This is a genomic window from Streptomyces sp. NPDC006193 (assembly GCF_040613915.1).
In the GTDB taxonomy this organism is placed as follows: Bacteria; Actinomycetota; Actinomycetes; order Streptomycetales; family Streptomycetaceae; genus Streptomyces.
Genome location: NZ_JBEXTB010000003.1, coordinates 169205 through 224749, shown reverse-complemented (window position 1 = coordinate 224749; position 55545 = coordinate 169205). Strand labels below are relative to the sequence as shown.

Below are 55545 nucleotides of genomic sequence, written 5' to 3'. Positions count from 1 at the left end.
AGAACGGCGTCCGCCGGTACTTCTGCGACGCCTGCGCCCGGGAGAACCTGCGCGCCATCGAGGGACGGCTCGACTCGCCCTGGTGGTGACGGACGAGCGAGCCCACCCGGTCGCCCCGGCCGTCCCGTCGGCCGGGCGGGGGCCGGGTCACGCGCCCGCTGCCCGCCGGAACGGCGGGGCCGGCCGGGTCACGCGCCCGCTGCCGGTTCCTCCTCGGTCGGACCGCCGGCCACGAAGCCCGGCAGCCACTCCTCCAGCTCCTCCCGCAGCCGGACCGTGGCGCCGAGCTGGCACAGCACCCCGATCGTGCTCAGCGTCACCCGGTGTATCAGCAGGTAGGCCGGCGGCAGATTGAGCTGCTTGCCCAGCTGGTAGGCGGGGGAGCGCGGGTCGGCGATGCGGGCGGCCTGGCTGCGCATCCAGGAGCGGGTGAAGGTGAACGCCTCGACCTCGGCCGGCTCGATGATCGGCAGCAGATAGTCGAGGACCGCGTCCGGGTCCAGCTCTATGGTCTCCTTCACGAACCCTTCCGCGCAGAGCAGTTCGTAGACCCCCTCGGCGTCGCCGTCCAGCGTCATCCGCAGCGAGACGCCGATGGGCAGCGGCAGACCGCCGGGGAGCCGGTCGACCGTGCCGAAGTCCAGCACCCCCAGACGCCAGTCGCCCTCGCCGTCCGGGCCGCCGGGCAGCAGGCGGAAGTTGCCCGGATGCGGGTCGGCGTGCAGCAGGCCGGTGCGGGCCGGCCCCGAGAACAGGAAGCGGGCCAGCAGCTGACCGGCCCGGTCCCGCTGCTCCTGGGTGCCCCCGGTGATGACCTCGGACAGCGGGATGCCGTCGATCCACTCGGTCACCAGGACCTGCTCGCACTGGTGCACCACCGCCGGGACCACCACGTCGGGGTCGTCCGTGAACTCCTCCGCGTGCGCGGCCTGGGCCTGGGCCTCCAGTCCGTAGTCCAGCTCCTCCGAGACGCGGTCCCTCAGCTCCGCGATCAGCGGCTTGACGTCCATGCCCGGAATGAGCGGACCCAGCAGCCGGGCGAAGCGGCTCAGCTGCCCCAGATCGGACAGCAGGGCCTCGCCCGCGCCCGGGTACTGCACCTTGACCGCGACCTCACGGCCGTCGTGCCACACCGCCCGGTGGACCTGCCCGATGGAGGCCGCGGCGGCGGGCTTGTCCTCGAACTCCGCGAACAGGTCGCGCCAGTCCGGACCCAGCCGCTCTCTGAGCACCGTGTGCACCGTCCGGGTCGGCATCGGCGGCGCCGCGTCCTGGAGCTTGGTCAGGGCCGCCCGGTAGGGTCCGGCGACCTCCTCGGGCAGCGCCGACTCGAAGACGGACAGGGCCTGCCCGAACTTCATCGCGCCGCCCTTCAGCTCGCCGAGCACCTTGAACAGCTGCTCCGCCGTGCGCTGCTGCAGCTCACGGCCGACGATCTCCGCGGACTCGCCCACGATCCGCTTGCCCAGCCCCCAGGTCGCCCGGCCGGCGATGCCGAGCGGGAGCGCGGCGAGTTTGGCGGTCCGGGTGACCGCCTTCCGGGGAAGATCAGACATGCGCCCTCCTAGTCCCAGTCGGCCGCGCCGCGCCTGCCTCGCGTCGTCGCTCCGTCGACGGCTGTTGCACCGTCATTGTCCCCCGTGGCTCTCCGCCGGTTGCGGAGTGCTCCTCTTCGCCCCTCTCCACGGCACCGCAGCCGCACGCGGGGTGCGGCCGGACCGGCCGGGCGCGCCAGGTCAGACCGGGCAAGGACACCTCCCAGCGGGTCCCCTCGCCGGACGGCGACCCCCCGTCGAGGAAGGCCAGGGCGTGCGCCGCCGCGAGGCCGGCGACGGCCGTGGCCAGACCCAGGTCGCAGGCGGACCCCACCCGGCGGGCTCTGCCGGAGCGCCACTGGGCGACCAGCCGGGGCCAGACCGGGTCCCGGTCCGTGCGGTCCTCGTGCAGACAGCGGGCGCAGCCCGACTGGCCGGGCAGCACGAGCGGTCCCACCACGCCCGTGCCCTCCACCACACCGGCGTACAGGTGCGGTGTGCCGGAGGCCATGAGCGGCTCGGCGGTGAACGGATCCGGTGCGTGCACCGCGACGTCGTCCCGGGGCGCGAGGACCACCAGGGACAGGCCTGCTTCCCCGGCGCCGGGCCCCGGGGCCCGGTCGCGGCGCGGCGGGCGGTCCGGCGCCGCGCGGCGGACGGCCGCCCGTGCCGCCGCGTCCCGGCGGCTGCCGAGCGACTCGGCGGGCAGCCCGCCCGGCGCCACGTCCCACGGCTCCACGCGCCCCACGTCCCGCACGTCCACCGTGCCGACGCCCGCGCCGGACAGCACCGAGGCCAGCACGGCGCCGACCCGGCCCGCGCCCCGCACCTGCACCCGCAGCGCGCGCCGGGCGGCGAGCCGGGCCAGCGGGCCGCCCGGCGCGGGCGTCGTCAGGGAGAGCGTGGCCAGGTCGGGGCGGAGCCGGTCGAGGACGTCCGGCTTCTCCCGCAGGGCGTCCGCGGCCGGTCCGCCGCCGCGCGCGTCGTCGAGGAGGCCCGCGCCGGTCAGCCGCTCCACCAAGGCGTCGACCCGGCCCTCCGGCATGTCCATGCGGCGGCCCTCCTCGCGCAGCAGCGGCAGCCCGCGGGTGCCGTCGAGCAGGTCGAGAAAGCTGCCGGTCGCCGTGGCCACCGGGCCCAGCGTCAGCGCGTGCGCCGGGGTCATCCCGAACTGCACGGTGTTGAGATCGCGCCAGCCGCGCCGCAGCGCGGGTTTCACCACCGGATGCATGCCCGGCCCCCGTATCCCCTCGAGGCAGCCCTGGAGCGTTCCGGGCTGTCGGTCCGGCGGCGGAGCCGGTCGCGCCCCGCCGATGGAGCCAGCATGCCCGGCTCCCGTACCGGATGCGGCGAGTTGTCCACAGGCAGGGGAAATCATCGTACTGATCCGGCTTGCGGCGGATGCCGGCCGGCCGGTCGCAGCGCCGCCGGGCCGGCCCGGCGCACCGGCGCGGAACGGACCGAGGAGCGGCGGGAACGGGCCGGGGAGCAGGCGTACGCGTCACGCACAGGACGGGGCTCGGCACCGGACCGCGCCGCAGCCGCGACTTCACCCCTGCCAGCAGGTAACGTCGTGACGTGCCCGCCGACCCACCGCACCGCGCCGGAAACGAACAGCGCAGCACGACGAGCCCGCCGCCCGCCGGCTCGGGGGCGAGCGCCATCGAGGTGCGCAGGAGCGCCCGGCGCCGCCGGACCGTCTCCGCGTACCGCGAGGGCGATCGCACCGTCGTGCTGATCCCCGCCCGCATGTCCAAGGCGGAGGAGCAGCGCTGGGTCACCGTCATGCTCGACAAGCTCGCCGCTCAGGAGAGCAAGCGGCAGCTGGGCGACGCCGAGCTGACCGCGCGCGCCGAGCGGCTGTCGGCCCAGTACTTCGGGGGCCGGGCCCGGCCGGTCTCCGTGCGCTGGGTCACCAACCAGAACACCCGCTGGGGGTCGTGCACCCCGGCCGAGGGCAGCATCCGGCTCTCGCACCGGCTGCAGGGCATGCCGGAGTACGTCGTCGACTACGTGCTCTGCCACGAGCTGGCGCACCTGCTGGTCCCCGGTCACGGGCCCGACTTCTGGCGGTTGCTGGAGTCCTACCCGCGCACCGAGCGCGCCCGCGGCTACCTCGAAGGGGTGGTCGCCGCCCGACGGCTGCCGCACCTGCCCGGTGCGCTGGACGAGCTGCCCGGGACGCGGGACGAGCAGGAGGCCTGAGCCGGCCGTGCGAGCGGCCGGGCGCGGTTGTGTACCGGGTCTGTACCGACCGCGCCCGGCCGGGGCCGATGTCGGTCTTTGCCGTTAGCCTGGCGCGACGCACTCACATTCGGGATGGGGGACGGTCGTAACGCATGGCCAGGGACTTCCAACGCGGCCACAAGGCCAGGATCAGTGACCTCACGGCGGGCACGGATCTGTACGTAGGCGTGCAGATCTCCGCTCCTGGGCTGACCTTCGACATCAGCTGCTTCGGTCTGGACGCCGACGAGCGTCTCTCGGACGACCGGTACTTCGTCTTCTTCAACCAGCCGAAGTCCCCGGAGGAGTCCATTCAGCTGCTGGGCGCCCAGGCGGGGGACACGGAGTCGTTCCGGGTCACGCTCGACCGCATCCCGCCGCACATCCGCAAGCTCTCGTTCACGGCGACCATCGACGGCGCCGGCCAGATGTCGCAGATCGGTCCCGGCTGCCTGCGGATCGTGGCGGGCGGCGAGGAGGTCGCGCGGTACGCGTTCACCGGCTCGGAGTTCTCCACCGAGCGGGCCGTGATGCTCGGTGACATCTACTACAAGGACGGCTGGCGGTTCGCCGCGGTCGGACAGGGCTTCGACGGCGGCCTGGAGGCCCTGCTGAAGAACTTCGGCGGCGAGGTGGCGGAGGAGGCGCCCGCCGCCCCGCCGCAGCCGCAGTCCGGCGCGGCCCCCGGCTTCGCCCCGCCCAGCCAGGCCGCCGCGCCGCCCGCGTTCGGCGCCCCAGCCGCCCCGTCGCCCGCACCCGCCCCGGCCCCGCAGGGCTTCGCCCCGCCGCCCGGCCACACCCCGCCGCCGCCCGGCCACACCCCGCCGCCCGCGCCCGCGCCGAACGTGCACGGCGCGCCGACGGTCATCGCCCCCATGGCACCGCCCGGCGGCGGCGCCGTCCCGCCGCAGGCCCCGGCGCCCCCGCCCTACGGCCAGCCGCCCCAGCAGCCGTCGTACGGCGGCCCGCCCGGCGCGCCGATGCCCCCCGGTCACGACCCCCAGCCGGCTCCGTACGGGGGCCTTCAGGCGCCGCCCGGGCACACCCAGCACCCGGCGCCCTACGGCGGCCCGCCCGCCCCGCCCGCGCCTCCCGGCTACGGCCAGGTCCCCGGCCGGCCGGCCCCGGCCGCCGCCTACGGAGCGCCGCAGGGCGCCCCCCGGGGCGGCGCCGGAGTGACGGCCGCGCTCCAGGCGTACAAGGAGACGCCGACCGGGCAGCGCTGGACGCAGCAGAACAAGAAGCTGGTCCGCGTCGACCTCGCCATCGGCGGCCAGCCGGTGCTGGCCCGGCAGGGCAGCATGGTGCTCTACCAGGGCAAGGTCGACTTCGGCTACAAGGGCGCCGGGTTCGCCGGACGGATCGTCGGCAACGCCACCGGCCAGGAGATGCAGCTGATGCGCTGCACCGGCCAGGGCCAGGTGTTCCTCGCCGACGGCTCCACCCACCTGCACCCCGTCGAGCTGCAGGGCGACGCCCTCTGCGTGTCCGCCGAGAACGTCCTCGCCTTCGACGAAAGCCTGCAGTACGAGGTCCGCCGCATCGAGGGTCACGGCATCCCCGGCGGCGCGCTGTTCACCATGCAGTTCCAGGGCACCGGCACGATCGTCGTCAAGACCCACGGCACGCCCGTCGTCCTGCCGGTCACGCCGACCACCTTCGCCGACTGCAACGCCGTCGTCGCCTGGTCCGCCGCCTCCCAGGTGATCGTCTCCAGCCAGGTCCGCATGCGCCGCAACGCCTACCCGGGCGACACCGGCGAGAGCGTGAACCTGCAGTTCCGGGGCGCGCCCGGCAACTTCATCGTCGTCCAGCCGTACGAGGTCTGAGGAAGCCCGTCATGAACCAGCCGCTCGCGGGCTTCGCCCCCGCACCCGTCACCGCCCGCATGGAGAACCACGGCAGCCACATGCTGAAGGTCGCCCTGCAGACCGGACACGACCTCCTCGCACGCGTGGGGTCGATGGTCGCCTACGAGGGCTTCATCCAGTACGAACCCAACCCGCCGGCCGTCCGCCAGATCGCCCGCGACTGGATCACCGGAGAGGGCGCGCCGCTGATGAAGTGCTCCGGCGACGGCCTGCTCTACCTCGCCGACTACGGCGCCGACGTCGTCGTGATCAACCTCGACGGCGACGGCATCTCCGTCAACGCCACCAACCTGCTCGCCTTCGACGCGCACCTGACCTGGGGGGTCGAGCGGGTGAAGGGGCTCGCCAAGTTCGCCGGGCAGGGCCTGTGGAACACAAGGATCTCCGGGCAGGGCTGGGTCGCCCTGACCAGCCGCGGCAAGCCCGTCGTCGTCGACTGCGGCGGCGGCGAGGACGAGACGTACGTCGACCCGGACGCGCTGGTCGCCTGGTCGCCGAACCTGAAGGTGAAGGGCAAGCGCAGCTTCAAGGCGCAGTCGCTGATCGGCCGGGGCAGCGGCGAGGCCTACCAGATGGCCTTCTCCGGCCAGGGCATCGTCGTCGTCCAGCCCAGCGAGGACAGCACCGACCGCCTGCGGTTCCGGGGCTGAGGGGAAGTCGGAGAACGCCATGCAGAGTCCGCTTTTCGCGCACAACGACCTCCAGACCCAGGAACGCTGGAGCCTGCAGAACAAGCAGATGCTCCGCGTCACCCTGGAGGGCCACGACGACATACTCGCCCGCAAAGGCACCATGGTCGCCTACCAGGGCATGGTCGAGTTCGACGCCGAGTACCGCGGCGGCAACCAGGCACGCGCGCGTGCGTACACCGGCGAGGGCCTGGACCTTATGCGCTGCCACGGGCAGGGCACGGTCTACCTCGCCAACCTCGCCCAGCACGTGCACATCATGGACGTCGAGCAGGACGGGCTGACCGTCGACAGCTCCTACGTCCTCGCCATGGACTCCTCGCTGCACCACGAGGTCATCGCCGTAGACAGCCTCTACGGCATCTCCGGCACCGGGAAGTACCAGCTCAACATCACCGGACGCGGCAAGGTCGCCCTGATGACCTCGGGCGCGCCGCTGCTGATGCAGGTCACCCCCGACAAGTACGTCAACTGCGACGCCGACGCGATCGTGGCCTGGTCCACCGGGCTGCGCGTGCAGATGCAGGCCCAGACGCACTCCTCCGGCGTGTGGCGGCGGCGCGGCAACACCGGTGAGGGCTGGGAGCTGAGCTTCGTGGGCTCCGGGTTCGCGCTCGTGCAGCCGAGCGAACTCCTGCCGCCGCAGAACGCGCAGATCGGCCAGGGCCTCGCCGCCCAGTTCGGCATGGGGCAGCAGGGAGCCCGCGGCCGCAACCAGGGCAACGTCTGGAGCTGATCCGGCGACCGTGCGGGGCGGAGGCCGCCCGGAGCCGGCCGAGGGGTGACCGCCCGTGCGGTCACCCCTCACCCGGTCAGAGCCTGGCGCGCGCGGCGTCCAGCAGGCGCACGACCGACTCGTCCGCCACGCCCGCCACCTCGTCGTAGGCGTACCAGCGCAGATCGAGCGACTCCTCGCTGATCGCGTGCACCGCGCCGGGCGGGGCCAGGGCCGCGTACTGGACGTCGAAGTGCCAGTGGCACGGCGCCGGGATCGCGTGCCGGTCCAGGCGGACCGGGCCGCCGGGCAGCAGCGTCAGCCCGGCGACGCCGGACTCCTCCGCCGCCTCGCGCAGCGCCGCGGCCGCCAGGGTGGCGTCGCCCGGTTCGCAGTGGCCGCCCATCTGCAGCCACATCCCCAGCTTCCGGTGCAGGGTGAGCAGCACCCGGCCGCGCTCGGGGTCGATCACCAGGGCGCTGGCCGTGACGTGGCCGGCGCGACAGGCCTTCCACATGCCGTCCGGATGCGCCGCGAGATGGTCCAGGTAGGCCTGGCGCAGCTCGTTCTGGCCCTCGTACCCCTTCAGGACGAGGACCGCGTCGTCGTACAGGCTCACTCGGCGTCGTCGTCCTCGGCGTCGTCGGCGTCGGCGTCGTCGGCGTCCTTCTTGCGCAGATCGGGCTTGTCCCGGCCGTCCGCCGCCTCCCCGAGCATCTTGTCCAGCTCGGAGAAGTCCAGCTGCTCGCGGTGGACGAATCCGTCCGGGTCGTCCAGGTCGGTCGCGGTCGGCAGCATGTCCGGGTGGGCCCACAGGCCGTCCCGGCCGTCGACCCCGCGCGCGTCGGTGAGCGAGGCCCACAGACGGGAGGCGTCGCGCAGCCGGCGCGGGCGCAGCTCCAGACCGATCAGCGTGGCGAACGTCTGCTCCGCCGGGCCGCCCGTGGCGCGGCGGCGGCGCAGCGTCTCGCGCAGGGCGTCCGCGGAGGCCAGACGCGGCTTCGCGGCCGCGTGGACCACCGCGTCCACCCAGCCCTCCACCAGCGCCAGGGCGGTCTCCAGACGAGCCAGCGCGGCCTTCTGCTCGGGCGTGTCCTCCGGCTGGAACATGCCCTGCTGGAGCGCGTCCTGCAGCTGCTCGGGGTTCTGCGGGTCGAACTGGCCGACCACGTCCTCCAGCTTGGCCGTGTCCACCTTGATCCCGCGCGCGTAGCCGTCGACCGCGCCGAACAGGTGCGAGCGCAGCCACGGCACGTGCGCGAACAGCCGCTGGTGGGCGGCCTCGCGCAGCGCCAGGTACAGCCGCACCTCCTCCTGCGGCACGCTCAGGTCCTTGCCGAACGCCTCCACGTTGGCCGGGAGCAGCGCGGCCCGGCCGGCCGGGCCCAGCGGCAGGCCGATGTCGGTCGAGCCGACGACCTCGCCCGCGAGCACGCCGACGGCCTGCCCGATCTGCGTGCCGAACATGGCCCCGCCCATCGAGCGCATCATGCCGATCAGCGGGCCCGCCATGGCCTGCATCTCCTCCGGCAGGACGTCGCCCATGGCCGCGCCGACGCGCTCGGCGACCGGGTCGACCAGCTCCTGCCAGGCCGGCAGGGTCGCCTCGACCCACTCCGCCCGCGACCAGGCCACCGCCGAGGCGGCGCCCGACGGCAGGGACGTCGCGTCGTCCAGCCACAGGTCGGCCAGGCGCACGGCCTCCTCCACCGCCCTGCGCTCGGCCGGACCGACACTGGCGTCCTTCGTGCCGTCCGGCGTCCCCTGGGCGACCGTCTGGCGGGCGATCTGCTTGGCCATGTCCCAGTTCACCGGGCCGCCCTCGTACGAGAGCATCTGGCCCAGCTGCTGGAACGCCGCGCCCAGGTCGGTGGGGTTCAGCGAACCGAACATGGCCGCGAGCGGGTTGTCGGCGCCGGGGCCGCCAAAGCCTCCGGCTCCGGGCAGGCCGCCGAAACCGAACGGATTGGCCGGTCCCTGCCCACCGCCGCTCTGCTGGTCCTTCTTCTTGCCCTCGTCGCCGTCTTCCGGCTCCTCCGGCGGAAGGCCGAAACCGAATGGGGTGTCACTCACGGGAATCCTCGGCTGGTAAGGCCGCCGGTTTCGCTCCGGCGGCGCGGCTGCCCGACAACACCACCCAGCGTAGACACCCCGACCCGATCGGGCCTCGGTGCTTTGCCCACGGACGGCCTGCGGCAGGATGGATGCACCTGGTACGTACGCGTCATACGCGCTCGTATTGAAGACAACCGCTGGAGACGCCCGGTGAGTTCCCCAGATCCGCAGGTTCGCGCAGCGCGAAACCCTTCCGCCCCTGCCGCCGCGCGCGGCCCCGTCGTCGCGGTGACCGGCGCCGCCACCGGGGTCGGCGCCCTGCTCACGGCGCGGCTCGCCGCGTCCGCGGAGATCAGACGGGTCGTCGCCATCGACGAGCGGCGGGGGGAGTGCGCCGAGGCCCAGTGGCACATCCTCGACGTCCGCGACCCCGCGATCGCCGACCGGCTGCGTGGCGCCGACGTGGTCGTCCACCTCGCGCTCGACCTCGACCTGGAGACCGATCCGGCCGCCCGCACGGCTTACAACGTCCGGGGGACGCAGACCGTCCTGACCGCCGCCGCGGCGGCCGGGGTGCACCGCGTGGTGCTGTGCACCTCGGCCATGGTCTACGGCGCGCTCCCGGACAACGAGCTGCCGCTGTCCGAGGACGCCGAGCTGCGCGCCACCGCCGAGGCCACCGGGGTCGGCGACCTGCTGGAGATCGAGCGGCTGGGGCGGCGCGCACCCCGCGCGCACCCCGGTCTGAACGTCACCGTGGTCCGGCCCGCCGTGCTCGTGGGCGGCACGGACACCGCGCTGACCAGGTACTTCGAGTCGCCGCGGCTGCTCGTCGTCGCCGGGTCGCGGCCCGCGTGGCAGTTCTGCCACGTCGAGGATCTGTGCAGCGCCCTGGAATACGCCGTCCTGGAGAAGGTCGACGGGGAGCTGGCCGTCGGCTGCGACGGGTGGCTGGAGCAGGAGGAGGTCGAGGAGCTGAGCGGGATCCGGCGGATGGAGCTGCCCTCGGCGGTCGCGCTCGGCGCGGCCGCCCGGCTGCACCGGATCGGGCTCACCCCGTCCCCGGCGGGCGACCTGGCCTACACGATGTACCCCTGGGTGGTCAGCGGCAGCCGGCTGCACGATGCCGGGTGGCGGCCGAAGTGGACCAACGAGGAGGTGCTCGCCGAGCTGCTGGAGGAGGTGGCCGGGCGGCACACGGTGGCCGGGCGGCGGCTGGGCCGCAAGGACGCGACGGCCGCGGGGGCCGCGGGGGCGACGGTGGCCCTGCTGGGCGCCGCCGCCGTCGTCCGGCGGGCCCGCAAGGCCCGGCGACGCGTCTGAGCCACGGTCCCCCTCGGCGCGGTGCGCCGACTCCGTCCCCCCCGCCCGGCCGGTGCCTGGCGGCTCCGCCCGCCGTCCCCCGGCCCGGCCGGTGCGCGGCGGCTCCGCCCCGGTTCCGGCCGTGGAGTCCGCCCCGGCCCATGTTCCCCCGAGTGCCGCAGGGGCGAGCCCGGGAGCCCGGCGCCGCGTCCGGGCTCGCGTCGCCGCTCCGCCGAGGGGCACCGGTCGCCGGACACGGGACCCCTCCCGACGCGGTGTGCCGCCCCCGGCCGCGCCCAGCTCCCCGGCTCCTTCTTCCGCCGCGAGCTTCCGGTCGCCGCCTGAGTGTCCGCCTCGGCCGCGGGTGCACGCCGGTTCCGGGCTCCGCGGGGTTTCCGGTCGCCGCCGGGGCGCCCGCCGGGCCAGTGCGCCCCACTGGTGTCGCCCGCCGTTACGGCCCGGCCGTCGCCGGGGGCGTACGGTCCCTGCCTCCCGTCTGGGTTTCCGGCCCCCGCGTGGCGGTCCGCCCCACTGGCTTCCGCCGCGGTGTGCCGCCCGGCCGTGCCCAGCGCCCCGGCTTCTTGTCGCGTGGCGAGCTTCCGGTCGCCGCCTGAGTGTCTGCCTCGGCCGCGGGTGCTCGCCGGTCCCGGGCTCCGCGGGGTTTCCGGTCGCCGCCGGGCGACCGCCGGGCCAGTGCACCCCACTGGTCTCGCCCGCCGTTACGGCCCGGCCGTCGCCGGGGCGCACGGTCCCTGCCTCTCGTCTGGGTTCCCGGCCCACGCCCGGCGGTCCGCCTCACTGGCTTCCGCCACGGTGTGCCGGCCCCGGCCGCGCCCAGCTCCCCGGTCCCGGCTCCGCGGGGTTTCCGGTCGCCGCCGGGGCGACCGCCGGGCCAGTGCGCCCCACCGGTGCCGTCCGCCGTTGAGGTCCTCCCGGCGGGAATTCATGGTCCGCACGCCGAGCCCCTGCGGGCACCGCCCCGTCCCGTCACCGCCCCGACCGGCGCCGCCGGGCACGCTCAGGCCCCCCGGCGGCGCCGGCCGGGAGCGCCCGGCAGGCCGCTGTTCCGGGATGTCCTGGGCGTGCGGCACGATGGGGGGCATGGCGCACACGAACGACCACCCCGGTGAGCAGGCCGCAGAGGACCCCGTCAAGCTGATCGGCATCCGGGAGACCGCGCTCTGTGTGGACGAGGTGTTCCGGGCCGTCGGGGACGACGCGGCCGGGGGCGTCGCGCTGTTCGTGGGGACCGTGCGGAACCACGACGGCGGCGCCGACGTGGACACGCTCGGGTATTCGTGCCATCCCAGCGCCGAGGCCGAGATGCGGCGGATCGCCGAGAAGGTCGCCGCCGACCACCCCGTGCGGGCGCTCGCAGCCGTCCACCGGGTGGGTGACCTCGCCGTCGGGGACCTCGCCGTCGTCGTCGCCGTGGCCTGCCCGCACCGTGCGGAGGCCTTCGAGGCCTGCCGCAAGCTGATCGACGACATCAAGCACGAGGTGCCGATCTGGAAGCACCAGCGGTTCTCCGACGGCACCGAGGAGTGGGTCGGGGCCTGCTGACCTCGCCCGGCGGACGCGGCCGTTCCCCCCCCGGTCGGACCCGTGAGGCACACGGTCCACCCGGGTTGCGTAACCGGCACCCGGGCGTGAGCGTTGTCACTGCGGATGATTAATCTGCTGATCAGTCAGTTGCGGACGCTCATGGCGTATGGGAGGTCGGCATGGGGGTGCTTGTCTGGCTGCTGATTCCGCTGATGGCCGCGATCGGCGGAGCGCTCTGGGGCAGCTGGGCCAGTCGGACGCGCAAGGCGCGCAGCGACGGTCCCGAGCTGGACGGGTACGCCCGGTTCCGCGAGGCGATGGAGAAGCCCCGCTCCGGTGCCCGCGGGGCGTGACCGGCTGCCCTGACGGTGCGCCGACAGGGGCGTCCCGTACTGTCGTGGCATGCCACGCCGCACTGCGACGATGCTCGCCTCGACCCTGATGCTGATCGCGCTCCTGTGCGCGGGAGTGCTCATCCCCGTGCCGTACTCGGAGATGTCCCCCGGCCCGACCGTGAACACGCTAGGGAAGCACGGCGGCGAGCCGGTGCTGCGGATCTCCGGGCACAGGACGTACCCGACGGACGGTCACCTGAACATGACCACCGTCCGGGTCACCAGCGCGGACTTCCGGATGAACCTGGTGGAGGCCGTCTACGGCTGGCTGGCGCACGACAGCAAGATCGTCCCGCACGACACGCTCTACCCGGACGGCAAGACGGAGGAGCAGTCCACCCAGGAGAACGCCGAGGAGTTCAGCCAGTCCCAGGAGAGCGCCAAGGTCGCCGCCCTGAAGAAGCTGGGCATCCCGGTGAAGTCCTGGGTGATCGTCTCCACCGTCGTCAAGGGCTCCCCGGCGGAGGGCGCCCTGCACGCCGGCGACGTGATCAAGGCCGTCGACGGCACGGCGGTCCGGCAGCCGGCCGACGTCGCCGAGCTGGTGACCAAGCACAAGCCCGGTCAGAAGGTCGTCTTCACGGTCGTCCCGGCCAAGGAGCAGGCCGCCGCCGAGAAGGCGAACAGGGCGGCGGCCCGGACGCGGGACATCACCCTCACGACCACCGGCTCCCACGACAGCGGCGCCAAGCGGGCCATCGTCGGGATCTCCGCCGGGACCGACCACACGTTCCCGTTCGCCATCGACATCAAGCTGGCCGACGTCGGCGGCCCGAGCGCCGGCCTGATGTTCGCGCTCGGCATCTACGACAAGCTCACCCCCGGCAGTCTGACCGGCGGAAAGTTCGTCGCCGGCACCGGCACCATCGACGACGACGGCAAGGTCGGCCCGATCGGCGGCGTCGAGATGAAGACCGTCGGCGCCCGCAACCGGGGCGCACGGTACTTCCTGACGCCCGCCGAGAACTGCGCGGCGGCCGCCGAGGACACCCCGAGCGGGCTCACCCTGGTCAAGGTCAGGACGATCGGGGACGCGCTGGACGCACTGAAGGACATCCGCAGCGGGGACACCGCGGCGCTGCCCCGCTGCACCACGAAGGGCTGAGCGGGGCCGGGCACGAAGGGCTGAGCTGGGCCGGGGCGCCCCGCGAGCAGCAGGCGCCCGGCACGGCCGTACCCGCGGGACGTCAGTCCGCGAACGTCGCGGCCAGGGCCTCCGCCAGGCCCGGCACCAGATCGGGCCCGGTCAGGACCTCCGTCGGGGAGTCCTTCTCGCGCAGCCGCAGCGCCGACTCGCGGCTGCCGTCGCGCAGCACCGCCACCGTCATGCGGACCTCCTGGCGCTCGGGGTGCTGGGCCACCCACTCGGCCAGCCCGGCCTCGTCCAGGCCGGACGGGACCTGTGCCTCGGCGGACGGCGGCAGCATCAGCCGCTCGACCGTGACCGCGCAGCCGGTCACCGCGTCGGGCCAGGCGATGGTGCCGAGGAACTCGTCGAGCGGCTTGCCGGACGGGATCTCCTCCTGCTCGATGGGGGTGTAACCGGCGGACTCGGACTCTTCGCCGAGGCCGAGCTGGGCCGCGAGCGACGGTTCCTGGGCCCGCAGCCGTGCGGTGTCTACGAGGGCGAAGAGGCGGGCGGGCCGGTCCCAGCCGAGGCCGGAGACGTACTCGTCGATCTCGAGTACGGCCCGGGTGAGCGGGCTCGCCGCCATGGGTGTGTTGGACATGGTCACAATCCTGCCTCGTTCCCGGCCGGAATCGGGAACCGAGTAAACCCTGAGTAAGTTGCATAGGTGTGGGCCCACGATCACGGGGGGCCACGGCGGGCCCGCGAACACGAGGGTCTGACGGATCGACAGCGAACTTCGAGGTGCGCACCTTGGCTTTCCAGATGCCGGACCGCGGCGGAGGCCCGACGGGGCCGCGGATTCGAGCGGGCCGCCCGTCCCGGCGTGTCCGGACCTTGCTCATGACACTGGGCGTCCTCGCCGTCCTCGGCATGGCGTTCACCATGTTCGCGGGCTTCTGGACGGACTGGCTGTGGTACCGGTCGGTGCACTACTCGTCCGTGTTCACCACCACCCTGTGGACCAAGATCGGGCTGTTCTTCGTCTTCGGTCTGCTGATGGCGGTCGCGGTCGGCGTCAACATCTGGCTCGCGCACCGGCTGCGGCCCCCGCTCAGCGCCATGTCCATGGAGCAGCAGAGCCTCGACCGGTACCGCATGGGCATCGCGCCCTACAAGAAGTGGCTGCTGCTCGGCGTCACCGCCCTGGTCGGTCTGATCGCCGGCGCGTCGGCGGCCGGCCAGTGGCGGACGTGGCTGCTGTGGGTGAACGGCGTGCCCTTCCACCAGAAGGACCCGCAGTTCCACCTCGACGTGTCGTTCTACGCCTTCGACCTGCCCTGGTACCGCTTCCTGCTGGGCTTCGGCTTCGCCGCGGCCGTCCTGTGCCTGATCGCCGCGGCCCTCACCCACTACCTGTACGGCGGGCTGCGCATCACCAGCCCGGGCGCGCGCGCCACCGCCGCCGCGACCGGGCACCTGTCGGTGCTGCTCGGGATCTTCGTCGCCCTGAAGGCGGTCGCCTACTGGCTCGACCGGTACGGCCTCGCCGTGAAGTCCAGCGACTTCAAGGCGACCGACAACTGGACCGGCCTGCGCTACGTCGACGCCAACGCCTACCTGCCGGCCAAGACGATCCTGTTCTGCATCGCCGTCATCTGCGCGCTGCTGTTCTTCGCGACCCTGTGGCGGCGCACCTGGCAGCTGCCGGTCATCGGCTTCGGCCTGATGGTCCTGTCGGCGATCCTGATCGGCGGCCTCTACCCGGCCATCGTGCAGAAGTTCCAGGTCCAGCCGAACGAGCAGGCCAAGGAGGCGCCCTACGTCCAGAAGAACCTGAAGGCGACCCGCGAGGCGTACGGCATCGACGACACGGACGTCACCGAGTACGCGGGCACGTCCGCGACCGCGGACAGGACCGAGCTGCGCGACAAGGTCGACGACACCGTCAGCCTCCGCATCCTGGACCCGAACGTCGTCTCGCCGACCTTCCAGCAGCTCCAGCAGATCAAGGCCTACTACGGCTTCCCGACCAACCTGGACGTCGACCGGTACCCCAAGGGCGGCAAGGAGCAGGACACCGTCATCGGTCTGCGCGAGCTGGACCTGACCGGCATCCCGAAGAACAACTGGATCAACGACCACTTCCGGTACACGCACGGTTTCGGCGCGGTCGCCGCCAAGGGCACCGAGGCCGACTCCGAGGGCCGGCCCGTCTTCACCGAGAGGAACCTGCCGTCCCAGGGCGACCTGGGGACGTACGAGCAGCGCATCTACTACGGCGAGAAGACCACCACGTACTCCATCGTCGGAGGCCCCCAGAAGGAGGTCGACTACTCCGACAACGAGCGCGAGAAGACCACCAGCTACCAGGGCAGGAGCGGGGTCCACCTCGGCAACCCGGTCAACCGGGCCGCGTACGCGGTGGCGTTCAACGAACCGCAGATCCTCTACTCGGGCGCGATCGGCAAGAACTCGCGGATCCTGTACAACCGCACGCCCAAGGAGCGCCTGGAGGCGGTCGCCCCCTGGCTGACCATCGACGGCGACGCCTATCCGGCCGTGGTGAACCACCGGATCCAGTGGATCGTGGACGCGTACACGACCACCAACGGATACCCCTACGCCTCCCGGACGACCCTCGGTGACACGACGGCCGACTCGCTGACCGCGACCAACAACTCCCGTGCGGTGGTGGCGCAGCAGAACCAGGTCAACTACATCCGCAACTCGGTGAAGGCGACCGTCGACGCGTACACCGGCGAGGTCAGGCTCTACCAGTGGGACACCGAGGACCCGGTGCTGAAGACCTGGATGAAGGCGTTCCCCGGCACGGTGCAGCCGCGCAGCGCGATCTCCGCGGACCTCATGGCCCATCTGCGCTACCCGCAGGACCTGTTCAAGGTCCAGCGTGAGCTGCTCACCCGCTACCACGTGCCGGACGCGCAGACCTTCCTCAGCGGCAGCGAGGTGTGGCAGGTCCCGGACGACCCGACCAACGACTCGGGCAGCGCGGTGCCGCCCTACTACCTGAGCATGAAGATGCCGGGCCAGAGCGCCCAGGCGTTCTCGCTGACGACGACGTTCACGCCCAACGGGCGGGACAACCTCAGCGCCTTCATGGCCGTCGACTCCGACCCGCGCACCGGCGACTACGGCAAGATCAGGATCCTGAAGCTGCCGACGAACACGACGGTCGACGGTCCCAAGCAGGTGCAGAGCCAGTTCAACTCCGAATCGGCCATCGCCGAGACCATCAGCCTGCTCAGCCGCGGCCACTCGAAGGTCGAGTACGGCAATCTGCTGACCGTCCCGCTCGACGGGGGACTGCTGTACGCGGAGCCCGTCTACGTCCGCGGCGGGTCGCTCAAGTACCCCCTGCTGAGGAAGGTGCTGGTCACCTACCAGGGCAGGACCGCCTTCAAGGACACCCTGGACGAGGCCCTGGACGAGGTGTTCGGGGTGAAGGGCTCGACCAGGCCGCCGGGCACCGGCACGACCAACCCGCCCGGCACCGGCAACCCGACGGTCCAACAGGCGCTGCAGGACGCCCAGAAGGCGTTCGACGCCGGACAGCAGGCCCTGAAGGACGGGCCTGACTGGGACGCCTACGCGAAGGCGCAGAAGGACCTCCAGGACGCGCTGAAGCGGGCCGAGAAGGCCCAGTCCGACACGGGCAAGCAGGACGGCGCGAACAGGCACGCCGACAAGAACGCCGACAAGACGGCAGACAAGACGGCAGACAAGTCGGCAGACAAGAGCAGCGGCGGGAAAGGCAGTTGAGCAGTTGATCAAGTCCCCCGAGCGCCGTGGTACGGTTGACGTGCAACGGCGCGGGGTGGAGCAGCTCGGTAGCTCGCTGGGCTCATAACCCAGAGGTCGCAGGTTCAAATCCTGTCCCCGCTACTGCAGTCGAGGCCCGGATCCCTTTCGAGGGGTCCGGGCCTTCGTCATGTGCGAACTCATGTACATCGGGGCGGGACGGCCGCGCCGCAGCGGGTAGAAGGAGTGGTGTGTGTTTGACTTGTCTCCCTGTGGGCATGTCGACAAAACGCTGAAGTGACCTCACGGGGTGCGGTATACCGGGTGTACCCAGGTTGCAGGTGGTGCGACGATGGACGTTATGGGGGACAAGGCAACTCTGTTCGAGACAGGGCGATTTGTGCAGCCTTCCGGTGCGGAGCCGGCCCGCGACGAGCTGGGCGACATGGGGGAGGCCGCCGAGGAGACGCGCCTCGCGCTCGCCGCGCAGAGCGGCGACGTCGAGGCCGCGAGCGTCCTCGGGGCCATGCTGCTGCGCCGCGGTGACCTCGACGGAGCCGAACCCCACCTGCGCGCCGCCACCGCGGCCGGTGACCGCGCCGCCGCCAACAACCTGGGAGTCCTGCTGCACCAGCGCGGCTACGCCGAGGAGGCGGCCGGCTGGTGGCGCGTCGCCGCGGTCGCCGGTTCCGCCGCCGCCGCGCACGCGCTCGGCCGCCACCACCGTGAGCGCGGGGACGAACCGGCCGCCGAGTACTGGCTGCGCCAGTCCGCCGAGCAGGGCCACGTCCTCGGCGCCTACGCGCTCGCCGACCTGCTGGAGCACCGCGGCGACGTCGGCGCCCGGCGCTGGATGCGGGCCGCCGCCGAACGCGGGCACCGGGAGGCCGCCTACCGGCTGGCGCGTGCGCTCGACCGCACGGCCGGGTCCGGTGACGAGGGCGCCGGCAAGGCCGCGGAGGCCGAGCAGTGGTACCGGCAGGCCGCTGCACGCGGTCACCGGCGGGCCGCGCTGCACCTCGGCGCGATCCTGGAGAAGCGCGGCGAGCTGAAGGAGGCCGGGCGCTGGTACCTGAACTCCGCAAAGGACGGCGAACCGCAGGCCGCCTGCGCGCTCGGCTTCCTGCTCCGGGACGCCGGCGACACCGAGAGCGCCGCCGTGTGGTGGCTGCGGGCCGCCCAGAACGGCGACGGCAACGCGGCGAACGCGCTGGGCGCGCTGCACGCCGAGCGCGGCGAGACCCAGACCGCCGAGCGCTGGTACCGGGCCGCGCTGGACGCGGGCGACGACAACGGCGCGTACAACCTCGGGCTGCTCTGCGCCGAGCAGGGGCGGACCGCGCAGGCCGAGCAGTGGTACCGGCGGGCCGCCTACGCGGGGCACCGCGAGGCCGCGAACGCCCTCGCCATCCTGCTGCTGCAGGGCGGCGACGCGACCGGGGCCGAACCGTGGTTCTCCAAGGCCGCCGAGGCGGGCAGCGTGGATGCCGCGTTCAACCTGGGCATCCTCTACGCCGGGCGCGGGGAGGACGCCATGGCGTTGCGCTGGTACGAGCGGGCGGCCGCCGCCGGGCACGCCGAGGCCGCACTGCAGGTCGGCATCGCCCGGCTGCGCGAGGGCGACGAGCAGGAGGCGGAACGGCACCTGCGCTGCGCGGCGGGCGGCGGGAGCGCGGAGGGCGCGTACCGGCTGGCCACCCTGCTCGACGCGCGCCGGCCGCCGGAGCCGGCGCACGAACTGGGGGAGATCCTGCACGCGAAGACCGAGTGCGAGGAGTGGTACGAGCGGGCGGCCTCCCAGGGGCACCGGCGGGCGCAGGTGCGGGTCGGCATGCTCGCGGCGGCCCGGGGCGACGTGGTGGAGGCGGCGCGGTGGTACCGGGCGGCGGCCGAGGCCGGGTCGCGCAACGGCGCGTTCAACCTGGGGCTGCTGCTGGCGCGGGAGGGCAGCGAGCCGGAGGCGGCGATGTGGTGGATGCGCGCCGCCGACGCGGGGCACGGCCGGGCGGCCCTCCGCCTGGCCCTCGTCTACGCGCGTCGCGGCGAGCTGGCCGAGGGGCAGCGGTGGGCCGCGAGGGCGGTGGAGCTGGGGCCTGCGGAGGTCGCCGAACGGGCCGGCCGCCTCCGGGACGCCCTGCGCGAGGAACTGTCCGCGTGAGGCGCCGTCCGGGCGGGCGCGCCGCACGGCGCGGGCCCCTGCGCGCCGCACCGCCCGCGGGCCGGCCCCGGCGGCGTCCGCCCTCACCGGCGCGCCGCCTCCCGGGTACGGATTTGCTTCTTCGGGCCTGCCTCACGTAGTGTCGTGTTCACCGACGCGGGGTGGAGCAGCTCGGTAGCTCGCTGGGCTCATAACCCAGAGGTCGCAGGTTCAAATCCTGTCCCCGCTACTGAAGGCCGAGGGCCGGGATCCAGAAATGGGTCCCGGCCCTCGGTCGTTCCCCGGCTCGGCGCGCCGAGCAGGCGCGGGTTGCCGTGCGCGGTCCTCCCCAGGGGGCGGGAAAGAAAAAGGGGGGCTTGCGCCCCCCTCGTCCGTGCGTCCGTGCCGCTACGCGCCCGCGCAGTCCGGGCACAGTCCCCGGTACGTCACCTCGACGTCCGACACCGTGAAGCCGAAGCGCTCGGCGTCGGGGAGGTCGGCGAGGGGGTCGCCCGTCGGGTGGACGTCGCGGATCGCGCCGCAGCGTGCGCAGACCAGGTGGTGGTGCGGCCGGTGCGCGTTCGGGTCGTACCGCTTGGCGCGCTTGTCCGTCGTGACTTCCAGGACCTCGCCCAGCGAGACCAGCTCGCCGAGCGTGTTGTAGACGGTCGCCCGGGAGATCTCGGGCAGCTTGGCGACGGCCCGCGCATGGACCTCGTCGGCCGTCAGGTGGACGTGCTCGCCGTTCAGGACCTCGGCCACCACGCGCCGCTGCGCGGTCAGCCGCCATCCGCGTCCACGCAGCCGTTCCAGAAGGTCGCTCATGGCTACCAGCCTAACAGGAAGGCGGACCAGGTCGGGAACATGTGTGACTTTGGATCGTCGCTTGACTTAGACAATGTCCATTGTAGGATCGAGCCCGGCTCAGGCCGCAGGACGAACCAGTCGGTGATGACGCAGGAGGCACGCGTGACGCAGGGACCGCTCACCACGGAGGCCGGTGCTCCGGTGGCCGACAACCAGAACAGCGAGACGGCGGGCGTCGGCGGGCCGGTGCTGGTCCAGGACCAGCTGCTGCTGGAGAAGCTGGCCCGCTTCAACCGGGAGCGCATCCCGGAGCGCGTGGTGCACGCCCGCGGCGCCGGCGCCTACGGCACCTTCACGGTGACCGCCGACGTCACCCCGTACACGCGCGCCGCGTTCCTCTCCGAGATCGGCAAGCAGACCGAGGTCTTCCTGCGCTTCTCGACCGTGGCCGGCAACCTCGGCGCGCCGGACGCCGTCCGCGACCCGCGCGGCTTCGCGGTGAAGTTCTACACCGAGGAGGGCAACTACGACCTCGTCGGCAACAACACCCCGGTCTTCTTCATCCGGGACGCGATCAAGTTCCCGGACTTCATCCACACCCAGAAGCGCGACCCCTACACGGGCAGCACGGAGGCGGACAACGTCTGGGACTTCTGGAGCCTGTCGCCCGAGTCGACGCACCAGGTGACCTGGCTGTTCGGCGACCGCGGCATCCCTGCCTCGTACCGGCACATGGACGGCTTCGGCTCGCACACCTTCCAGTGGAACAACGAGGCCGGCGAGGTCTTCTGGGTCAAGTACCACTTCAAGACCGACCAGGGGATCAGGAACCTCACCGCCGAGGAGGCCGAGGTCCTCGCGGGCAGGGACCCCGACTCCCACCAGCGCGACCTGCGCGAGGCGATCGAGCGCGGCGAATTCCCGAGCTGGACCGTGGGCGTGCAGATCATGCCGGCGGCGGACGCGGCGACCTACCGCTTCAACCCGTTCGACCTGACCAAGGTGTGGCCGCACGCGGACCACCCGGTCATCGAGATCGGCAAGCTGGAGCTCAACCGCAACCCGCGGAACATCTTCGCCGAGGTCGAGCAGTCGGTCTTCAGTCCCGCGCACTTCGTGCCGGGCATCGGGCCGTCCCCCGACAAGATGCTCCAGGGCCGGCTCTTCGCCTACGGCGACGCGCACCGCTACCGGGTCGGCGTCAACGCCGACCACCTGCCGGTGAACCGCCCGCACGCCGCCGAGGCGCGCACCCACTCCCGTGACGGCCACCTGTACGACGGCCGGCACGGCGGTGCCAAGAACTACGAGCCGAACAGCTTCGGCGGGCCGCAGCAGACCGGCCGCCCGCTGTGGCAGCCGTTCGACGGCTTCACACCCAGCACCGGGAACCACCCGACGCCCGTGCACGCCGAGGACAACGACTTCGTGCAGGCGGGCAACCTCTACCGGCTGATGACGGAGGCGGAGCGGGAGCGGCTGGTCGCCAACCTCGCGGGCTCGCTCTCGCAGGTCTCGCGCGAGGACATCGTCGACCGGGCGATCGGCAACTTCCGCAACGCCGACGCCGACTTCGGCAAGCGGCTGGAGGCGGCGGTGCAGGCACTGCGCGGCTAGGGGGTTGCCCCGGGCGCGGCGCGGACCGCGGGGGCGGCCGGACCGTCGCCGCCCCCGCGGCCGGGCGGGCCGGATCCCGCGGTGCCGGGGTCCGGCCCGTCGCGCGTCCCGGAGCTCGGGCGCCGGCCGTCGGGGGCGCCGGCGCGGGCCCGTGGGCCGGCACCCGGCGGCGGACGATGCGGCGGACCGGGACGATCCCCGCCGCCTCGCCGGCACGGGGGCGCGGCCGAGGGTGAGTACGGCCGTGCTCGTCGACGGCGCGCGCCTCGCTCCGGTGGCTCAGTCGCGCGGGCCGAGGAAGCCCAGCAGCGCGTCGTGCAGCAGGCCGTTGGAGGCCGCCGCGTCGCCGCTGTGCGGGCCCGGACGGCCGTCCAGACCGGTGAAGGCGCCGCCCGCCTCCGTCACGATGATCGCGTTGGCGGCCATGTCCCACAGGGACAGCTCCGGCTCGGCGCAGATGTCGACGGAGCCCTCGGCGACCATCATGTACGGCCAGAAGTCGCCGTACGCACGCGTGCGCCACACCTGGCGGGTGAGGTCGAGGAAGCCGTCCAGACGGCCCCGTTCCTCCCAGCCGGTGAGCGAGGAGTACGCGAAGGAGGCGTCCGCGAGCTTGCCGACGCGCGAGACGCGGATGCGGGTGGCGGAGTCGAGGCCGGGGCCGGTGAAGGCGCCGTGGCCCTCGGCCGCCCACCAGCGGCGGCCGAGGGCGGGGGCGGAGACGACGCCGACGACGGGCCGGTGGCCTCCTGCGCTCCCGGTCCCCTCCGCCGTGTCGTCCGCCTCCATCAGCGCGATCAGCGTGGCCCACACGGGGACGCCGCGGACGTAGTTCTTGGTGCCGTCGATGGGGTCGACCACCCAGCGGCGGGGGCCGGCGCCCTCGACGCCGTACTCCTCGCCGAGGACGGCGTCCCGCGGGCGCTCGCGGTGCAGCCGCTCGCGGACGAGTTCCTCCGCGGCGCGGTCCGCCTCGCTCACCGGGGTCATGTCCGGCTTCGTCTCCACTTTCAGGTCGAGCGCCTGGAAGCGGGCCATGGTGGCGGCGTCGGCGGCGTCCGCCAGGGCGTGGGCGAGACGCAGGTCGTCGAGGTAGTCCGGCATGCGAGGAACGGTATCGGCCGTGGCCGCCGCCGGGCCACCGGGGTCGGGACGGCGGCACCGCCGTCCGCCCGTTCGCCGTGCCGCACGCGGCCTCGGGGGGCGCGGGCGCGCGGGCACGCGGGCAGGCGCCGCCGTGCGCGCTCGTGCGCGACCGCCGCGAACCCTTGACAGTGCATACAAGCGCGTCAAATCTGGGCGCAGAGTCGCCGTGCCCAGGGAGGCGAGGATGCCTGCTGCCCGGGAGTCCCTGCTGGACGCCGCCTACACGGCGCTCACGCGCCGGCCGTGGTCCGCGGTGCGGATGGTCGACGTCGCCGCGTCCGCCGGAGTGTCCCGGCAGACCCTGTACAACGAGTTCGGCAGCAAGGACGGGCTGGCCAGGGCACTGGTGCGGCGGGAGGCCGACATGTACCTCGCCGGTGTCGAACGCGCCCTGGCCGGCGCCGCGGCACCGCGGGACCGGCTCACCGCCGCCGCCGAGTGGACGGTCGCCGCCGCCCGGGACAACGTGGTGGTGCGGGCCCTGCTCACCGGCTGCTGGACCGAGCGGCTGCCCGCCCCGCCGTCCGCCGCCGCGCCCCCCGCCGCGCCCTCCGCCCTCCCGTTCCCGGTGCAGCGCCGGGCGGAGGGGCCGCTGCCCGCGCCCCGCGACTTCGTGCGCGTCGTCCGGGACCGGGCGGCCACCGCGCTGGCCGGTCCGGGCGCCGCCCCGGCCGACACCGCCGAACTCTCGCGCTCCTGCGAACTGGTCGTCCGTCTCGCGCTGTCCTGCGTGGCGGCGCCGCCGGGCGAGGGCGGGATGGCGGAGCTGGTGCGGGCGGTGCTGCCCCGGCACCTGGCCTGAGGGCGGCGGCCGCACACAACGCCCTAGTGCGCCGACCCGGACAGCTGCAGCCCGATGACCCCGACGATGACCAGGGTGATCGAGACGATCTTCAAGGTGGAGACCAGGTCGCCGAGGAAGACCATGCCGTAGATCGCGGTGCCGGCCGCGCCGATCCCGGTCCACACGGCGTACGCGGGACCGACGTCCAGCTTCTTCAGGGACAGGGTGAGCAGGCCGAAGCTGCCCAGCGCGAACGACGCGAAGGCGATCGTCGGCCACAGGCGGGTGAACCCGTGCGACAGTTTCAGGCACACGGCGAAACCGGTCTCCAGGAAACCGGCCACGATGACCAGCAGCCACGCCATGTGCGGTCCTCCCGTTGGTCCGGATCCTCCGGCTGGGTGCGCTTATGCACTTGCCTGATCCACGCCCGGCCAAACAACGCGGTGATCAGTCGCCTTCCCGGCGCTCCCGCGTGGCCAGCAGCCGGCGCAGCGAGTACAGCCGAGCCGGGTCCGCGTGCCCCGCCTCGACCCACGCGTCCAGCGCGCAGTCCGGCTCGTCGTGGCTGCACGCGCGCGGGCAGCCCTCGGTGCCCGGCACCAGGTCCGGGAAGGCGTGGATCACCCGCGAGGGGTCCACGTGGTGCAGGCCGAAGGAGCGCACGCCCGGGGTGTCGACCACCCAGCCGGCGCCGCCCGGCAGCGACAGCGCGAGCGCCGAGGTGGTGGTGTGCCGGCCGCGTCCCGTGACGGCGTTGACATGGCCCGTCGTACGGCGCTGGTCGTGCGGCACCAGCGCGTTGACCAGAGTGGTCTTGCCCACGCCGGAATGCCCGACGAACGCCGTGACCCTGCCGTCCAGTTGCTCGCGCACCCGGGCCACCGCGCTGCCGTCCTCCAGCTCGTCCCGGCTGGTGACGACGTACGGGATGTCCAGCGCGCCGTACAGCTCCAGCAGCTTGTCCGGCGGGGCCAGGTCCGACTTGGTCATCACCAGCAGCGGTTCCAGGCCGCCGTCGTAGGCCGCGACCAGGCAGCGGTCGATCAGCCGGGGGCGCGGCTCCGGGTCGGCCAGGGCGGTCACGATCGCGAGCTGGTCGGCGTTGGCGACGACCACCCGCTCGTAGGGGTCGTCGTCGTCGGCCGTGCGGCGCAGCACCGACGTCCGCTCCTCGATGCGCACGATCCGCGCGAGGGTGTCCTTCCGGCCCGACAGATCGCCGACCAGGGCCACCCGGTCGCCGACCACGGCGGCCTTGCGGCCCAGTTCGCGGGCCTTCATGGCCATGACCACCCGGTCCTCCACCAGGCAGGTCAGCCGCCCCCGGTCGACGGTGAGGACCATGCCCTCGGCCGCGTCCTCGTGCTTGGGCCGGATGTTCGTGCGCGGCCGGTTGCCCTTGCGGTTGGGGCGGCTGCGGATGTCGTCCTCGTCGGTGTGCTTGCCGTAACGGCGCATGGCGTACGTCCCTACTGCCCGAGCATCCCGGTCCACAGCTCGGGGAAGTCCGGCAGGGTCTTCGCGGTCGTCGCCACGTTCTCGATCTGCACGCCCTCGACCGCCAGGCCGATGATCGCACCGGCGGTCGCCATGCGGTGGTCCTCGTAGGTGTGGAAGACGCCGCCGTGCAGCGCGCGCGGACGGATGTGCAGGCCGTCGTCCGTCTCCGTGACGTCACCGCCCAGCCCGTTGATCTCCTTGGTGAGCGCGGCCAGCCGGTCGGTCTCGTGCAGCCGCAGATGGGCCACGCCCCGCAGGGTGGACGGCGAGTCGGCGAGCGCGGCGACCGCCGCGACGCCGGGGGTCAGCTCGCCCACGTCGCCCAGGTCCACGTCGATGCCGTGGACGGCACCCGAACCGGTGAACACCAGGCCGTAGTCGGTGAGTTCGCAGGAACCGCCCATCTCGGTGAAGATCTCCCGCAGCCGGTCACCCGGCTGGGTGGTGCGCTCCGGCCAGTCCGGGATCAGCACCTTGCCGCCGGTGACCAGGGCCGCCGCCAGGAACGGCTGGGCGTTGGACAGGTCCGGCTCGATGGTCAGGTCCCGGCCGAGCAGCGCGCCCGGCGTCACCCGCCACACGTTCGGCTCGCCGCCCGACTCCGGGGTGTCCACCTGGGCGCCGACCGCGCGCAGCATGTCCACCGTCATCCGGATGTGCGGCATCGAGGGCAGCGAGGCGCCGGTGTGCCGGACCTCGACGCCCTGGTTGAAGCGCGGGCCGGAGAGCAGCAGGGCCGACACGAACTGGGACGAGGACGACGCGTCGATCGACACCGGGCCGCCGTCCAGGGCGCCGCCGCCGTGCACGGTCAGCGGCAGCGCGCCCCGGCCGTCGTCGTCGATGCGCGCGCCGAGCGCCCGCAGCGCGTCGATCACGCCGTGCAGCGGACGCTCGTACGACCGCGGGTCGCCGTCGAACCGGACAGGGCCGTCGGCCAGCGCCGCCACCGGCGGCAGGAACCGCATCACCGTGCCCGCGTTGCCGACGTCGACCGTGGCCGGTCCGCGCAGCTCCGCGGGCAGCACCCGCCAGGCCTCGCCGGTGCCGTCGGGGCCGACCCCCTCCTCGATCTCCACGCCCATCGCACGCAGCGCGCCGGCCATGAGCAGGGTGTCCCGGGACCGCAGCGGACGGCGCAGCCAGCCCGGCTCGGAGGCCAGGGCGGCGAGGACCAGAGCGCGGTTGGTGACCGACTTGGACCCCGGCACGTGGACCGTCGCGTCGACGGCCCCGCTCGCGTGCGGGGCGGGCCAGAGGGCGGGAGAGGCGGTGTTCGGGGCCATGGGGCCACTTTATAAGGAGGGCCGGGCGTCAACCCTCCAGCAGCCAGCGGCCCCCGCCGACGAGCGAGGACAGCGACACCGCGTGGAACAGGAACAGCCACAGCCCCGCCGGCACATGCGTCAGCCGGGACAGCTGGTCCGCGTCCGAGTCGCCGGCGCCTCCCCGCGACCGCTTGGCCTGCAGCTCGAACGCGGGCCGCACCCCGCCGGACAGCAGGAACCACACCACCGCGTAGGCGAACGCCGCCTGCACCTGAGGGCCCGCGAGCCACGACACCAGCAGGAAGGCGCTGCCGGCCAGCACCACGGTGAGCACCCCGTACGCGTTGCGGATCATCACCAGCATCGCCGCCAGCAGGGCCGTGGCCGCCCACAGCAGCAGGGTGATGCGCCCCGCGCCCAGCAGGGCGGCCCCGCCGAGGCCCAGCAGGGAGGGCGCCGTGTAGCCCGCCGCCGCGGTGAGGATCATGCCGAGCCCGTACGGCTTGCCCCGGCTGAGCGTGAGCCCGCTGGTGTCGGAGTGCAGCCGGATCCCGGTGAGCTGCCGGCCGGTGAGCAGGGCCACCAGACCGTGGCCGCCCTCGTGCGCGATGGTGATCGCGTTGCGGGATATCCGCCACACCGGGTGCGGGACGACCACGGCGAGCGCCGCGCCCAGGGTGGCCAGCACCACCCACAGGTCCGGATCGTTCTGGGTGCCGGTGAGCCGGTCCCACAGGTCGGGCAGCGCGGTGGCGGCGAGGCTGTCCATGTGTCCGAGTGGCTCCCTGTTCGCGTACGGAGTCTGGCAGTGTGGCACGTATGTGCGGACGGTATGCATCGAGTCGTGGGCCCGAGGATCTCGCAGACGTCTTCGGCATCGACGTGGGGGTCCCCGGCGCCGGGGCGGAGACCGGGGCTTCCGGGAGGGAGCCCGAGGAGAGCCTGGCGCCGGACTACAACGTGGCCCCGACCAAAGAGGTGTACGCCGTCCTCGACCGCCCCCTGAAGGACGCGGACTCCCCGCGCCCGGTCCGCCAGCTCCGCCGGCTGACGTGGGGTCTGGTCCCGTCCTGGGCCAAGACCCCCGAGGGCGGCGCCCGGATGATCAACGCCCGTGCCGAGACCGTGCACGAGAAGCCCGCCTACCGGCGCGCCTTCGCCGCACGCCGCTGCATCCTGCCCGCCGACGGCTACTACGAGTGGGTCACCGGCGAGCAGGAGCGCGAACGGGAGGTGGAGGGCCGGAGGAAGCGCCCGCGCAAGCAGCCGTACTTCGTGCTGCCCGCCGACGGCTCGGTGTTCGCGATGGCCGGCCTGTACGAGTTCTGGCGGGACCGGACCCTGCCCGACGACCACCCGCGGGCCTGGTGGGTCACCTGCTCGGTGATCACCACCGAGGCGGAGCGGACCCCGCTCGCCGTCGCCCCCGCCGAGGGGCCGCGCAGCCTCGCCGACATCCATCCCCGGATGCCGCTGATGCTCACCCCGGACCGCTGGGACGCCTGGCTCGACCCCTCCCGCACCGACCCCGCGGAGCTGCGCGAGCTGCTGGCCCCGCCCCCGCCCGGCCTGATGCGCGCCTACCCGGTCTCCACGGCCGTCAGCAACGTCCGCAACAACGGCCCGGAGCTGCTGAAGGAGCTGGAGGCGCCGGAAGAGGGCACACTCTTCTGACATGACGGCACAGACGGTCGGCACCGGCGCCGGCGACGCGCGGATCACCTGGCACCGGGCCAGGAAGGCCCGGCTGGTCCTCGCCCTGAGCCACGGGGCGGGCGGCGGCGTCGAGGCGCGGGATCTCCAGGCCCTCGCCGGCGCCCTGCCCGCGCACGGCGTGACCGTCGCCCTGGTCGAGCAGCCCTGGCGGGTCGCCGGGAAGAAGGTCGCGCCCGCGCCGAGGACCCTGGACACCGGATGGCGGGGCGTCTGGCCCGCGCTCGCCGCACCGGGCCTGCCGGTGATCGCCGGCGGGCGCAGCGCCGGCGCCCGGGTCGCCTGCCGCACGGCGGCCGAGCTGGGCGCGCACGCCGTGCTCGCGCTGAGCTTCCCGCTGCACCCGCCGGGCCGGCCGGAGAAGTCCCGCGCCGGGGAACTGCTGGGCGCCGGGGCGCCCACGCTCGTCGTCCAGGGCGGGAAGGACCCCTTCGGCAGGCCGGAGGAGTTCCCGCGGGGCGGCTTCCGCCTGATCGAGGTGCCCCACGGCGACCACGGCTTCGCCGTCCCCAGGCGTGCGGACCTCACCCAGGAGCAGGCCCTGGAGATCATCACCGGCGGTGTCGCGGAGTGGGTCGCGTCACTGGGGTGACGGCCGGGAATGCGGCGCGGGGGGCCTTGCGTTGAGCGGACAGAAGTGCTGAGGCCTCGGCACCGACGTCGTAGGAGAGGGAGTCCGCCGCATGGGTTCGACCACATGCCCGAGCCGCAGCAGCCGCACTGACCTGGACTGGACGGTGCTGTACGCGGCCAGGACCGCCCCCGTTCGAGCGGCGGCGGGCACGGGTCGTGTTCTATCCTCCGAAGCCAGTGGGACCGGTCTCGGTCCCGCCCGGGATCTTGAGGAGGTGGGTCCGGTCACTGGGACCGACGCAGGGACCGACAACGGCCAGGCGGAGCTGCCCGAGGGCCAGGGCGTGAGCGCGGAGGCGTCCGACGAGACGACCGCGGAGCGCAGCGCGCGCTTCGAGAGGGACGCGCTCGAATACCTCGACCAGATGTACTCGGCCGCGCTGCGCATGACCCGCAACCCGGCCGACGCCGAGGACCTGGTGCAGGAGACGTACGCGAAGGCGTACGCGTCCTTCCACCAGTTCCGCGAAGGCACCAACCTCAAGGCGTGGCTGTACCGGATCCTCACCAACACCTTCATCAACTCCTACCGCAAGAAGCAGCGCGAGCCGCAGCGCTCCGCCGCGGAGGAGATCGAGGACTGGCAGCTCGCCCGCGCCGAGTCGCACATGTCGACGGGTCTGCGCTCCGCCGAGTCGCAGGCGCTCGACCACCTGCCCGACTCGGACGTGAAGGAAGCGCTGCAGGCGATCCCCGAGGAGTTCCGCATCGCCGTCTACCTCGCGGACGTGGAGGGCTTCGCCTACAAGGAGATCGCGGACATCATGGGGACACCCATCGGAACGGTGATGTCCCGGCTGCACCGGGGCCGCCGTCAACTGCGCGGCATGCTGGAGGACTACGCCCGTGAGCGCGGACTGGTCCCCGCCGGCGCCGGAGAGTCGGACGAAGTGAAAGGCTCGGGCTCATGAGCTGCGGAGAGCCGCACGAGACGGACTGCAGTGAGGTCCTCGACCACCTGTACGAGTTCCTCGACAGCGAGATGCCGGACGTCGATCGCGACAAGTTCCAGCACCACTTCGAGGAATGCTCCCCGTGCCTGGAGAAGTACGGCCTGGAGCAGGCCGTGAAGAAGCTGGTCAAGCGGTGCTGCGGACATGACGACGTACCCGCCGACCTGCGCGCCAAGGTCATGGGGCGCATCGAACTGATCCGCTCCGGGCAGACCGTGCCGGAGCACGACGTGACCGCCACCGCCCAGGAGAGCTGAACGCCGGATATCACCCGAATGTGCTAATCCTCAGGTCATAGATCCCGCGTCCCCGGCCCCCGTCCTACGCTCCCAGACGGACAGGTGAGGCCGGGGAGGGGCGCGATGGAGGCGGTACCGCCGAGAGCACGCGGCTACGTGGCCTGTGTCGCCCTGTCGGCCGCGTCCTGTCTCCTCCCACTGCCGGCGGCCCGCGCACCCTGGTGGGCGACGGCCCTGCTCGCCGCGCTCTACGCGGCCTGCGAGCACGTCGTGCACCGCCGCTTCGGCGGCACTTTCTACCCCGTACTGCTCGCCGGGGCCTTCCTGCTGCCCCCGCCGGCCGCCGCGCTCGTCCCGCTGCCCGCCGCCGTGCTCACCCCGGCCGGGCGGCCGACCGCGCTGCCGCGCCGCGTCTGGCGGGCCGCGCAGCCCGCCCTCGCCGTGTGGGCCGCCGCCCGGGTGCACGACGCCCTCGGCGGCCGGGACGCCGTCGCCGGCGCCGACTTCCCCGAGGCGCTGCTGCCCGCCGGCGCCGCCGTCCTCGCCTTCTGCCTGGTGCTCACGCTGCTCGACGGCGGGCTGCGCGCGGCGGCCGGAACGGCGCCGCCCCGGCGGGCCTGGCGGGGGCTGCTCGCCCGCTCCCTCGCACCCGTCGCGGTGCACGGACTCGCCGGGCTGATGATGGCCGTCCTCTGGCGCAGCCCCTACGGCCCGGCCGCCGCGCTGCTCGTCCTGCTGCCGATGTGCGTCTCCTGCTGGGTATTCGCCCAGTACGACCGCGAACGCGCGGCCCACCAGGCCACCATCCGAGCCCTGGTGCAGGCCGTCGACATCAAGGACGGCTACACCCGCGGCCACAGCGAACGCGTGGGCCGGGCGTCCGTGATGATCGCCCGCGAGCTCGGCATGGACGACGAGCGCGTGGAGACGCTGCGCTTCGCCGGCATCCTGCACGACGTCGGCAAGCTGGGCGTCCCCACCCGGCTGCTGCGCAAGGACGGACCGCTCACCGACCAGGAGCGGCGGATCATCGAACTGCACCCCGAGTACGGCCACGAGATGGTCCGCGGCATCTCCTTCCTCGGCGAGGCCCGCGCGGCGATCCTCCACCACCACGAACGGCTCGACGGCAGCGGCTACCCCTACGGCCTGAGCGGCGCCCAGATCCCCGAGTGCGCCCGGATCGTCGCCGTCGCCGACGCCTTCGACGCCATGACCTCCACCCGCTCCTACAGCAGGGCCCGGCCGGTCGAGGCGGCCGTCGCCGAGCTGGAGCGCTGCGCGGGCGCCCACTTCGACCCCCGGATGGTCGGCGCGCTGGTCCGCGCCGTGCGCCGCTCCGGCTGGCATCCCGCGGTCACCGCCGACGAACCGGCGTACGGCGCCGCACCCGTGGCACGGGCCCCCCGCACCGGGGCGCACCGATGACCGTCCTGCGGGCCGTGCACGGCGCCGCCGCCCTCACCGCGGCCGGCTCCCTCGCCGTCACCCTGTGGACCGGCCTGGAGGACCGCGGCGTCGCGCTCGCCTTCGCCGTCCTCGTCGCCGTCGGCGAGCTGACCCGGTGGAGCGACACCCGGGCACGGCCGGCCGCGCCCCTGGGCGCCGCCGGCTCCCTGTCGTACGCGCTGCTGGGCGCCGACGCCGGGCGGCCCACCCAGCACGGGGCCGCGCAGGTCGTCACCGTCGTCCTCGTCGCCGCGCTGTTCGGCGCCGTTCCGCACATCTGGTCGGGCCGCACCCCGACCGCCGACCACCTGGCCCGCCGCGTCCTCACCGTCGGCTTCGCCGCCGTCTGCTTCCAACCCCTCCACGACCGAGGCGCGTTCGGCCCCGTCAGCGGTCCCGCCCACACGCTGCCGCTCCTCGCCCTGCTCGGCCTCACCTCCCTGTGCGGCGCCGTCCTCGGCGCCGCGCTCGCCCACTGCCGCACCGGCTGGCCGTTCGGCCCGCTGCTGCGCGAGGAACTGCGCGGACTGCTCGGCATCGGCTCGGCCGTCTGCGCCACCGGCGCGGTGATGGCGCTCGGGGTCGCCGTCGCCGGGCTGTGGGCGCTGCCCGTGTTCTGCCTGCCCCTGCTGCTCGTCCAGCTGTCCCTGCGCCGGTACGCGGCCGTCCGCGCCACCTACCGGCAGACCATCGCCTCCCTCGCCCGCGCCACCGAGATCGCCGGCTGCACCCCCGCCGGGCACGCCCACCGGGTCGCCGCGCTCAGCCTCGCCGTCGGCCGCGACCTCGGCCTGACCGGACCCGAACTGACCGTCCTGGAGTACGCGGCCCTCATGCACGACATCGGCCAGCTCAGCCTGGTCGACCCGGTCCCGGGCGGGGTCACCGCCGCCCTGCCCGCCGCGGAGCAGCGGCGCATCGCCCTGCTCGGCGGGGCCGTGGTCCGGCAGACCGGGGTGGACGCGGCCGTCGCCGTCGTCGTGGAGCGGCAGGCGGACCCCTGTCCGGAGCAGCCGCTCGCCGCCCGCATCGTCCGCGCGGTCAACGCCTACGAGGAGAGGACCCGGGACGCCGGTCCCGAGGGCCCGCTGCGCGCGCTGGAGGAGCTGCGGCTCGGCACCGCGGGGGACTACGACCCCGAGGTCGTGGAGTCGCTCGCCCGGGTGCTGGCCCAGCCCCGCGGCCGGCGCGCCGCCGTCCCCGCCCCGGGCGACGGGAGACGAACGGCACTGTCTGACCCCGCTCCCGGCTGGGTAACCCATGGGTAATGAGCGCCTTCCCCGCCGCACGTGGTTGGATGCGAGGGAGAGGGTGTACGGGGGCACAAGCCAGCCCACAGCGGGAAATGGAACTGGCAGGCGGGAATCGTGAGGATCTTCGGCAAGGGACGGCACCGGCCCTGCGCCTCCTGGCGGCAGGCCACCGACAGGGCGTTCACGCTCATCGGCGACGGCCGGTACGAGGACGCGGGCGAGCTGCTGACACGCGCCGCCGACCTGGAGCCCTGGCTGTCGGAGTCGTGGTTCAACCTCGCCCTGCTGCACAAGTTCCGGCACGACTGGGAGCAGGCCCGCGCCGCCGGACTGCGCGCCGTCGCCCTGCTGGACCGCGAGACCGGGGCGCCCGACTGGTGGAACGTCGGCATCGCCGCGACCGCCCTGCAGGACTGGCCGCTGGCCCGCCGCGCCTGGCAGGCGTACGGGCTGAAGGTGCCCGGGGGCGCCTCGCGGCCGAAGGCCGGGGGAGGCGCCGCCGCGTCCGGGGAACCGCTGGGCATGGAGCTGGGCAGCGCGGCCGTGCGGCTCTCCCCGGAGGGCGAGGCCGAGGTCGTGTGGGGGCGCAGGCTGGACCCGGCGCGCATCGAGGTGCTGTCCATCCCGCTGCCGTCCTCGGGCCGGCGCTGGGGCGAGGTGGTGCTGCACGACGGCGTCCCGCACGGCGAGCGCACGACGTCCGCCGGGCACACCTATCCGGTCTTCGACGAGATAGAACTGTGGGCGCCGTCCCCCGTGCCCACCTGGGTGGTGCTGCTGGAGGCGGCCACCGAGGCCGACCGGGACGCGCTGGAGCAGCTCGCGGCCGACGCCGGGTTCGCCGCGGAGGACTGGTCCTCCTCGGTGCGGCTGCTGTGCCGGACGTGCAGCGAGTCCCGCATGCCGTCCGACGAGGGCGAGGGGGTGCACCTGGACCCGCACGACCACAGCGAGCCGGGCCACCCCGGGCCCCTGGGGCACCGCACGGACGGGCAGTTGTGGGTGCCCGAGCGGGAGTGCGGGGTGGCCGCCCCGGCGTCGCTGGTCCGGGGCCTGCTGGACGGATGGGTCGCCGACAGCCCGGACTCGCGGGACTGGCGGGATCTCGAAGAGGTCTGCTGACCGGTCGCCGTACCCTGTATCAGCAACGATCCCCCGTTCTTCGAGGAAGGCGTACGTCGGTCATGGCGCAGCAGGACACCGATCAGCAGCACGCGGGCGTGCTCCCCGTCGACGACGAGGGATACGTCGTCGACACGGAGGACTGCGAGGAGCGCGAGCAGGCCTGGCGCGAGCGCGGCACCTCGCGGCCGATCACGGTCGTCGGCAACCCGGTGCTGCACAAGGAGTGCAGGGACGTCACCGAGTTCGGCGAGGAGCTGCAGCAGCTGGTCGCCGACATGTTCGCCAGCCAGCGCACCGCCGAGGGCGTGGGCCTGGCCGCCAACCAGATCGGCGTCGACCTGAAGGTCTTCGTCTACGACTGCCCCGACGACGACGGCGTCCGGCACGTCGGTGTGGTGTGCAACCCGAAGCTGGTCGACCTGCCCGCCGACAAGCGCCGGCTGGACGACAGCAACGAGGGCTGCCTGTCGGTGCCGACGGCGTACGCGCCCCTCGCGCGTCCGGACTACGCCGAGGTGACCGGCCAGGACGAGCGGGGCAACCCGATCAAGGTGCGGGGCACCGGCTACTTCGCACGCTGTTTGCAGCACGAGACCGACCACCTCTACGGCTCCCTGTACATCGACCGGCTGTCGAAGCGGGACCGCAAGGACGCGCTGCGGCAGATGGCCGAGAACGAGCCGCGGTACCCCGTGGTCGCCAACGACTGACCTGCACGACACAGCCGGGGCGCCCGGCCGGGACTCCTCCCGGCCGGGCGCCTTCGTCCTGCCGCGGCCCGTTCGTACGTGCGTCGCACGACCGATCGCTCACGTGCCCCCGGAGACCCGCAACCGGTCATACAAGGGGGGATTCTCGGCTCACCGGGTAGTGAGTGCAGCAAATCCGTTCCCACGGCGGTCAGTTGTGGTGCTGAATGGAAGTGCGGGGATACGCAACGGCGCACGCCCGGCACAACGGGAGGGGTGTGTGCTCCTGGCGGCTGAGAGGGGTTTGTTCGTGCAAGCTTTCCCACACAGCACCACAGCGACGCCGACGGCGGTCGTAGTCCCACCCTCACTGGCACTCCCGGTGATCGAGTCGGCCTTTCCCCGGCGCCTGCACCCGTATTGGCCACGGCTCCAGGAGAGGACGCGGCTCTGGCTCCTGGAAAAGCGGCTCATGCCGGCGGACAAAGTGGAGGCATATGCCGACGGACTGTGCTACACGGACCTCATGGCGGGCTACTACACGAGCGCCGCCGACGACGTCCTGCAGGCCATAGCGGACTACAGCGCCTGGTTCTTCGTCTGGGACGACCGGCACGACCGCGACATCGTGCACGGCCGGCCGGACGACTGGCGGCGGCTGCGGCAGAGGCTGCACGCGGCCCTCGACGCACCCGGGCGCCATCTGCGCCACCCCGACCCGCTCGTGGCGGGCTTCGCGGACAGCGTGCTGCGGCTGTACGGGTTCCTGTCGCGCACCTGGAACCGGCGGTTCGCCCGGCACTTCCACGCCGTGATCGAGGCATATGACCGCGAGTTCCGCAACCGCACCGAGGGATACATCCCCGGCGTGGAGGAGTATCTCGCCCTGCGCCGCCTCACCTTCGCGCACTGGATATGGACGGATCTCCTCGAACCCGGTGCCGGGTGCGAACTCCCGGACTCCGTGCGCACACACCCGGCCTACCGCCGGGCGGCCCTCCTCAGTCAGGAATTCGCCGCCTGGTACAACGACCTCTGCTCGCTGCCGAAGGAAATAGCGGGCGACGAGGTGCACAATCTCGGAATCAGTCTCATCACCCATGAGGGGATGACCCTCGAAGAGGCCGTGGACGACATCAGGCGGCGCGTCGAAGAATGCATCCGCGAATTCCCCGACGCCGAGCGGAAAGCCCTGCGATTGGCCGACGGCCTCGACGACGGAACGGTCCGCGGCAAGGAACTCGGCGCCGCCGTCCGGACCTGTGTCGGCGCCATGCGCAACTGGTTCAGCTCCGTCTACTGGTTCCACCACGAGTCCGGCCGGTACACGGTCGACACCTGGGACGACCGGTCCACGCCCCCGTACGTCACGAACGAAGCGGCAGGTGAGAAATGACCGTCGAGTCGGTCAGGCCCGCGAACCCGGACAGCGCCGGACTGCGCGAACCGCCCCTGGCCCGGGGCGCCGTGCCGGTCCTCGGGCACGGGCTGAAACTGGTGCGCGACCCGCTGGCCTTCATGTCCGCGCTGCGCGACCACGGCGACGTCGTGCGCCTGCGGCTCGGCCCCAAGACGGTGTACGCCGTCACCACGCCGGAGCTGACCGGAGCCCTGGCCCTCGACCCCGGCTTCATCATCGCCGGCCCGCTGTGGGAGTCCCTCGAGGGCCTGCTCGGCAAGGAGGGCGTGGCCACCGCCAACGGCCCCCGCCACCGCCGCCAGCGGCGCACGATCCAGCCGGCGTTCCGGCTCGACGCGATACCGGCCTACGGCCCGGTCATGGAGGAGGAGGCCCACGGGCTCACCGAGCGCTTCAAGCCCGGCGGGACCGTCGACTGCACCTCGGAGTCCTTCCGGGTCGCCGTCCGCATCGCCGCCCGCTGCCTGCTGCGCGGCGACTGCATGGACGAGCGCGCGGAACGGCTCAGCGCCGACCTCGCCACCGTCTTCCGCGGTATGTACCGCAGGATGGTGGTGCCGCTCGGGCCGCTCTACCGGCTGCCGTTCCCGGCCAACCGCGAATTCAACCGGGCGCTGGCCGATTTGCATCTGCTGGTGGACGAGATCGTTGCGGAGCGGAGGGCATCTGGTCAAAAGCCGGACGATTTGCTGACGGCATTGCTGGAGGCGAAGGACGACAATGGCGAGCCCATCGGGGAACAGGAGATCCACGATCAGGTCGTCGCGATCCTCACCCCCGGAAGCGAAACGGTCGCCTCCACGATCATGTGGCTGTTGCAGGTGCTCGCCGAACATCCGGAACACGCCGAGAAGGTACGGGCCGAGGTCGAATCCGTGACCGGCGGCCGGCCCGTCGGATTCGAGCACGTGCGCACGCTCCGGCACACCAACAATGTCGTCGTCGAGGCCATGCGGCTCCGGCCCGCCGTATGGATTCTCACGCGCCGCGCCGTCACCGACACGGAACTCGGCGGCTATCGCATCCCGGCCGGGGCGGACGTCGTCTACAGCCCCTACGCCATCCAGCGCGACGCCCGCTCCTACGCCCGCCACCTCGACTTCGACCCCGACCGCTGGCTGCCCGAGCGGGCCAAGCAGGTGCCGAAGCACGCCATGAGCCCGTTCAGCGTGGGCAACCGCAAGTGCCCCAGCGACCACTTCTCCATGGCCCAGCTGACCCTGATCACCGCGGCGATCTCGGTGAAGTACCGCTTGGAGCAGGTCAGCGGGTCCGACGACAGCACCCGGGTGGGCATCACGCTCCGCCCGCAGGACCTGCGCCTGCGGGCGGTGCCCTGGTAGGCCGCCCGGTACCGGCGCGTGCTCAGGCGGCCTGCGGGCCCCGGAACGCGCGCCGGTAGGCGTGCGGCGTCGTGCCCAGCGCGCGGACGAACTGGTGGCGCAGCGCGGCGGCCGTGCCGAACCCGGCGCGCCGGGCGACGACGTCCGTCGTCTCGTCCGTCCGCTCCAGCAGCTCCTGCGCCAGCAGCACCCGCTGGCGCAGGATCCACCGGTAGGGGGTCGTCCCCGTCTCCTGCTGGAAGCGCCGGGCGAAGGTGCGCGGCGCCATGTGGGCGCGGGCGGCGAGCTGCTCGACGGTCACCTCCTGGTCGAGGTGCGCCTCCATCCACGCCAGCACCTCGCCGACCGTGTCGCAGGGCGCCTCGGGCAGCGGGCGCTCGATGAACTGCGCCTGCCCGCCGTCCCGGTGCGGCGGCACCACCATCCTGCGGGCGATCTTGTTGGCCACCTCCGGGCCCTGTTCCTTGCGCACCAGGTGCAGGCAGGCGTCGATCCCCGCGGCGGTGCCGGCGGAGGTGATGACCGGGTCCTCGTCCACGTACAGCACGTCCGGCTCGACCCGGAGCCGGGGGTAGCGCCGGGCGAGCTGCTCGGCGTGGTGCCAGTGCACCGTGCACCGCCGGCCGTCCAGCAGCCCCGCCGCCGCCAGCACGAACACCCCGGAGCAGACGCTGAGCACGCGCGCGCCGCGCGCCACGGCCCGGCGCAGCGCCGCCAGCAGCTCCGGCGGGTACGCGCGCTCCGCATAGGAAGCGCCGGCCGGCACGGCGATCAGATCGGCCTCCTCCAGCCGCTCCAGACCGTACGGCGTGGACACGGTGAACCCGCAGTGGGTGCCGAGCGAGGGCCCCTCCGCCGAGACCACGGCGAAGTCGTACACGGGCAGGCCGTCGTCGCTGCGGTCGATGCCGAACACCTCGCACACGACGCCCAGTTCGAAGGGGTGCACCCCGTCCAGCAGCACGGCGGCCACGTTCTTCAGCATGCTGCCAGTGTGCCTCATCGGTGGCAGTAATTCGAGGGTCTACGGCAGTCCTGCCACTCCCGGTAAGGAGCATCCAGCGAGACAGTGGTGTACATGAACGGAAACCAGATCGAAGGCCTGATCGGAATGCTCACCACCCTCGGGATCCTGGTCCTCCTGGCCCTCCCGTCCGTGCTCGGCGTCGTGCGCGACCGCCGCATCGACCGGCAGCTCAGGCAGGCGCGGCGGACGCGAGCGGCCGGGGCCGGGGCGGAGCCCGAGTCCCCCAGGAGGCGCCACGGCGCCGCCCGCCCCGCCTGACGAGGACCGCGCGCCGGCCCCGTCCGCCCGCTGTGTACTCTCCCCCCACACGACAAGGGGAGGGATCATGCGAGGCAGAACGGCCGGAAGGGCCTGGGCCCTGACGGGCGGGGCGGCAGCCCTTGCGCTGCTGACCGCGACCGGCGCCCACGCCGAGGGGCGCGGCGACATCCGCGTGGTGAAGACCGTCGTCGACGGGGGCGGCAACGTGATCGTCGGGACGTCGAAGAAGATCACGTTCCCGATCGCCCTCACCGTCAAGGACGACTCCGGGGTCAAGGGGGTGAGCGACGCCGACACCTATGACACGGCGCACGGCTGGGGCTTCTTCGAGCGGACCGGCACCTCGTGCGCCAGGAAGTCGCACACCACGTCGGTGTGCACGGTCACGATGACCGTCGACCCGTCCTGGATCCGCGACAGCGACGACATGGACAGCAACAAGCTGGCCGGTGTCTGGCAGGTCGACGCCACCGTCAAGGCGAACGACGGCGACTACTGGATCTCCGACCGCATCGCCGAGTACAAGGTCAAGCGGGCTTCGCGGCTCACCGCGGACGCCGCGCCGGAGCCGGTCGCCAAGGGCGCCGGGCTGACCGTCACCGGCAGGCTGACCCGGGCGGACTGGGAGGACCTGCGGTACCACGGCTTCACCGGGCAGGAGGTGAAGCTCCAGTTCAAGGCGGACGGCGCCGCCGGGTACCGCACGGTGAGGACCGTGCGGACGGGCGACGCCGGGAAGCTGCGGGCCAAGGTCACCGCCACCGCGGCGGGCAGCTGGCGCTGGTACTTCCCCGGCACGACGACGACCGCGCGGGTCGTGTCGGCCGGGGACCCGGTGAAACTCCGGTGAGGACGGTCAGAAGTCCTCGTCCAGGTCGACGGTGCCCTCCACCGCGACCTGGTAAGCCGACGGGCGGCGCTCGAAGAAGTTCGTCAGCTCCTGGACGCCCTGGAGCTCCATGAAGGAGAACGGGTTCTCCGAGCCGTACACCGGGGCGAAGCCGAGACGCGTGAGGCGCTGGTCGGCGACGCACTCCAGGTACTGCCGCATCGAGTCGGTGTTCATGCCCGGCAGGCCGTCCCCGCACAGGTCGCGCGCGAACTGCAGCTCGGCCTCGACGGCCTCCCGGAGCATGTCGGTGACCTGCTGCTGCAGCGCGTCGTCGAACAGCTCCGGCTCCTCCTTGCGGACGGTGTCGACGACGTCGAAGGCGAAGGACATGTGCATGGTCTCGTCGCGGAAGACCCAGTTGGTCCCGGTGGCCAGGCCGTGCAGCAGACCGCGGCTGCGGAACCAGTAGACGTAGGCGAACGCGCCGTAGAAGAACAGTCCCTCGATGCAGGCGGCGAAGCAGATGAGGTTGAGCAGGAAGCGGCGGCGATCCGCCCTGGTCTCCAGCCGCTCGATCTTCTCGACCTCGTCGATCCACTTGAAGCAGAACTCGGCCTTCTCCCGGATGGAGGGGATGTTCTCCACCGCGGCGAAGGCGGCGGCGCGGTCGTCCGGGTCGGGCAGGTAGGTGTCCAGCAGCGTCAGATAGAACTGGACGTGGACGGCCTCCTCGAACAGCTGCCGGCTCAGGTACAGGCGCGCCTCGGGGGAGTTGATGTGCTTGTACAGCGTCAGCACCAGGTTGTTGGCGACGATCGAGTCGCCCGTCGCGAAGAAGGCGACCAGCCGGCCGATGAGGTGCTGCTCCTCGGGCGTGAGCCGGGCGAGGTCGGCGACGTCCGAGTGGAGGTCCACCTCCTCCACCGTCCAGGTGTTCTTGATGGCGTCCCGGTAGCGCTCGTAGAAGTCCGGGTAGCGCATCGGGCGCAGGGTCAGCTCGAAACCCGGGTCGAGAAGATGGGCGTTACGACGGGACATCACTGGCAGGCCTCGCAGGACTCGGGGTTCTCAAGGGAGCAGGCGACCGCGTCGGGGTCGGCGGCCTGCTGCACGGGTACGGTCGTCCGCGCCTGCGCCTGGGCGGCGCGGGCGATGCGCGTCGCGGGGCGCGAGCGCAGGTAGTACGTCGTCTTCAGCCCGGACTTCCAGGCGTAGGCGTACATCGAGGAGAGCTTGCCGATGGTCGGCGTCTCCATGAACAGGTTCAGCGACTGCGCCTGGTCCAGGAACGGGGTGCGGGCCGCCGCCATGTCGATCAGGCCGCGCTGGGGGATCTCCCAGGCCGTGCGGTACAGCCGGCGCAGGTCCTCGGGGATCCAGGCGAAGTCCTGCACGGAGCCGCCGGAGTCGCGCAGGGCCTCGCGGGTGCGGGCGTCCCACACGCCCAGCTCCTTCAGGTCCTGCACGAGGTAGGAGTTGACCTGGAGGAACTCACCGGACAGCGTCTCGCGTTTGAACAGGTTGGACACCTGCGGCTCGATGCACTCGTAGACACCCGCGATGGACGCGATGGTGGCCGTCGGCGCGATCGCGAGGAGCAGCGAGTTGCGCATCCCCGTATCCGCGATGCGCCGGCGCAGCGCGTCCCACCGCTCCGGCCAGGTGAGCTCGACGTCGTAGTGGTCGGGGTGCAGGACACCGCGGGCGGTGCGGGTCCGCTCCCAGGCCGGCAGGGGCCCGTTGCGCTCGGCCAGGTCGGCGGAGGCCTCGTAGGCGGCGAGCATGATCCGCTCGGCGATGCGCGTGGACAGGGCCTTCGCCTCCGGGGAGTCGAAGGGCAGGCGCAGCTGGAAGAAGACGTCCTGCAGGCCCATCGCGCCGAGCCCGACCGGGCGCCACTTGGCGTTGGACCGGCCGGCCTGCTCGGTCGGGTAGTAGTTGATGTCCACGACGCGGTCCAGGAAGGTGACGGCCGTGCGGACGGTCTCGTCCAGCCGCTCCCAGTCGATGTCCCCGGCCGCCCGGTCGACGAAGGCGCCGAGGTTGACCGAGCCGAGGTTGCAGACGGCCGTCTCGCCGTCGTCGGTGACCTCGAGGATCTCCGTGCAGAGGTTGGAGGAGTGGATGACGCTGCCGGGCTCGGCGGTCTGGTTGGCGGTGCGGTTGGCGGCGTCCTTGAAGGTCATCCAGCCGTTGCCGGTCTGCGCGAGGGTGCGCATCATCCGGCCGTACAGCTCCCGCGCCGCGACGGTCTTGCGTGCCAGCCCGGCGGCCTCGGCCCTGCGGTAGGCGGCGTCGAACTCCTCGCCCCACAGGTCGACCAGTTCCGGCACGTCGGCGGGGGAGAACAGCGACCACTGCCCGTCGGCCTCGACCCGGCGCATGAACTCGTCCGGGATCCAGTGCGCGAGGTTGAGGTTGTGCGTGCGGCGGGCGTCCTCGCCGGTGTTGTCGCGCAGCTCCAGGAACTCCTCGATGTCCGAGTGCCAGGTCTCCAGGTAGACCGCCGCCGCGCCCTTGCGCCGGCCGCCCTGGTTGACCGCGGCCACCGAGGCGTCCAGGGTCTTCAGGAACGGCACGATGCCGTTGGAGTGGCCGTTGGTGCCCCGGATCAGCGAACCGCGCGAGCGGACGCGGGAGTACGACAGGCCGATGCCGCCGGCGTGCTTCGACAGCCGGGCGACCTGGTGGTAGCGGTCGTAGATGGAGTCCAGCTCGTCCAGCGGGGAGTCGAGCAGGTAGCAGGACGACATCTGCGGGTGCCGCGTGCCGGAGTTGAACAGGGTGGGGGAGGAGGGCAGGTAGTCCAGGCGGCTCATCAGCCGGTACAGCGCCGCCACCTCGTCCACGGAGCGGGCGGTGTCGTCCTCGGCCAGACCGCTCGCCACCCGCAGCATGAAGTGCTGGGGCGTCTCGACGACCTTGCGGGTGATCGGGTGGCGCAGCAGGTAGCGGCTGTGCAGGGTGCGCAGGCCGAAGTACTCGAACCGGTCGTCGGCGGCGCCGTCGATCAGCGCGTCGAGCCGTTCGGCGTGCAGCCGGACGAACTGGGCGGTGCGGTCGGCGATGAGGCCCTCGCGGTGGCCGGCCGCGACGGACTCGGTGAAGGACGTCACGCCCTGCGAGGCGGCCTCGTCGCGGATGGCCAGGGTCAGCAGGCGGGCGGCCAGCTTCGAGTAGGCGGGGTCCTCGGAGATGAGGCCGGCGGCGGCTTCCGTGGCCAGCCCCCGCAGCTCCGCCTCGCCGGCCCGCGCGGACCGGCCGCGCAGCGCGGCGGCGGCCACCCGGCCCGGGTCGGCGTCCGGCAGGTCGGCGGTCAGCTCGGTCAGGGTCCGCAGCAGCGCGGCGCCGGGACCGTCGGTCTCCGGCTCGCTGACTGCGGCCGGGTCGGCTGGCGCGATGGTCACGTGGGGCTCTCCCTCGCTCGGCACGGGGCCCGGCGGAGGGCAGGGGGCAGCCACGAGCGCGCGCACGCGTCGCGTCCACCGGCCCATTCCGCGAGGCCCGGACGTCACAGGCACCCGGACCGGACGGCCGGGTGCGCTGTCAGCAGGTCCTCGGACTGGACGGGCGTGCGGACGCACGCGGGCACACCGTTGCGGGACAGTTCCGGATTCGCACCGGATTCCCCTGCGGTGACAGCGAGCATGAGCATACATCTGGTGCCGGACTGTCGTGTCACCCCCAGATGTTGTGTCGCCGCGGTTCCGCGGGGGCGACGCGTGCCGGCCGCGGCCCCCGGCCCGGGTACGCCGACGGGCCGCCGGAAGGTGCTCCGGCGGCCCGTCGGGAGGGTCCTCAGTGAGCGGCGCCCGCGGTCGCGGGCGGCAGTTCCGCCTGGACGCCCGGGTCGCCCACGTCGGCCGTGTAGTCGTCCGGGCGGGTCTCGTCGACGCCCTCCGGGGCCTTCGCGGCCTTCAGGACGAAGGTCAGGACCACGGTCACCAGGACGTTCAGCACGAACGCGGTGAGGCCGATGTAGCCGATCTCACCGATGCCGGGGATCTCCTCGGCGTTGCCGCCGAAGTGCTTCTGCGTCGGCGAGGCGATGCCGTAGGCGGCAACCGTGCCGTACACCATGCCGGCCGCCCAGCCGGCCAGCAGCGCCCAGCGGTGGAACCAGCGGGTGAACAGGCCGCCGACCAGGGCCGGGAAGGTCTGCAGGATCCAGATGCCGCCCAGCAGCTGGAAGTTGATGGCGACCGTCTTGTCCATGGTGAGGACGAAGATCAGCGCGCCCACCTTCACCAGCAGCGACACGATCTTGGAGACCCGGGTCTCCTGCGCTGCCGTGGCGTCCGGCTTGATGAAGTCCTTGTAGATGTTGCGGGTGAAGAGGTTGGCCGCCGCGATGGACATGATCGCCGCCGGGACCAGTGCGCCGATGCCGATCGCCGCGAAGGCCACGCCCGCGAACCAGTCCGGGAACATGTCCTCGAACAGCTGCGGGATGGCCAGCTGCCCGTTGGTGACCTTCACCCCGGCCGCGATCGCCATGAAGCCCAGCAGCGCCAGCAGGCCCAGCATGAGGGAGTACAGCGGCAGGATCGTGGTGTTGCGGCGGATCACCTCACGGCTGCGGGACGACAGGGTCGCGGTGATCGAGTGCGGGTACATGAACAGGGCCAGCGCCGAGCCCAGGGCCAGGGTGGCGTAGGTCCACTGGTTCGCCTCACCCGGCACGAGCGCGCCGCGCGGCTTCCCGGTGGCCGGGTTGACCTGGCTGAAGGCGTCACCGGCCTTGGCGAAGACGTCGTCGAACCCGCCCAGCTCGACCGGGATGTAGATGATGGCCACCGCGATGACGATGTAGATCAGCGTGTCCTTGACGAACGCGATCAGCGCGGGGGCGCGCAGGCCGGAGGAGTAGGTGTAGGCCGCCAGCACACCGAAGGCGATCAGCAGCGGCAGGTCCTTCACGAACCAGTTGGTGTTCTCGCCGCCGCCGACGCCCATCACGTCCAGCACCGCCTGGATGCCCACCAGCTGGAGCGCGATGTACGGCATGGTCGCCAGGATGCCGGTCAGCGCCACGGCCAGCGACAGGCCCCGCGAACCGAACCGGCCGCGCACGAAGTCGCTGGTGGTCACGTACCCGTGGCGGTGCGAGACCGACCACAGGCGGGGCAGGAAGGTGAAGATCAGCGGGTACACCAGGATCGTGTACGGCACCGCGAAGAAGCCGGCCGCGCCCGCCGCGTAGATCGCCGCCGGCACGGCGACGAAGGTGTAGGCCGTGTACAGGTCGCCGCCGAGCAGGAACCAGGTGATCCAGGTGCCGAACGACCGGCCGCCCAGGCCCCACTCGTCCAGCGAGTGCTCGTTCTCGGCCCTGCGCCAGCGGGCGGCCAGGAAGCCGATGACCGTGACGGCCAGGAAGAAGAAGATGAAGACGCCGAGCGCGACGCCGTTGACACCGTCCTTCACTTCGCCGCCTCCTCGGTGCGGGCGGCCGCGGTCTCGCGGGCGCGCTGGTCACGCTGCCACAGCCGGTACGCGAGCATGGTGAGCGCGGTGGAGATCAGCACCCAGAGCATCTGGTACCAGTAGAAGAACGGAATCCCGATGAGCGCGGGGTCGGTGTCGGCGTACGAGCCGACCCAGAGCATCGCCACGAAGGGCGCGACCAGGCACAGGGCGATGACCACCCTGGCCGGTGTCACCACCGGTGGCCTCATTTCAGGCGTTTCGGACATGCCACGGCTCCGTCCCCTCGCTGATCACCTGTAATGCGCAGGCAATGTAGGTGACACCGTCGTCGCAGCGGAAGACCTCGTCCGCATATCGGTATCCCGATTCGGTGAACGTGCCCGGCCCGGCCCGGGCCGGGCACAGGCGCCCGGCGCCCGCTCCCGGGCGCCCCGGACCCCTACTCGGCGGGCCGCTTCAGCCGTGCCACGAACTTGTACCGGTCCCCGCGGTACACCGAGCGCACCCACTCCACCGGCTTGCCCTCGCGGTCCAGGGAGTGCCGGGAGAGCATCAGCATCGGCAGGCCCACGTCGGTGCCGAGCAGGCCGGCCTCGCGCGGGGTGGCCAGGGAGGTCTCGATGGTCTCCTCGGCCTCGGCGAGGTGCACGCCGTAGACCTCGGCGAGCGCGGTGTACAGGGACGTGTACTTCACCAGCGACCGCCGCAGGGCCGGGAAGCGCTTGGCCGACAGGTGGGTCGTCTCGATCGCCATCGGCTCGCCGTTGGCCATGCGCAGCCGCTCGATGCGCAGCACACGGCCGCCGGCGGTGATGTCGAGCAGTCCGGCGAGCCGCTCGTCGGCGGTGACGTACCCGACGTCGAGCAGCTGGGAGGTCGGCTCCAGGCCCTGGGCCCGCATGTCCTCGGTGTAGGAGGTGAGCTGGAGCGCCTGGGAGACCTTGGGCTTCGCCACGAAGGTGCCCTTGCCCTGGATGCGTTCGAGCCGGCCCTCCACGACCAGTTCCTGCAGGGCCTGGCGGACCGTGGTGCGGGAGGTGTCGAACTCGGCCGCCAGCGTGCGCTCGGGCGGGACGGGGGTGCCCGGCGCCTGCGTCTCCGTCATGTCGAGCAGGTGCTTCTTCAGGCGGTAGTACTTGGGCACACGGGCGGTACGTACGGTCGTGCCGGCCTCGTTCTCCGCACTGCTGACGTCGGTGCTCATGCTTTGCCTTCCCGGCTCCGGATGCCGAAGCGGCCGACACCCCGTCGGCCACGGCTCACATCGTGGCACGGGTTCCCGTGTCGCAACTCCACCCGCACGCTCCGTGATCTCCCTGTATACCGCCGCCCCCGAGGTTGGTCTAGGCCAGCCGGGAGCGGGCCCGGACTAGATCCCCTGCCACTCCGGCTTGTCGGCGTAGGTGTGCCGGAAGTAGTCCGCCAGCTTCAGCTTGGACGCGGCCGCCTCGTCCACCACCACCGTGGCGTGCGGGTGCAGCTGGAGCGCGGAGGCCGGGCAGACCGCCGCGACGGGTCCCTCGACGGTCGCGGCGACCGCGTCCGCCTTGCCCTCGCCGGTGGCCAGCAGCACCAGGTGCCGGGCCTCCAGGATCGTGCCGATGCCCTGGGTGATGACGTGGTGCGGGACCTGCTCGACGTCGCCGTCGAAGAAGCGGGCGTTGTCGATCCGGGTCTGCTCGGTCAGGGTCTTGATCCGGGTGCGCGAGGCGAGCGAGGAGCACGGCTCGTTGAACCCGATGTGCCCGTCGGTGCCGATGCCGAGGAGCTGCAGGTCCACCCCGCCGGCCGCGGCGAGCGCGCGGTCGTACGCCTCGCACGCCGCCTGGACGTCCTCGGCGGTGCCGTCCGGCCCGAGGAACGCGTCCATGCCTATGCCGAGCGGCTGGAGCACCTCGCGGCGCAGCACCGAGCGGTACGACTCGGGGTGGTCGGCGGGCAGCCCCACGTACTCGTCGAGCTGCGCGATCCGTGCCCGTGAGGCGTCCACGGCGCCGGTCCGCACCTTGGCGGCCAGCGCCCGGTAGACGGGCAGCGGGGTGGAGCCGGTGGCCACCCCGAGCAGGGCGTCCGGCTTGCGCCGCAGCAGCCGGGCCATGGCCTCGGCGATCAGCTCGCCGCCCGTCGCGGCGTCCGGAACGATGACAACTTCCACGCTGGGCCTGCCGTTCTGGAGAGGGCTCTGTGCGTCTCTATGTGGTTTAGACCAATCTAGCAGAACGGGTGTTCCCCGACCCAGCCGCGAGGGCGCCGGAAGACGGGCGCCGGCTTTCTCTAGGGGGCGCTATAGAATGACCTCATGGCGACGGACCGGGGCACGGGGACGCGGGACGGCACGGGCAGGGCCCGCGGGCGCCCGCGTTCCTTCGACCGGGCCGCCGCGCTGGAGAAGGCCCTGATGGCCTTCTGGCGCCACGGGTACGAGGCCACCTCGGTCTCCGACCTCACCCGGGTCATGGGCATCGGCGCCCCCAGCCTCTACGCCGCCTTCGGCGACAAGCGCACCCTGTTCGACGAGGTCGTCCGGGTCTACGGCGACACCTACGGCGCCTTCACCGACCGCGCCCTCGCCGAGGAGCCGACGGCCCGCACCGGCGTCGCCCGCATGCTGCGCGAGGCCGCGGCCGAGTACACCGACCCGGCCCATCCCTACGGCTGCCTGATCGTGCACGCCGCCACCAACTGCACCAGCCCCGAGGTGCAGGTGCTGCTGCGCGAGCGGCGCAACGCGGCCATCGCCGCCCTCGAGACGCGGATCCGCGCGGACGTCGCGGCGGGGCTGCTGCCGGCCGGCACCGACGCCGCGGCCCTCGCCCGCCACACCGGCGCGATGATCCAGGGCATGTCGCAGCAGGCCCGCGACGGCGCGAGCCGGAAGGACCTGGAAGCGATCGCGGAAATCGCCCTGGCCGTCTGGCCCCACGAGTGACCCCGGCGGGCTAGGCTGCGTGGCATCGCGTGCCGGCGTCCGCGAAGCGCACCGCCAACCCCATGGACACGCTCTCGTGGTCTAGTCCACAATCAACAGAAGAAGCCTCCGTCTTCCCCGCACAGGAGGACGGACCGAGGAACCGGAGCTCTCTGCCCTGACTGCCCCGGCTCCTCGACCTTCGGCCGACCGGGACCGCACACCCCACGGCCGATGATGCTCCGGGCTGCGGTGCCGGGAGGGTTGAGGGTCCCTTCCAGGCGCCGCGGCCCGCGGGTGTTTTCAGCCACCCGCCGGGCCGCGGGTACGCTCGCAACGTGCCCTCCATGAACGAACTCGTACGCCAGCACACCGCCCTCGGCGACTCCGATCTCGAGTGGCTGCACCTGCTGGTCTCGGAGTGGCAGCTGCTCTCCGACCTGTCCTTCGCCGACCTGGTCCTGTGGGTCCCCACCCAGGACGGCACCCGGTACGTCTCGGTCGCCCAGATGCGCCCCAACACGGGCCCGACCTCCTACCAGGACGACATGGTCGGCCACCTGGTCCCGCGCGGCCGGCGGCCCATGCTGGACGCGGCGCTGGACGAGGGCCGGATCGTGCGCGAGGGCGACCCGGAGTGGCGCGAAGAGGTCCCGGTGCGGGTCGAGTCCATCCCCGTGCGGCGGGAGGGCCGCGTCCTCGGGGTGATCGCCCGCAACACCAATCTGCTCACCGTCCGCACCCCCAGCCGGCTGGAGCTGACCTACCTGCAGAGCGCCTCCGACCTCGCCCAGATGATCGCGGCCGGCTCCTTCCCCTTCCCCGACCAGCAGGTCGACATGGACGCCTCGCCCCGCGTCGGCGACGGCCTGATCCGCCTGGACGCGGACGGCATCGTGCAGTACGCCTCCCCGAACGCCCTCTCCGCCTATCACCGCCTCGGCCTCGCCGCCGACCTGGTCGGCCACCACCTCGGCCGCACCACCGCCGAACTCGCCCCGACCCGGGGCCCGGTGGACGAGGCGCTCGCCAAGGTGGCCAGCGGCTGGGCGCCCCGCGAGTTCGAGATCGAGGCCAACGACGGGGTCATCCAGTTCCGGGCCATCCCGCTCAAGCCCAAGGGCACCCGCATCGGTTCGCTGGTGCTGCTCCGCGACGTCACGGAACTGCGGCGGCGCGAACGCGAGTTGATCACCAAGGACGCGACCATCCGGGAGATCCACCACCGGGTGAAGAACAACCTCCAGACCGTCGCGGCGCTGCTGCGGCTCCAGGCCCGGCGCATCGACTCCGAGCGCGGCCGGGAGGCGCTGGAGGAGGCGGTCCGCAGGGTCGGCTCCATCGCGATCGTGCACGAGACGCTGTCCCAGAACCTCGACGAGCGGGTGGAGTTCGACGACATCGCCGACCGGGTGCTCGCGATGGTCGCCGAGATCTCGCCCGGCAAGGTGACCGGCCGGCGCAGCGGGCGGTTCGGCGTGCTCGACGCCGAGGTCGCCACCCCGCTGTCCATGGTGCTCACCGAGATCCTGCAGAACGCCCTGGAGCACGGCTTCCGCGAGGGCGACACCGGCACGGTCGAGGTCGCCGCGGTGCGCGGCGGCACCACGAAGGAGGCCCGCCTCCTCGTGACCGTCCAGGACGACGGCGTCGGCCTGCCCGCGGGCTTCGACCCGCGCACCTCGGGCAACCTCGGCCTGCAGATCGTGCGGACCCTGGTGGAGGGGGAGCTGGGCGGCTCCTTCGACATGGTCCCGGGACCGGAGCGGGGCACCAGGGTGATCCTGGACATCCCGGTGCCGCGGGCCCAGAAGTAGGACCGGCCGACGACAGCAATGAGCCCCGGACCACTGGGTGGTCCGGGGCTAAAGCTCGAAGCTATGCGCATCGGGGGATACTGCGCGCTGCGGCTCGGGGGCGGGAGATGCGTACGTGCTGTGCGCGCCGCCAAGCTCAGGCTGTCAGCAGGGGTGGGTGTGTCAGGCGGAGGCCTGACGGGCCCGGTTGCGGGCGGCGCGGCGCTTCATCGCGCGGCGCTCGTCCTCGCTGAGACCACCCCAGACGCCGGAGTCCTGGCCGGACTCGAGCGCCCACTGCAGACACTGCTCGATCACCGGGCAGCGACGGCAGACGGCCTTGGCTTCCTCGATCTGCAGCAGCGCAGGACCGGTGTTGCCGATGGGGAAGAAGAGCTCGGGGTCTTCCTCGCGGCAAACGGCGTTGTGACGCCAGTCCATGGCTGCTACCTCTCCTTGGTATTACGTGCGTATTGCTTGTGAATGTGAACGCTTTCACGAATCCCTCAACAAGTGAAGGGCCGACTGCCGAGTCTTCACCCGGCGTGGTCCTGGTGGTTTGATGAGGGGTTCCGGTGATCAGTGGAGGCCGGTGTTGCGGGCCGTCCCGATCGCCACGTAGAGACTCGCAAACCTCGGCTGCGGATACAACCCCTTCCGGGAAGTTTTTTTTGATTCCTCGGTGTCGACTAGGTCACAGCCGTACTTCCATGGGGTGGATCCTGGCCTAAACGTTCGAGTGAAAGGACTTTTGCCCCTTCCGCTCACACAATCACACGCAGTGCACGGCGTACGCCTGTGAACGTCACGCTCGTACGCAGCCCCAGGTGGTCACCGTCCATCTGAAGGGGCAGGGGAACCTTCGAATGCAAGGTGAACCGGTCCAGATCGTGCAGCGAGACGGCGTGCTTGCCCTGGGGTCCGCGCTCGGGGGACGAAGTGAGCAACTGGGTGCCATACCGGGCGACCGCGGCCGTCGACAGACGGCTGAGACCCAGCACGTCGATGCCGAGATCGAACGAGGCCTTGGGTGACGTGTACATCGGGCGGTTGCCGAGATACGTCCACGGGGACGTGTTCGAGACTATCGCGACGACCAGGTCCTCGATCGGGTCGGCGCCCGGCCGCTCCAGCGTGATCGTGCCGTGCCGGCGGTTCGGCTCGCCGAGGAACTGCCGGACCACCTGGCGGACGTAGAGCGCGTGCGTCGACCTCTTCCCGCGCTCGCGCTGCTGCTCGACCCGCCCCACCACGCCCGCGTCGAACCCGAGCCCGGCGTTGAAGGTGAACCAGCGGGCCGGCACCGACTCGTCCTCGGTGCCCGGCGTGCCCGAGGTGAGTCCGAGGCCCACGACCCGCTCGCTGCCCTCGCGCAGCGCGTCCAGCAGCGCGCCGGTGGCCTCCACCGGGTCGTTGGGCAGCCCCAGGGCCCGGGCGAAGACGTTCGTGGAGCCGCCGGGGACGACGGCCAGGCCGGGCAGCCGCTCCGGATCGGGGCCCGCGTGCAGGAGGCCGTTGACCACCTCGTTGACCGTGCCGTCGCCGCCGAGCGCCACCACCAGGTCGATGTCGTCGCTCTCCGCCGCCTGCCGGGCGAGGTCGCGGGCATGGCCGCGGTACTCGGTGGTGACCGCCTCCAGCTTCATCTCGCTCGCCAGCGCGTGGATCAGTACGTCCCGTCTGCGTGCGCTTGTGGTGGTTGCCGCCGGGTTGACCACGAGAAGTGCACGCATGCATGGCAGCGTACCTACTGGGGGGTATCCGGCCCAGACCGAGGTGGGGATCCGGTGAGAGACGGTGGGAATACGGTGAGAGACCGGAGCGCGGGCCCGGCGGAGCGGGCCGCGGCCGACCGCTCGGCCGGGAGGGCTACCCTGCTGGAGTGAGCAGTCAGCCGAACCCCGCCCCGGACACCGCCGCAGCCGCCGCGACCGCGCAGCCCCGCCCGCGCCGGCTGACGTACGCGGCGGCGCTGACCGCGCTGGAGGGGGCCGCCCTGGTGGTCGGCGGCCTGTGGGTGCTCGTGCTCGGGCTCACCGGTGAACCGGACGGCCGGCAGCAGGCCGTCACGCTCGGGATCACCCTGGCCGTGCTCGCGCTGCTGCCGCTGCTCGCCGCGCGCGGTCTGCTGCTGCGGCGCAGCTGGAGCCGGGGCCCCGCCGTGATCACGCAGCTCATGGCGCTTCCCGTGGCCTACAGCCTGCTCCAGGCCGACAGCATGGCCGTCCCGGCCGGTATCGCCCTCGCGGTGGTCGCCGTGGCGACGCTGGTGCTCGTGGTCAACGGCGAGACGACCCGGGCCCTCGGGATCAGGGGACCGGGCCGCAGCGAGCAGCGCTGACTCCGCTGACTCCTCGACCGGTGCTGAAGCCTCGGCCGATGCTCACCTGGACCGGAGCTCCCTTGGGGCGCTCACTCCTCGACGAGGAGCTTCTCCCTGAGCTGCGCCAGGGTGCGGGCCAGCAGCCGGGAGACGTGCATCTGGGAGATGCCGACCTCCTGCGCGATCTGCGACTGGGTCATGTTCCCGAAGAAGCGCAGCAGCAGGATGCGCTTCTCGCGCGGCGGCAGGTCCTCCAGCAGCGGCTTGAGGGACTCCCGGTACTCCACGCCCTCCAGCGCCTCGTCCTCGGCGCCCAGGGTGTCGGCGACCGCCGGGGACTCGTCGTCGGTGTCGGGGACGTCCAGGGACAGCGTCGAGTAGGCGTTCGCCGACTCCAGGCCCTCCAGGACCTCCTCCTCGGAGATCGCGAGCCTCTCGGCCAGCTCGTGCACCGTGGGGGAGCGGCCGTGCAGCTGGGACAGCTCGGCCGTCGCGGTGGTCAGCGACAGGCGCAGCTCCTGCAGCCGGCGCGGCACCCGGACCGCCCAGCCCTTGTCGCGGAAGTGCCGCTTGATCTCGCCGACGACGGTCGGGGTGGCGTAGGTGGAGAACTCCACGCCGCGCTCCGGGTCGAACCGGTCCACGGACTTGATCAGCCCGATCGTGGCGACCTGGGTGAGGTCGTCCAGCGGCTCGCCGCGGTTGCGGAACCGGCGCGCCAGGTGCTCGACGAGCGGCAGGTGCATGCGGACCAGCTTGTTGCGCAGCTCCGCGTACTCCGGGCTGCCCGCGTCCAGCTTGCGCAGCTCGACGAACATCGCCCGCGCCCCGCTGCGGTCCTGGGGCGTGTGGGCTGCGGCCTGCACGGCCTCCGCGACCGGCGCGTCGTCGTCGGCGTATCGCTCGTGCTCGCTCATCGTCCCGCCCGTCGCCCTTCCACGCGCCCCCGCCCCCGCGCGGACGGCGGACCCGGCACCGCCGCCGGCCCCGGGCGGCGCGCCCTGTGCGGCACCGTCGCCGCCGGCCGGCGCGGAGTCGTCCTCCGGGTGCGGCCTGGCCTGCTCGGGGATGCCGTCGATGCCGTCCGCCATGCGCCGGGAACCGTCCCGCGGGGTCTCCCCGCAGGTCCCGGCTCTACCCGTCCAGGGGGCGCCCCCGTCCCCGGCCGGCAGCTCCCGTGTGCCGCGCTCTTCGTCCCGCACCGGACCTTCCCCGTTCCTCACGCCGGGCCGGGGCCCGCGCCGCGCTGTTTGTAGAGGCTGATCGACACCGTCTTGTCCTCGTCCACGGCGGACGAGACCTTGCCCGCGAGGGCCGACAGCACGGTCCAGGCGAACGTGTCCCGCGAGGGGGCGTGGCCGTCCGTCGTCGGCGCCGACACCGTGACCTCCAGCGAGTCGTCGACGAGCCGGAAGACGCAGCTGAGCACCGAACCGGGGACGGCTTGCTGGAGCAGGATCGCGCAGGCCTCGTCCACGGCGATGCGCAGGTCCTCGATCTCGTCCAGGGTGAAGTCCAAGCGGGCCGCCAGACCGGCCGTGGCCGTCCGCAGCACCGACAGGTAGGCACCCGCAGCCGGCAGCCGGACTTCCACGAAGTCCTGGTTCGCCGCGGGCTCGCCTGCGATCTGGGACACCCTCACCTCCATGGTGGTACAAGACTTACGGGGCCGGGGTCGCCCCCGGGGGTAACGCGTACGTGGTTCAAGCGGTGACGCTATCGCGCTCCGGACATTCCTGTCCCGGGACCCCAACCCCCTGGCGTCACTCACAGTAAAGCTGTGGATACGCTCCGTGTCTAGAGGGTCTGCGGGCCCAAATGGGAGAGCGTGCGCCGGATTGACGTACCCAGACGTCAGACGCTCGAACCGTCGTGCTGTCACCGCCCCCAGCAGTGTCACACGAGAACGCGGTGGAAGGAGAACACTCAGACGAGCACGTGGTCCACGAAGCACCACCGCCAGTCCTCACCGGGCTCGAAGGTCCGCATCACCGGATGACCGGTCCGCCCGTGGTGCTCCGTCGCGTGCCGCCCCGGCGAGGAGTCGCAGCAGCCGACGTGGCCGCAGGTGAGGCACAGCCGCAGCTGCACCGGGTGCGTGCCGTCCCGCCGGCACTCCGGGCAGGTCTCGTCCAGCGGCTCCGGTTCCGGGTGCGGCAGCGCGTCGGCGTGCGTGCACTGTTTCATGATTGCCAGATTACGTCGGGCGTGCGGGTGAGCGCGCGGAAGAAAAAGGGTGGGCGAGAACCATGGACGTGATGCCCCTGCTGTTGCTGGTGGCGGGCAGCGCCGCGGTGGCCGCGGCGGCCCGGCGCACTCCCGCGCCGGCGCCCCTGCTGCTGGTCGCGGCCGGGCTTGCGGTGTCCTACGTCCCCGGGGTGCCGTCCTACACCCTGGACCCGCACATCGTCCTGCCGCTGCTGCTGCCCCCGCTGCTGTACACCTCGGCCGGGGACAGCTCCTACCTGGACCTGCGGGCGCAAGTGCGGCCGGTGGCGCTGCTCTCGGTGGGCTACGTCCTCTTCGCGACGATCGTCGTCGGCTGGGCCGCCCATCTGATCGTCCCCGGGCTGTCGCTGCCCGCCGCCCTGGTGCTGGGCGCCGTGGTGGCCCCACCGGACGCGGTGGCCGCCACGGCGGTCGCCCGCCGGGTCGGCCTGCCCTCCCGGATCACCACCGTCCTGCAGGGCGAGTCCCTGCTGAACGACGCCACCGCGATCACCGCCTACAAGGTGGCGCTCGGCGCGGCCGTCGGCGCCGGGGCCACCTGGGCGGGCGGGATCGGCGAGTTCGTGCTCGCCGCGGTCGGCGGCGTCGGGATCGGCCTCGTCCTCATGGCGCCCCTGCACTGGCTGCGGACGCATCTGACCGAACCCCTGCTGCAGAACACCCTCTCCCTGCTGATCCCGTTCGTCGCCTACGGGGTCGCCGAGCAGGCGCACGCCTCCGGAGTGCTCGCCGTCGTGGTCGTCGCCCTGTACCTGGGCCACCGCGCGTGGGAGGTCGACTTCGCCACCCGGCTCCAGGAGGAGGCGGTGTGGAAGATGGTCGCCTTCGTGCTGGAGTCCGCGGTGTTCGCCCTGATCGGCCTGCAACTGCCGATCGTCCTCAAACGCCTCGGGGAGTACGAGGGCGCCTCCGCCGTCTGGTACGCCGCGGCCGTCTTCCTGGTCGTGGTCGTGGCCCGGTTCGTCTGGGTCTATCCGGCCACCTTCCTGCCCCGGATGCTGTCGGCGCGGATCAGGGCACGCGAGGCGAACCCCACCTGGCGGGGCGCGATGGTCACCTCGTGGGCCGGCATGCGCGGGGTGGTCTCCCTGGCCATCGCCTTCGCCATCCCGCCGACCATGGCCGACGGCCCCCGCAACCTGGTCCTCTTCCTGACCTTCACCACCGTCATCGGCACCCTGGTCGTCCAGGGCGTCACCCTGCCCCCGCTGATCCGGCTGCTGAGGTTCCCCGGCCGCGACCGGCAGGCCGAGACCCTCGCCGAGGCCAACGCCCAGGCCCAGGCCTCGCGGGCCGCCGAGAGCCGCCTCGACGAACTCCTCTCCGACGAGCGCAACACCCTGCCGCCGCCGCTCGCCGACCGGCTGCGCGCCGTCCTGGAGCGCCGCCGCAACGCCGTGTGGGAACGGCTCGGCCAGGTCAACCCGGTCACCGGCGAGTCCGTGGACGACACCTACCGCCGGCTGTCCCGCGAGATGATCGGCGCGGAACGCGAG

Annotated in this window: 52 protein-coding genes, 2 tRNA genes and 1 riboswitch (2 of these 55 only partly in view); of the genes, 31 read left to right on the top strand and 23 right to left on the bottom strand. The window is 72.7% G+C overall.

The window, feature by feature from the left end; translation table 11 throughout:
• Positions 1–89, top strand: partial view of a hypothetical protein gene (locus tag ABZ261_RS04830; protein WP_356855297.1) — the end only. It extends 124 nt beyond the left edge of the window; only the last 89 of its 213 coding nucleotides appear in the window; its start codon lies beyond the left edge, outside the window; its stop codon occupies positions 87–89.
• A gap of 99 nt (positions 90–188) precedes the next feature.
• Here the strand turns inward: ABZ261_RS04830 and ABZ261_RS04825 are convergent, their stop codons facing one another.
• Positions 189–1556, bottom strand: a complete 1368-nt coding sequence (locus ABZ261_RS04825) for an AarF/ABC1/UbiB kinase family protein (RefSeq protein WP_356855295.1) — start codon at positions 1554–1556, stop codon at positions 189–191.
• Positions 1549–2766: a TOMM precursor leader peptide-binding protein gene (locus tag ABZ261_RS04820; protein WP_356855293.1), complete on the bottom strand. Its 1218-nt coding sequence runs from the start codon at positions 2764–2766 to the stop codon at positions 1549–1551. The genes ABZ261_RS04825 and ABZ261_RS04820 overlap by 8 nt, the downstream gene beginning before the upstream one ends.
• Positions 2767–3113: 347 nt before the next feature.
• On the opposite strand from ABZ261_RS04820, the gene ABZ261_RS04815 reads away from it, so the two are divergent.
• From ABZ261_RS04815 to ABZ261_RS04800, 4 genes are all read left to right on the top strand, one after another.
• Positions 3114–3740: a M48 family metallopeptidase gene (locus tag ABZ261_RS04815; RefSeq protein ID WP_356855291.1), complete on the top strand. Its 627-nt coding sequence runs from the start codon at positions 3114–3116 to the stop codon at positions 3738–3740.
• A gap of 134 nt (positions 3741–3874) precedes the next feature.
• Positions 3875–5590 (top strand): TerD family protein, encoded by a 1716-nt coding sequence (locus ABZ261_RS04810; protein ID WP_356855289.1) that lies wholly within the window; start codon positions 3875–3877, stop codon positions 5588–5590.
• Between the two features lie 11 nt (positions 5591–5601).
• Positions 5602–6282: an AIM24 family protein gene (locus tag ABZ261_RS04805; RefSeq protein WP_356855286.1), complete on the top strand. Its 681-nt coding sequence runs from the start codon at positions 5602–5604 to the stop codon at positions 6280–6282.
• Positions 6283–6301: 19 nt separating this feature from the next.
• Positions 6302–7057: an AIM24 family protein gene (locus ABZ261_RS04800; protein ID WP_356855284.1), complete on the top strand. Its 756-nt coding sequence runs from the start codon at positions 6302–6304 to the stop codon at positions 7055–7057.
• A gap of 76 nt (positions 7058–7133) precedes the next feature.
• Here ABZ261_RS04800 and ABZ261_RS04795 read toward each other — a convergent pair whose 3' ends face one another.
• Complete coding sequence (locus ABZ261_RS04795) at positions 7134–7655, bottom strand: NUDIX domain-containing protein (protein ID WP_356855282.1); 522 nt, start codon at positions 7653–7655, stop codon at positions 7134–7136.
• Positions 7652–9109 carry a zinc-dependent metalloprotease gene (locus ABZ261_RS04790; RefSeq protein ID WP_356855280.1) on the bottom strand — a complete coding sequence of 486 codons (1458 nt, stop codon included), beginning with the start codon at positions 9107–9109 and terminating at the stop codon, positions 7652–7654. Before ABZ261_RS04790 ends, ABZ261_RS04795 begins: the two co-directional genes overlap by 4 nt.
• Before the next feature lie 192 nt (positions 9110–9301).
• Here ABZ261_RS04790 and ABZ261_RS04785 point away from each other — a divergent pair, with 192 nt between their 5' ends.
• The 4 genes from ABZ261_RS04785 to ABZ261_RS04770 all read left to right on the top strand — a co-directional run bounded on the left by ABZ261_RS04785 (position 9302) and on the right by ABZ261_RS04770 (position 13438).
• Entirely contained in the window at positions 9302–10414 is a 1113-nt protein-coding gene (locus ABZ261_RS04785) for an SDR family oxidoreductase (protein WP_356855278.1), read from the top strand.
• 1080 nt (positions 10415–11494) lie between these two features.
• Positions 11495–11956: a molybdenum cofactor biosynthesis protein MoaE gene (locus ABZ261_RS04780; RefSeq protein WP_356855276.1), complete on the top strand. Its 462-nt coding sequence runs from the start codon at positions 11495–11497 to the stop codon at positions 11954–11956.
• 161 nt (positions 11957–12117) lie between these two features.
• Positions 12118–12291 (top strand): hypothetical protein, encoded by a 174-nt coding sequence (locus tag ABZ261_RS04775; RefSeq protein WP_356855274.1) that lies wholly within the window; start codon positions 12118–12120, stop codon positions 12289–12291.
• A 49-nt stretch (positions 12292–12340) separates the two neighbouring features.
• Positions 12341–13438 carry a PDZ domain-containing protein gene (locus ABZ261_RS04770; RefSeq protein ID WP_356855273.1) on the top strand — a complete coding sequence of 366 codons (1098 nt, stop codon included), beginning with the start codon at positions 12341–12343 and terminating at the stop codon, positions 13436–13438.
• A gap of 82 nt (positions 13439–13520) precedes the next feature.
• Here ABZ261_RS04770 and ABZ261_RS04765 read toward each other — a convergent pair whose 3' ends face one another.
• The gene (locus ABZ261_RS04765; RefSeq protein WP_356855271.1) at positions 13521–14063 is read right to left on the bottom strand and encodes a PPA1309 family protein; all 543 of its coding nucleotides are present in this window, start codon (positions 14061–14063) and stop codon (positions 13521–13523) included.
• Positions 14064–14227: 164 nt separating this feature from the next.
• Between ABZ261_RS04765 and ABZ261_RS04760 the strand changes: the two genes are divergently transcribed.
• The 4 genes from ABZ261_RS04760 to ABZ261_RS04745 all read left to right on the top strand — a co-directional run bounded on the left by ABZ261_RS04760 (position 14228) and on the right by ABZ261_RS04745 (position 19551).
• Positions 14228–17185: a UPF0182 family protein gene (locus ABZ261_RS04760; protein WP_356855561.1), complete on the top strand. Its 2958-nt coding sequence runs from the start codon at positions 14228–14230 to the stop codon at positions 17183–17185.
• A gap of 49 nt (positions 17186–17234) precedes the next feature.
• Positions 17235–17308 (top strand) — tRNA-Met (locus tag ABZ261_RS04755).
• A 208-nt stretch (positions 17309–17516) separates the two neighbouring features.
• Entirely contained in the window at positions 17517–19322 is a 1806-nt protein-coding gene (locus ABZ261_RS04750; protein WP_356855269.1) for a tetratricopeptide repeat protein, read from the top strand.
• Positions 19323–19477: 155 nt separating this feature from the next.
• Positions 19478–19551, top strand: a tRNA-Met gene (locus tag ABZ261_RS04745).
• A gap of 158 nt (positions 19552–19709) precedes the next feature.
• Here ABZ261_RS04745 and ABZ261_RS04740 read toward each other — a convergent pair.
• Positions 19710–20126, bottom strand: coding sequence for a Fur family transcriptional regulator (locus tag ABZ261_RS04740; protein WP_356855267.1), 417 nt, complete (start codon positions 20124–20126; stop codon positions 19710–19712).
• A gap of 144 nt (positions 20127–20270) precedes the next feature.
• Here ABZ261_RS04740 and ABZ261_RS04735 point away from each other — a divergent pair, with 144 nt between their 5' ends.
• On the top strand, positions 20271–21725 hold the full coding sequence (locus ABZ261_RS04735; protein ID WP_356855265.1) for a catalase: 1455 nt from the start codon (positions 20271–20273) through the stop codon (positions 21723–21725).
• 279 nt (positions 21726–22004) lie between these two features.
• Here ABZ261_RS04735 and hisN read toward each other — a convergent pair whose 3' ends face one another.
• Entirely contained in the window at positions 22005–22829 is an 825-nt protein-coding gene (gene hisN, locus ABZ261_RS04730; protein ID WP_356855263.1) for a histidinol-phosphatase, read from the bottom strand.
• Between the two features lie 226 nt (positions 22830–23055).
• Here hisN and ABZ261_RS04725 point away from each other — a divergent pair, with 226 nt between their 5' ends.
• Entirely contained in the window at positions 23056–23673 is a 618-nt protein-coding gene (locus ABZ261_RS04725) for a helix-turn-helix domain-containing protein (RefSeq protein ID WP_356855261.1), read from the top strand.
• Positions 23674–23696: 23 nt separating this feature from the next.
• Here the strand turns inward: ABZ261_RS04725 and ABZ261_RS04720 are convergent, their stop codons facing one another.
• From ABZ261_RS04720 to ABZ261_RS04705, 4 genes are all read right to left on the bottom strand, one after another.
• Positions 23697–24020, bottom strand: a complete 324-nt coding sequence (locus ABZ261_RS04720) for a multidrug efflux SMR transporter (RefSeq protein ID WP_356855258.1) — start codon at positions 24018–24020, stop codon at positions 23697–23699.
• Between the two features lie 85 nt (positions 24021–24105).
• Positions 24106–25116: a ribosome small subunit-dependent GTPase A gene (gene rsgA, locus ABZ261_RS04715; protein ID WP_356855257.1), complete on the bottom strand. Its 1011-nt coding sequence runs from the start codon at positions 25114–25116 to the stop codon at positions 24106–24108.
• An 11-nt stretch (positions 25117–25127) separates the two neighbouring features.
• On the bottom strand, positions 25128–26444 hold the full coding sequence (aroA, locus tag ABZ261_RS04710; RefSeq protein ID WP_356855255.1) for a 3-phosphoshikimate 1-carboxyvinyltransferase: 1317 nt from the start codon (positions 26442–26444) through the stop codon (positions 25128–25130).
• A 28-nt stretch (positions 26445–26472) separates the two neighbouring features.
• Complete coding sequence (locus ABZ261_RS04705) at positions 26473–27195, bottom strand: M50 family metallopeptidase (RefSeq protein ID WP_356855253.1); 723 nt, start codon at positions 27193–27195, stop codon at positions 26473–26475.
• Positions 27196–27245: 50 nt separating this feature from the next.
• On the opposite strand from ABZ261_RS04705, the gene ABZ261_RS04700 reads away from it, so the two are divergent.
• From ABZ261_RS04700 to ABZ261_RS04655, 10 genes are all read left to right on the top strand, one after another.
• Positions 27246–28100 carry an SOS response-associated peptidase gene (locus ABZ261_RS04700; protein WP_356855251.1) on the top strand — a complete coding sequence of 285 codons (855 nt, stop codon included), beginning with the start codon at positions 27246–27248 and terminating at the stop codon, positions 28098–28100.
• Between the two features lies 1 nt (position 28101).
• A complete protein-coding gene (locus ABZ261_RS04695; protein WP_356855249.1) occupies positions 28102–28731 on the top strand; it encodes an alpha/beta family hydrolase in 630 nt (209 codons plus the stop codon).
• Positions 28732–28987: 256 nt separating this feature from the next.
• Complete coding sequence (locus tag ABZ261_RS04690) at positions 28988–29683, top strand: sigma-70 family RNA polymerase sigma factor (protein ID WP_356855247.1); 696 nt, start codon at positions 28988–28990, stop codon at positions 29681–29683.
• Positions 29680–29982 carry a mycothiol system anti-sigma-R factor gene (gene rsrA, locus ABZ261_RS04685; protein ID WP_356855245.1) on the top strand — a complete coding sequence of 101 codons (303 nt, stop codon included), beginning with the start codon at positions 29680–29682 and terminating at the stop codon, positions 29980–29982. Before ABZ261_RS04690 ends, rsrA begins: the two co-directional genes overlap by 4 nt.
• Positions 29983–30087: 105 nt before the next feature.
• The gene (locus tag ABZ261_RS04680) at positions 30088–31392 is read left to right on the top strand and encodes an HD-GYP domain-containing protein (protein WP_356855243.1); all 1305 of its coding nucleotides are present in this window, start codon (positions 30088–30090) and stop codon (positions 31390–31392) included.
• Positions 31389–32681 (top strand): metal-dependent phosphohydrolase, encoded by a 1293-nt coding sequence (locus ABZ261_RS04675; protein WP_356855241.1) that lies wholly within the window; start codon positions 31389–31391, stop codon positions 32679–32681. Before ABZ261_RS04680 ends, ABZ261_RS04675 begins: the two co-directional genes overlap by 4 nt.
• A gap of 99 nt (positions 32682–32780) precedes the next feature.
• Entirely contained in the window at positions 32781–33788 is a 1008-nt protein-coding gene (locus ABZ261_RS04670; RefSeq protein ID WP_356855239.1) for a hypothetical protein, read from the top strand.
• Positions 33789–33850: 62 nt separating this feature from the next.
• Entirely contained in the window at positions 33851–34501 is a 651-nt protein-coding gene (def, locus tag ABZ261_RS04665; RefSeq protein ID WP_356855237.1) for a peptide deformylase, read from the top strand.
• Positions 34502–34790: 289 nt separating this feature from the next.
• Complete coding sequence (gene cyc1, locus ABZ261_RS04660; RefSeq protein WP_356855235.1) at positions 34791–35876, top strand: epi-isozizaene synthase; 1086 nt, start codon at positions 34791–34793, stop codon at positions 35874–35876.
• On the top strand, positions 35873–37243 hold the full coding sequence (locus tag ABZ261_RS04655) for a cytochrome P450 (protein ID WP_356855233.1): 1371 nt from the start codon (positions 35873–35875) through the stop codon (positions 37241–37243). Before cyc1 ends, ABZ261_RS04655 begins: the two co-directional genes overlap by 4 nt.
• Positions 37244–37265: 22 nt before the next feature.
• Here the strand turns inward: ABZ261_RS04655 and ABZ261_RS04650 are convergent, their stop codons facing one another.
• On the bottom strand, positions 37266–38228 hold the full coding sequence (locus ABZ261_RS04650) for a helix-turn-helix domain-containing protein (RefSeq protein WP_356855231.1): 963 nt from the start codon (positions 38226–38228) through the stop codon (positions 37266–37268).
• A gap of 93 nt (positions 38229–38321) precedes the next feature.
• On the opposite strand from ABZ261_RS04650, the gene ABZ261_RS04645 reads away from it, so the two are divergent.
• Together ABZ261_RS04645 and ABZ261_RS04640 are read left to right on the top strand one after the other, a co-directional pair.
• Positions 38322–38528, top strand: coding sequence for a hypothetical protein (locus ABZ261_RS04645; protein ID WP_356855229.1), 207 nt, complete (start codon positions 38322–38324; stop codon positions 38526–38528).
• 67 nt (positions 38529–38595) lie between these two features.
• Positions 38596–39381, top strand: a complete 786-nt coding sequence (locus ABZ261_RS04640; protein ID WP_356855227.1) for a hypothetical protein — start codon at positions 38596–38598, stop codon at positions 39379–39381.
• 6 nt (positions 39382–39387) lie between these two features.
• Here the strand turns inward: ABZ261_RS04640 and ABZ261_RS04635 are convergent, their stop codons facing one another.
• The 6 genes from ABZ261_RS04635 to nagB form a co-directional block, all read right to left on the bottom strand.
• Positions 39388–40401, bottom strand: coding sequence for a ribonucleotide-diphosphate reductase subunit beta (locus ABZ261_RS04635; RefSeq protein ID WP_356855225.1), 1014 nt, complete (start codon positions 40399–40401; stop codon positions 39388–39390).
• Positions 40401–42770, bottom strand: coding sequence for a ribonucleoside-diphosphate reductase subunit alpha (locus ABZ261_RS04630; protein WP_356855223.1), 2370 nt, complete (start codon positions 42768–42770; stop codon positions 40401–40403). The genes ABZ261_RS04635 and ABZ261_RS04630 overlap by 1 nt, the downstream gene beginning before the upstream one ends.
• A 145-nt stretch (positions 42771–42915) precedes the next feature.
• A riboswitch (cobalamin riboswitch) is annotated at positions 42916–42993 on the bottom strand.
• A 168-nt stretch (positions 42994–43161) separates the two neighbouring features.
• Complete coding sequence (mctP, locus tag ABZ261_RS04625) at positions 43162–44790, bottom strand: monocarboxylate uptake permease MctP (protein ID WP_356855221.1); 1629 nt, start codon at positions 44788–44790, stop codon at positions 43162–43164.
• Positions 44787–45059 carry a DUF3311 domain-containing protein gene (locus ABZ261_RS04620; protein ID WP_356855219.1) on the bottom strand — a complete coding sequence of 91 codons (273 nt, stop codon included), beginning with the start codon at positions 45057–45059 and terminating at the stop codon, positions 44787–44789. Before ABZ261_RS04620 ends, mctP begins: the two co-directional genes overlap by 4 nt.
• Positions 45060–45232: 173 nt before the next feature.
• The gene (locus ABZ261_RS04615; RefSeq protein WP_356855217.1) at positions 45233–45997 is read right to left on the bottom strand and encodes a GntR family transcriptional regulator; all 765 of its coding nucleotides are present in this window, start codon (positions 45995–45997) and stop codon (positions 45233–45235) included.
• A 165-nt stretch (positions 45998–46162) separates the two neighbouring features.
• A complete protein-coding gene (gene nagB / locus ABZ261_RS04610; protein ID WP_356855215.1) occupies positions 46163–46948 on the bottom strand; it encodes a glucosamine-6-phosphate deaminase in 786 nt (261 codons plus the stop codon).
• A 144-nt stretch (positions 46949–47092) separates the two neighbouring features.
• Between nagB and ABZ261_RS04605 the strand changes: the two genes are divergently transcribed.
• Entirely contained in the window at positions 47093–47722 is a 630-nt protein-coding gene (locus ABZ261_RS04605) for a TetR/AcrR family transcriptional regulator (RefSeq protein ID WP_356855213.1), read from the top strand.
• Between the two features lie 326 nt (positions 47723–48048).
• On the top strand, positions 48049–49518 hold the full coding sequence (locus ABZ261_RS04600; protein WP_356855559.1) for a PAS domain-containing sensor histidine kinase: 1470 nt from the start codon (positions 48049–48051) through the stop codon (positions 49516–49518).
• Between the two features lie 162 nt (positions 49519–49680).
• Here the strand turns inward: ABZ261_RS04600 and ABZ261_RS04595 are convergent, their stop codons facing one another.
• Together ABZ261_RS04595 and ABZ261_RS04590 are read right to left on the bottom strand one after the other, a co-directional pair.
• Positions 49681–49938: a WhiB family transcriptional regulator gene (locus tag ABZ261_RS04595; RefSeq protein ID WP_003992873.1), complete on the bottom strand. Its 258-nt coding sequence runs from the start codon at positions 49936–49938 to the stop codon at positions 49681–49683.
• Between the two features lie 323 nt (positions 49939–50261).
• Positions 50262–51230, bottom strand: a complete 969-nt coding sequence (locus ABZ261_RS04590; RefSeq protein WP_356855211.1) for a diacylglycerol kinase family protein — start codon at positions 51228–51230, stop codon at positions 50262–50264.
• 149 nt (positions 51231–51379) lie between these two features.
• Here ABZ261_RS04590 and ABZ261_RS04585 point away from each other — a divergent pair, with 149 nt between their 5' ends.
• A complete protein-coding gene (locus ABZ261_RS04585) occupies positions 51380–51838 on the top strand; it encodes a hypothetical protein (RefSeq protein WP_356855209.1) in 459 nt (152 codons plus the stop codon).
• A 71-nt stretch (positions 51839–51909) separates the two neighbouring features.
• On the opposite strand, the gene ABZ261_RS04580 is transcribed toward ABZ261_RS04585, so the two are convergent.
• The 3 genes from ABZ261_RS04580 to ABZ261_RS04570 form a co-directional block, all read right to left on the bottom strand.
• Complete coding sequence (locus tag ABZ261_RS04580) at positions 51910–53043, bottom strand: RNA polymerase sigma factor SigF (RefSeq protein ID WP_356855207.1); 1134 nt, start codon at positions 53041–53043, stop codon at positions 51910–51912.
• Positions 53040–53456, bottom strand: coding sequence for an anti-sigma regulatory factor (locus tag ABZ261_RS04575; RefSeq protein ID WP_009190566.1), 417 nt, complete (start codon positions 53454–53456; stop codon positions 53040–53042). The genes ABZ261_RS04580 and ABZ261_RS04575 overlap by 4 nt, the downstream gene beginning before the upstream one ends.
• 290 nt (positions 53457–53746) lie before the next feature.
• Positions 53747–54007: a UBP-type zinc finger domain-containing protein gene (locus tag ABZ261_RS04570; RefSeq protein WP_356855205.1), complete on the bottom strand. Its 261-nt coding sequence runs from the start codon at positions 54005–54007 to the stop codon at positions 53747–53749.
• Positions 54008–54069: 62 nt separating this feature from the next.
• Between ABZ261_RS04570 and ABZ261_RS04565 the strand changes: the two genes are divergently transcribed.
• On the top strand, positions 54070–55545 hold the 5' portion of the coding sequence (locus ABZ261_RS04565; RefSeq protein WP_356855203.1) for a Na+/H+ antiporter. Its footprint extends 108 nt past the window's final position; the window shows 1476 of its 1584 coding nt (coding positions 1–1476); it begins with the start codon at positions 54070–54072; the stop codon falls past the right edge of the window.

Excerpts from the sequence above, each read along its gene's own strand:
- ABZ261_RS04825 (WP_356855295.1), bottom strand. The coding sequence starts at position 1,556 with ATGTCTGATCTTCCCCGGAAGGCGGTCACCCGGACCGCCAAACTCGCC.
- ABZ261_RS04820 (WP_356855293.1), bottom strand. The coding sequence starts at position 2,766 with ATGCATCCGGTGGTGAAACCCGCGCTGCGGCGCGGCTGGCGCGATCTC.
- ABZ261_RS04810 (WP_356855289.1), top strand. The coding sequence starts at position 3,875 with ATGGCCAGGGACTTCCAACGCGGCCACAAGGCCAGGATCAGTGACCTC.
- ABZ261_RS04805 (WP_356855286.1), top strand. The coding sequence starts at position 5,602 with ATGAACCAGCCGCTCGCGGGCTTCGCCCCCGCACCCGTCACCGCCCGC.
- ABZ261_RS04800 (WP_356855284.1), top strand. The coding sequence starts at position 6,302 with ATGCAGAGTCCGCTTTTCGCGCACAACGACCTCCAGACCCAGGAACGC.
- ABZ261_RS04780 (WP_356855276.1), top strand. The coding sequence starts at position 11,495 with ATGGCGCACACGAACGACCACCCCGGTGAGCAGGCCGCAGAGGACCCC.
- ABZ261_RS04775 (WP_356855274.1), top strand. The coding sequence starts at position 12,118 with ATGGGGGTGCTTGTCTGGCTGCTGATTCCGCTGATGGCCGCGATCGGC.
- ABZ261_RS04770 (WP_356855273.1), top strand. The coding sequence starts at position 12,341 with ATGCCACGCCGCACTGCGACGATGCTCGCCTCGACCCTGATGCTGATC.
- ABZ261_RS04765 (WP_356855271.1), bottom strand. The coding sequence starts at position 14,063 with ATGTCCAACACACCCATGGCGGCGAGCCCGCTCACCCGGGCCGTACTC.
- ABZ261_RS04760 (WP_356855561.1), top strand. The coding sequence starts at position 14,228 with ATGCCGGACCGCGGCGGAGGCCCGACGGGGCCGCGGATTCGAGCGGGC.
- ABZ261_RS04750 (WP_356855269.1), top strand. The coding sequence starts at position 17,517 with ATGGACGTTATGGGGGACAAGGCAACTCTGTTCGAGACAGGGCGATTT.
- ABZ261_RS04740 (WP_356855267.1), bottom strand. The coding sequence starts at position 20,126 with ATGAGCGACCTTCTGGAACGGCTGCGTGGACGCGGATGGCGGCTGACC.
- hisN (WP_356855263.1), bottom strand. The coding sequence starts at position 22,829 with ATGCCGGACTACCTCGACGACCTGCGTCTCGCCCACGCCCTGGCGGAC.
- ABZ261_RS04725 (WP_356855261.1), top strand. The coding sequence starts at position 23,056 with ATGCCTGCTGCCCGGGAGTCCCTGCTGGACGCCGCCTACACGGCGCTC.
- ABZ261_RS04720 (WP_356855258.1), bottom strand. The coding sequence starts at position 24,020 with ATGGCGTGGCTGCTGGTCATCGTGGCCGGTTTCCTGGAGACCGGTTTC.
- rsgA (WP_356855257.1), bottom strand. The coding sequence starts at position 25,116 with ATGCGCCGTTACGGCAAGCACACCGACGAGGACGACATCCGCAGCCGC.
- aroA (WP_356855255.1), bottom strand. The coding sequence starts at position 26,444 with ATGGCCCCGAACACCGCCTCTCCCGCCCTCTGGCCCGCCCCGCACGCG.
- ABZ261_RS04705 (WP_356855253.1), bottom strand. The coding sequence starts at position 27,195 with ATGGACAGCCTCGCCGCCACCGCGCTGCCCGACCTGTGGGACCGGCTC.
- ABZ261_RS04700 (WP_356855251.1), top strand. The coding sequence starts at position 27,246 with ATGTGCGGACGGTATGCATCGAGTCGTGGGCCCGAGGATCTCGCAGAC.
- ABZ261_RS04695 (WP_356855249.1), top strand. The coding sequence starts at position 28,102 with ATGACGGCACAGACGGTCGGCACCGGCGCCGGCGACGCGCGGATCACC.
- rsrA (WP_356855245.1), top strand. The coding sequence starts at position 29,680 with ATGAGCTGCGGAGAGCCGCACGAGACGGACTGCAGTGAGGTCCTCGAC.
- ABZ261_RS04680 (WP_356855243.1), top strand. The coding sequence starts at position 30,088 with ATGGAGGCGGTACCGCCGAGAGCACGCGGCTACGTGGCCTGTGTCGCC.
- ABZ261_RS04675 (WP_356855241.1), top strand. The coding sequence starts at position 31,389 with ATGACCGTCCTGCGGGCCGTGCACGGCGCCGCCGCCCTCACCGCGGCC.
- def (WP_356855237.1), top strand. The coding sequence starts at position 33,851 with ATGGCGCAGCAGGACACCGATCAGCAGCACGCGGGCGTGCTCCCCGTC.
- ABZ261_RS04655 (WP_356855233.1), top strand. The coding sequence starts at position 35,873 with ATGACCGTCGAGTCGGTCAGGCCCGCGAACCCGGACAGCGCCGGACTG.
- ABZ261_RS04650 (WP_356855231.1), bottom strand. The coding sequence starts at position 38,228 with ATGCTGAAGAACGTGGCCGCCGTGCTGCTGGACGGGGTGCACCCCTTC.
- ABZ261_RS04645 (WP_356855229.1), top strand. The coding sequence starts at position 38,322 with ATGAACGGAAACCAGATCGAAGGCCTGATCGGAATGCTCACCACCCTC.
- ABZ261_RS04640 (WP_356855227.1), top strand. The coding sequence starts at position 38,596 with ATGCGAGGCAGAACGGCCGGAAGGGCCTGGGCCCTGACGGGCGGGGCG.
- ABZ261_RS04635 (WP_356855225.1), bottom strand. The coding sequence starts at position 40,401 with ATGTCCCGTCGTAACGCCCATCTTCTCGACCCGGGTTTCGAGCTGACC.
- ABZ261_RS04620 (WP_356855219.1), bottom strand. The coding sequence starts at position 45,059 with ATGTCCGAAACGCCTGAAATGAGGCCACCGGTGGTGACACCGGCCAGG.
- ABZ261_RS04615 (WP_356855217.1), bottom strand. The coding sequence starts at position 45,997 with ATGAGCACCGACGTCAGCAGTGCGGAGAACGAGGCCGGCACGACCGTA.
- ABZ261_RS04605 (WP_356855213.1), top strand. The coding sequence starts at position 47,093 with ATGGCGACGGACCGGGGCACGGGGACGCGGGACGGCACGGGCAGGGCC.
- ABZ261_RS04600 (WP_356855559.1), top strand. The coding sequence starts at position 48,049 with ATGAACGAACTCGTACGCCAGCACACCGCCCTCGGCGACTCCGATCTC.
- ABZ261_RS04595 (WP_003992873.1), bottom strand. The coding sequence starts at position 49,938 with ATGGACTGGCGTCACAACGCCGTTTGCCGCGAGGAAGACCCCGAGCTC.
- ABZ261_RS04590 (WP_356855211.1), bottom strand. The coding sequence starts at position 51,230 with ATGCGTGCACTTCTCGTGGTCAACCCGGCGGCAACCACCACAAGCGCA.
- ABZ261_RS04570 (WP_356855205.1), bottom strand. The coding sequence starts at position 54,007 with ATGAAACAGTGCACGCACGCCGACGCGCTGCCGCACCCGGAACCGGAG.